The sequence below is a fragment of the Bifidobacterium pseudolongum subsp. globosum genome, from assembly GCF_000741295.1.
GTDB lineage: Bacteria > Actinomycetota > Actinomycetes > Actinomycetales > Bifidobacteriaceae > Bifidobacterium > Bifidobacterium globosum.
In genome coordinates, this window is the sequence record NZ_JGZG01000008.1 from 1 (window position 1) to 57,671 (window position 57,671).

Below are 57,671 nucleotides of genomic sequence, written 5' to 3' on the forward strand. Positions count from 1 at the left end.
GCACAAGCGTGCGCGGCATTGCCCGGCGCCTCGGGCGCAGCGCGTCGACGGTCAGCCGCGAGCTGCGCCGCAATGCCCATCCGGCAGACGGCGGGTACCGACCGCACCGCGCCGATCAGCTGGCGGCATCGCGCAGGCCCCGTCCCAAGCGGCGCAAGATCAGGCCCGGAACCGACCTGTACGCATATGTGGCCGCAGGGCTCAAGCGGCACTGGAGCCCCGAGCAGATCAGCAACCGCCTCGTACGCGAGTACCCCGATAATGACCATATGCGAGCATGCCACGAGACCATCTATCAGGCCGTCTACGTCCAGCCGCGCGGCGAACTGCGCAGGCAGGTCGGCAACGCCCTCAGGAAGGGGCGCGCAGTCAGGCATTCCCGCAGCGACGGCCAGTCGCGCAGGCCGCGCTTCCGCGAGCCGATGGTCATGATCAGCGAACGGCCCGCACAGATCGAGGACCGTGCCGTACCGGGACACTGGGAGGGCGACCTGATCTGCGGGACGTCCAACAAGAGCGCGATCGGCACGCTGGTCGAGCGCACCACCCGCTACACCGTCCTGCTCGCACTGCCCGACGGTCATGACGCCGAGCACGTGCAACGGGCCATCATCACCAAGATGGGCCAGCTTCCCGCGCCGCTGCTCAACTCCCTGACATGGGACCAGGGCGCAGAGCTCGCGCTGCATCGCGACATCACCGCGTCCCTTGACATGCAGGTCTATTTCTGCGACCCGCACAGCCCATGGCAGCGGGGCACGAACGAGAACACCAACGGATTGCTGCGCCAGTACTTTCCAAAAGGAACAGACCTGTCCGCCTACAGTCAGGACTACCTCGATGCAGTGGCCGACGAGCTCAACGACAGACCACGCAAAACACTGGACTGGGCCAAGCCAAGCGAACGGATCATCGAACTTCTCAATGCCATGGAATACGCTCAATAAAGCATACAATCACAAGGACGTGTTGCAACGACCATTAGAACCCACCTGTTGACGGYYCGCCCCCCCCTCACGCGATGGCCATTCGCCGACTCAGTTGTCCGAACGCCGTTCCTTCTTCTCGTCGCTCATGAGCAGCATGAAGCTCCTCGACTGCGCGGTGATCGCGAAACCCGCCTCGTAGTTGAGTTCAGGGCCCTTCGGATTGTGGGTGTCCACGATGAGCTTCCACTTGCGCCCGTACTGCTCCTCGGGAAGCGTGAACATGATTGGCTCGTAATGCGCGTTGAAGATGAGGATGAAGTCATTGTCGACCATCGTGTTGCCGTACCAGTCGGGTTCGGGGATGTCACTGCCGTTGAGGAACACCATGATCGAGAAGGCGTGCGTGTTGGACCACGCCTCCAAGTCCATGATGTTGCCGTTGTGGTCGAACCATTCCACTTGCGGCAACGCGTCAGGCGCCATGTTCGCGTCACGCCCCGTGAAGAAGCGGCGGCGGTGCAGCACCGGATGCTCCAGACGCAGGTGCACAAGCTTCGAGACGAACTCGCACATGTCCTTCTGGTAGTCCTTGAGCTTCCAATGCGTCCATGAAATCTCGTTGTCCTGGCAATAGCCGTTGTTATTGCCCAACTGCGTGCGGGCCACTTCGTCGCCGCCGCAGATCATCGGGATGCCTTGGCTGAGCAGCAACGTGGAGAACATGTTGCGCATCTGGCGGTGGCGCAACTCATTGACATCACGGATTGTGGTGGGGCCTTCCACACCGCAGTTCCACGAACGGTTGTGGCTTTCGCCGTCCCTGTTGTCCTCGCCGTTCGCCTCATTGTGCTTGTTGTTGTAGCTGACCAGGTCGTTGAGGGTGAAGCCGTCGTGCGCGGTCACGAAATTGACCGATGCCACGGGCTTGCGCCCATTGTGCTGGTACAGGTCGGAACTGCCCATGATGCGGCTGGCGAATTCAGGCAGTGTGGATGGCTGCGAACGCCAGAAATCGCGCACGCAATCCCTGAAATGCCCGTTCCATTCCGACCAGTTCGGGGGGAATCCACCGACCTGGTAGCCGCCGGAGCCCAGATCCCACGGTTCGGCGATGAGTTTGACGCGTGAGATGATTGGATCCTGCTGCACGATGTCGAAAAACGCCGACAGTTTGTCCACCTCCTGGAACTGGCGTGCCAGTGTGGCGGCCAGATCGAAGCGGAACCCGTCGACGTGCATCTCCTGCACCCAATAGCGCAGGGAATCGGTGATGAGCTGCAGGGTCTGCGGCGAGCGCATCAGCAGGGAGTTGCCGGTGCCGGTCGTGTCGAAGTAATGCATCTGGTCGTTGTCGACAAGGCGGTAATACGCCTGGTTGTCGATGCCCTTGAAACTCAGGGTGGGTCCCATGTGGTTGCCTTCGGCGGTGTGGTTGTACACCACGTCGAGGATGACCTCGATGCCGGCGGCGTGGAACTCCTTGACCATCGCACGGAATTCGTTGACCTGTTCGCCACGTTGCCCTTGGCTCGAATAGGCGTTGTGTGGTGCGAAAAATCCGATGGTGTTGTAGCCCCAGTAGTTGTTGAGGCCCTTTTCCTGTAGGAAGGGGTCGTTGACGAACTGGTGGATCGGCATCAGCTCAATCGCGGTGATGCCCAGCTTCTTGAGGTATTCGATGACGCTGGGATGCGCCAGGCCCGCATAGGTGCCGCGGATTTCCGGTGGCACGTTCTTGTTGAGGTTGGTCATGCCGCGCACATGCGCTTCGTAGATGACCGAATCCGAATACGGGATGAAGGGATGTTGGTCGTTGCCCCAGTCGAAGAACGGGTTGATTACGGCGGACTTCATGGTATGCGCCGCCGAATCGAGGTCGTTCATGTTGTTGGGGTTGTCTGAGTCGTTGAACCAGTAGGAATAGAGGCTTTCGTCGCCGTCGATGTTGCCCTCGATGGCCTTGGCGTAGGGGTCGAGCAGGAGTTTGTTCGGGTTGCACCATTGCCCGTTTGCCGGATTGTAGGGGCCGTAGACGCGGTAGCCATACCGCTGGCCGGGTTGGATGCCCGGCAGATAGATATGCCAAACGTATGAGTTCTGCTCGGTGAGTTCAACGCGGGTCTCGTTGTCTTGTTCGTCGAACAGGCAGAGCTCCACCTTCTCGGCCATACGGGAAAACAGCGCGAAATTGACACCCGCTCCGTCATAGCTTGCGCCAAGCGGGTACATGGAACCAGGTCTTGTTTGCATTGTTCCAGTATGGCACACCAGTCGTCAACTCGTATTATTTCGTTCAATGAGTAGTTCGGGCGACATTGTCGGGGGCATTGTTTCATGCATGGCGCCCGGTAGGCGTGGTTGTCGTCAGCTTATGCGCCGAATCTGCTCGTGGAGAATCGCGATCATCGAATTCGATGCGGTGATGGGCATGGCGCGCAATTGCTCCCAATCAACCCAAGCCGATTCCACATGTTCATCGGCGTCGAACTCGCAGTGTTCGCGTATCCACGCATCGAGGTGAAGCACGTAGATGTGCGCGAGTTCGTCAGTCATGCCTTCCGAGGAATACCAGTCACCCACATGGTCGAACCGTATGGCGGCATCGGATTGCGGCACCACACCGGTTTCTTCGCGCAGTTCACGCAATGCGGCGTGTTCCGGGTCTTCTTCACCGTCAATCAGGCCGGCGGGCAGCCCCACGGCATACATGTTCGACCCTGCCCGGTATTCGCGTTCCACGAGGTAGGTGTCGCGCACGGTGTCATGCACCAGCATGACGACGCACGGCGCATGATGAATCACTTGGCGACGGATTGTCGTCGTGCCGCCATCGTTGCGTGTCAATGCGACGCGCCGGTCCTCGACACTGAAGATCGCCCCCGTGTACACGGTCTCGCTCGTGACAACAGACGCAGGCACATCCATGTCGACGCCATCCAACGTATCGTCAAATGTGCGGTTGAGTTGCAGTTCATCGGCCATCGGTGTCTCCCGCCGTCATGTTCGCGCCGACTGACAGCGCCCATGGATCCGTGTTCGTCTTGTTCCACCGCACCTGTGGGCGTTGACCGGTGGCCACTTCCACCGCGTTCGGCACATCTTCGAGCGCATAGCGGAACCACAACGATTCAATGGCGCTGTGTGGCGTGTTGATCAATGCCGGCCGCAACTGTGCATCGCCAGTGCCGAGCATCACGCCTTGGTCACGCATCGCAGCCTCATACACGGACTGCTGCAGTTCGTCGGTGGCCGGATGGTGCCGCAGGTCGCTTGTCACATAGACATCCACCCCCAATGCATTGACCGTGCCGAACATCGAATCGCCCGAACCGGGCAGCACCGCGACGGAACGCACCATGGCGTCCAATGATCCTGCCACCTGCACACCCAACTTGGTGGCGGGCAGCGCCTGTGCCACGACATCCGCGAACTCGCGCAGCCTCATCGGCTCGGCGAGTCTGCCGACACGGCCCAATCCGACCGGGTGCGCGGCCAACGGATCGTCAATCGGCTCCATTGGCGTCTGATCGATCAGTCCGAACGCGTCGGCGGCCGCCTGCCCAACACCGCGGTAGGACGCATCCGCATTGGTGTGCCCCACCCACAGCGCACAGCCATACTGTGCCAATGTCTGCACGATCTGCCCGCGGAACGTGAGGCCTGAGACCTCATGTACGGCGCGGAAGAACAGCGGGTGGTGGCAGATGAGCAGATCCGCCCCACTGCGCACGGCATCGTCGACCGTCTCCATCGTCGGATCAGCGGCGAAGACAATCGACGAGACCTCATGCGTCAGGTCGCCCACGATCAGCCCCGGGTGGTCCCAGTCTTCCGCGTAACGCAGCGGATAGAGCGTTTCCAGAACGTCCACGACCTGTTTGAGTGTTGCCATGCTTCGGGTCCTTTCCCGTGTTCGGTGGGGTCAGTGCGCCGCGCGTTGCCAATCGGCGCCGATGCCGGTGGACACGTCGAGCGGCACCGCAAGGTCCACCGCATGTTCCATCGCGTCCTTGACGAGTTCGGTCGCCTCGTCGATTTCGCCCGGCGCCAGTTCCACAACCAGTTCGTCGTGGATCTGGAGCACGATGCGGCTCGCGAGCCCGTGTTCGCGCAATGCGCGGTCCGCGCGGATCATCGCGATTTTCATGATGTCCGCCGCCGACCCCTGGATCGGCGCGTTGAGTGCCCCGCGTTCGGCGGCGTCGCGCGCATTGCGGCTCGCTGACGTGAGCTGCGGGAAGTAGCGACGCCGGCCGAAGATCGTCTCGGTGTACCCGGTGCGCCGCGCGTCCGCAACCAGTGACTCCAGGTAATCATGCACTTTTCCGAAGGTCTGGAAATACTGGTTCTTCAGTGCGTTCGCCTCAGACACACCAATGCCGAGCTGTTGCGAAAGACCGTAGGTGCTCAATCCGTACGCCAAACCGTAGCTCATCGCCTTCACACGGCTGCGTTCGCTCGCGCTGACGTCGTCCACAGGTTTGGCGAACACGAGGCTCGCGACGTATTTGTGGAAGTCGGCGCCCGATTTGAACGCCTCGATCAGCGCTTCGTCGCCAGACAGGTCGGCCATGATGCGCAATTCGACCTGCGAATAGTCGGCGCTGAGCAGCGCCTTGTATCCGGGCCCCGGCACAAACCCGGAGCGGATCTCGCGGCCGGCGGCGTTGCGGTTCGGGATGTTCTGCAGGTTCGGGTCGACCGAGCTCAACCGTCCGGTCGCCGTTACCGTCTGCGTGAACGTGGTGTGGATGCGACCATCCTGCGGATTGATCGCGTCGATCAGCGTCTGCACGATCTGCTTGAGCTTGTTCGTTTCGCGGTGGCGCAACAACGCCCCCAGGAACTCGTTGGCCTTGGAACCTTCCTCGGATTGCGCGAACAGCGCGGTCAGGGCCGCGGCGTTCGTCGTGTACGATCCCTTTTTGGTTTTCTTGGTGGGCGTCAGCTTCATTTCGTCAAACAACACGGTGCCCAACTGCTTGGGGCTCTGCAGATTGACCTCACGCCCGGCGCTTGACCATGCGACCCCTTCCATGCGCGCGGATTCCTCACTGAACTGCTCATACAGTTCGCCGAATCGCGCGCGGTCCACGCTCGCACCGGTCTTCTCCATCTGGAACAGCACCCGGGATGTGGGCAGCTCGATGTCGCGCAGCAGCGGGTATTGGTGCCGCTGCTCCACATCCGGCGCCAGATACCGGGCGAGGGCCGTCACCAATGCCGCCCGTTCGATGCACTCCTGCTGGGGGTCGCCCTCTTCGGTCTCGATGTCGAATGCCAACGTGCCTTGGGCCGGCGGTTCCTCCGTATCGACCGACACGTTGAGGAAGTGCTCGGCACACGCCTCAAGTGTGCCGCCTTGGAATTCGGGATCGATCAGGTAGCCGGCGAGGTTGGTGTCGAACAATGCGGTGGGCAGCTGGATGCCTGCGGCGTCCAGCATATGCAGATGCTCCTTGAAGCCGTGCACGCACAGGCTGCCGGCACGCGTGTTCAACAGGTCTTGCACCGTGGCGCGGAACATATCACTGGCGGGGTCAATGACGATGGCATGGTCCGATGCCATGATCGCCAGCATCTGCATCGAGGCATGGCCCGGCTTCGCGCTTCCTTGGGCGTGGAGCGTCCATGATTGAGCCACCGCTTCGGCGCATTGCACATGCTCGCGCCTGTATTGCCCCACGATGTTCAACGTGGCGGCGGGGTCGCTGCCATGCCTATCGGGTTGCGGGCAATACTGTTCGATCCACGCTTTCAGCGCCGCGGCGTCGTCCACGGTGTCGACGACCGGTTCGACGATGCCCGGGATGTCCCGTGGCTCCACGGGCAGTTCGGTCTCTCTGACTCCCCCGTTGTTGAAGGTCTTCAGCAGTCGGGTACGCGTGCGGCTGCCGAATTCCAGCTGGTCGAACAACGCTTCCAACAGATCCGGATGCACGTGGCCGAAAGTGAGGTCCTGCATGCCCACGCCCAAGTCGAGGTCGCGCACAAGCGCGTTGACCTTGCGGTTGAGTTTGACCTGCTCGATGTTGTCACGCAGCGCCTGGCCTTTCTTGCCGCCAATCTCATCGGCATGCGCAATGATGCCCTCCAGGCCGCCAAACTGGTTGATCCATTTGGCGGCGAAGCCATCGCCGACGCCGGGCACGCCCGGGATGTTGTCCGCCGTCTCGCCGCGCAATGCCGCCAAATCAGGGTATTGCTGCGGTGTCACATGGTATTTGTCAAGCACCGCCTGTGGGTCCATGTGCTTGAGGTCTTTGAAATGGTACCCTGGATACAGCACCGTGATGTGGTCGTCGATGAGCTGGAAGGCGTCGCGATCGCCCGAGAGCACCAGTGTCTTGTACCCCGCTTGCTCACCCATGGTGGCCAAGGTGGCGATCACGTCATCGCCCTCGTACCCCGGCTGTTCCACGTACCGTACGCCCAATGCCTCCAATGCCTGCTGGATGAGCGGCAACTGGCTCAGTAGCTCCTGCGGCGCCGCTTCGCGCGTTCCCTTGTATTGACCGAGCAATTCGTTGCGGAATGTGCCGCCCTTCACATCGAAGGCGATGCCGATGCGGTCGGGGTGCTCGGCTTCGATGACCTGCGCGAGCATGGTCAGGAACCCATAGACCGCGTTGGTGGGCTGTCCCTCTTTCGTGGTGAAGTTCTCTACCGGCAATGCGAAAAACGCACGGAACGCCAATGAATGGCCGTCCACGGCCAGCAGGGTTCCGTGCGTGGTGGTTGGTGAGGTATCCATGATGTCCAATCAGGTTCGGGTGATCAGTCGTCGTTCGCGGCGTCGTCACCGTACTTTTCGATGATGGCCATCGCCAAACGCTTCTTGGGGATGCGCTGGTCCATCGAGGTCTTCTGGATCCAGCGGAATGCGCCTTGTTCGGAGAAGTTGGCCTTGTCCATGAGCAGGCCCTTGGCACGGTCGACGAGCTTGCGTTCCTCGAGCGTGTCTTGTGTCTTCTTGAGCTTCTCTTCGGCGTCCTTGAGCTTTTCCTGTGTGGCCTGCAGTTCGGTCTCGTTGCGTTCCGCACTGTCGAGCAGGTCGTTGATCTCCGCAAAACGCCCCATGGCCACTGCCAAGGCGGGCAGGAGCTTCGATTCCTCATACGGCTTGGTCACATATGCCATCGCTCCCGCACCGATGGCCTGCTTGACCAAATCCGTCTGCGAGAACGCGGTGAGCATGACAACCGGAGCGATGTTCTCGTCGCAGATCACACCGGCGGCGGTGATGCCGTCCATGTGCGGCATCTTGACGTCCATGCACACCACATCCGGACGCAGTTCGCGGGTCAACGCAATCGCCTCTTCACCGTTGGCCGCCTGCCCCACCACGTCGTACCCGTTGTCTTCGAGCATCGCCACCAGATCCATGCGGTTGACGGATTCGTCTTCGGCCACCACCACGGTGGGGTTGGTGTGCTCCGGTTGGGCGTCGTCCTTCGCCTGTGGCTCGCTTGCCGCCCCATCCTCCTGGTGGGCGATGTCGTCGAGTTCCTCTTCGGTGAGCACTTCCTGCTCATGCTCCTGCTCATTGTGTTCCAGTGTCATAGCAGCCTCTTTCGCGTTGTCAAACCGGCTGGACCACGCCAACCGACGGTTTCATCGTTCCATCACCATGATGGCCGGCGCCTTGCCTTGCGCCTGCGCACCGCCCCATCCCTCATGGACATGCCGGTGCATGCGCACGCACCGCGTCTGGCACAGCGCCGCCAACCTTGGTGCAAACCATTGCATCAAGTGGTCTCCATGCAGTATAGCGCACACCATGGTGCGCCACGCATGGCATCAATGCCATGGAAAACTGGGCTTCAGCTCAGATGCTCGTCGCCCACCATGTGATTCGGCGCGAAGTACACACGCTGGATGGCGATGATCGACTTCGCGTCGAGGATGGTGCCGTTCTTGACCATGTGGAACGCTTCTTCCGGGGTGAAATAGCGCACGGACGACATCAGGGCGTCATCGTCGTTGCCGGCATGCACTGCCTTGAGCCCCGAAGCGAAGAACAGCGCGGTGTACTGCGTGGAATAGCTCGGGGTGTTGATGAAGCGGCAGAACTGAGTGAGGCGCTCGGCCTCATACCCCACTTCCTCCGCAAACTTGCGCTTCGCCACATCCAGCGGACGCTCCCCTTGTTTGATGGCATGCCCAGCGGGAATCTCCAGTGTCCAACGGTGCACGGGGATGCGGTATTGCTCGATGAGCGGGATTAGCCCATCGTCGGTCAGACCAATGACCCCGACCGAATCGCCGTTGTTCTTGTGCACGATGAGGCGGTCGAAATGACCGATGTCACGCGAATCGAACGACGTGCGGTCGATGTCGAAGTAGTGGCCGGACAGAATGGTCTCACGTGATTCCTCAGTGACAGGAGCGGCGCGCCATGGATCGAACCTGCGGTATGTGGCTTTGCTCATGATGTTCCTTTCAACCTTGAACAGCTGTGTCCATTGTACGCACAGGGTCTTTGCACGTTCCGCAGCAGCGAACAAGCCCATGTGCCGGACAGCTTCATGAGGTCAGGGCCTGTATTCGAGCAAGTCCCCCGGCGTGCAGCTCAGCGCTTCGCAGATCGCGGCGAGGGTGGAAAAACGGATCGCATTGATGTGGTTGTTCTTGATTTTCGACAGGTTCGCCTGCGTGATGCCCACGCGCCCCGACAACTCGGTCAACGACACCCCGCGTTCAAGCATGATGCGGTCGAGATGCACCACAATATGCGAATCATCGAAGCGCTGTACCATAATCCGCCACTGTCCTTCCACGCTGGTCCCTGCTGCCTGTGCCGTGGCTTCCATACACACGGCGCATATGGCCACCATCGGCACATATGCAAGGAGGCCCGCTTTTCAGCGGGCCTCCGGTTGTGCCCCCGGTGGGACTCGAACCCACACTGTACAGATTTTGAGGCTGTCTCCTCTACCAATTGGGATACAGGGGCGTGCGCCTTGCGGCAACAATTGACGACTATACCACATGCATCGACGGACACACCGCACGCTGGCGTATTCATGGCAATGAACGGACCAGGAGACGACTGTGGGCCGGGTATCTGACCATGCAGATACCCGGCCCACAGCGGCTATCGGGGCATTCCAACCATGTGGAGTGCCTTCAGCGTTTGAAATCAGTCGCAGGCGCCAACCGTGTGCACGTAAATCGTGTCGGTGCGGCCCGGCTTGTGGTCGCCCTGTGCGGAGCTGAGCACCACGATCTTGTCGCCGTTGGAGACCTTGCCGGCCTTGCGCAGCACTTCGTCGGTGAACACCATGAGGTCGTTGCGGGACATGTCATGGTAGTCCTCGTCGAGCAGCAGGCCTTCGGTGCCCCAGCTCAGCGCGAGCCAGTGGTAGGTGTGCTCGTTGGTCGTCAGGCCGTAGATCGGGGTGGCCGGGCGTTCACGGGAGACGCGGTGCACGGTGGAACCGGTCTGCGTGTAGGCCACGATCGCCTTGGCGTTGAGCTTCTCGGCCAGGTCGACAGCGGCCGACGAGACAGCGCCGGTGCTCGACATGTCGAGGTCCTTGAGCTTCGGGATGCGGTCGAAACCGTGCTCGGTGGCGTAGCCGGAGATGCGGCTCATCGTCACCACGGTCTCGGTCGGGTACTCACCCACGGCGGTCTCGTTTGACGTCATCGTGGCGTCGGCGCCGTCGAGCACGGCGTTGGCGCAGTCGGAGGCTTCCGCACGGCTCGGCACCGGGGAATGCACCATGGAACCGAGCACTTCGGTGGCCACGATGACCGGCTTGGCGTACTGGCGCGACAGCTCGATGCAGCGCTTGGTGACAAGCGGCACCTCTTCGAACGGCATTTCCACGGCCATGTCGCCACGGGCGACCATGATGCCGTCGAACACCTTGACGATGTCTTCGAGGTTCTCCACGGCCTGCGGCTTCTCGATCTTGGCGACGATCGGGATGCGTCGACCCTCTTCGTCCATGATCTCGTGGGCGCGGTCGATGTCGGTCGCGAAACGCACGAACGACATGGCGATGATGTCGGCGCCGGTCTGGATGGCCCAGCGCAGGTCGTTCTCGTCCTTCTCAGTCAGGGCGGGCAGCGACACCGCGACGCCCGGCAGGTTGATGCCCTTGTGGCTGGAGACCGGTCCGGCGACAATGACCTTGGTGTGCACGTTGTTGCCTTCGACCTTCGTCACCTCGAGACGGACCTTGCCGTCGTCGATGAGGATCGGGTCACCCGGATGGCAATCGCCCGGCAGGCCCTTGAACGTGGTGGACGTGATGTGTTCATCGCCTTCGACGTCATCGGTCGTGATGATGAACTCCTGGCCTTCCTTGAGCTGCACCTTGTCTTCGCCTTCGGCGTTCTTCTTGAACCAGCCGCAGCGGATCTTGGGGCCCTGAAGATCGACGAGGACCGCCACGTTGCGGCCGGTGGTCTTGGAGGCTTCGCGCACGTTGTTGTACACGCGCAGATGGTCTTCCGGGGTGCCGTGCGAGCGGTTGAGACGGGCCACGTCCATCCCCGCTTCGACGAGCGCGGTGAGGTTTTCGAGAGATTCAGTAGCTGGACCGATGGTATCTACGATCTTTGCTTTACGCATGAATGCCTACCTATTCTGTGTTGTTTCTTCGGGGGTCGCCCGAATGCCTTTTTCAGCTTACTCCACGGTGATGCTTTGGAGCGGTTTCGCGGAGCGTCATATGTGAGCGCTCACATTCTCCGTTGTACCGGTATGTGGGTACATCGGGGCACAACCGCGGGTCATTTGGATTCGACGGATTTCATTTTGATGACGCTCGCAAGGGCCGCGCCGCCGATCGCGAACACGATGACCGCGAGCGAAAGCCATGTCGGCACTTCGGGCACCGCCGTGATCGGCTGCCCATGGTTGATGAATGGCAGCGTGTTGCCGTGCAGCGCCTCCAGGATGAGTTTGACGCCGATGAATCCGAGCACCACGGAAAGGCCAAGCGGCAGGTAGACGAGTTTGTCGAGCAAGGCTCCAAGCAGGAAGTACAGCTGCTGCAGACCCAGCAGCGCGAAGACGTTCGACGTGAACACGAGGAACGGGTCCTTCGTCAGGCCGAAAATCGCCGGGATGGAGTCAAAGGCGAACATGACGTCGGTCGTGCCGATTGTCAGGAACACGAACAGCATCGGCGTCCAATACTTGACGCCGTTCTTCGTGACGCGCAGCTTTTCCCCCTCGTAGTCGTTGGTGATGCGCGAGAACTTGCGCAAAACGCGAATGAGGGCGTTTTCATGGAACTCCTCGTCGTCGTCCTCGCCGCGTGCCACCTTGACTGCCGTATAGATCAGGAAGGCACCGAAGAGGAAGAACACCCAGGTGAACCGTTCCACGAGCGCGGCGCCGATGAGGATGAACACGCCTCGCAGCACGAGCGCGATCGTGATGCCGACCGACAATACGAATTTCTGCAGTTTCTTCGGTACGGCGAAATTCGACATGATGATGACGAACACAAAGAGGTTGTCGATGCTGAGCGAGTATTCGGTGAGCCAGCCCGAGTAGAACTCGATGGCGGGCTTGGACCCGGCGATCCACCAGATCAGACCGCCGAAGACAAGGGCCATCGCCACAAAGAACACGATATGCTGCACACATTCCTTGGTGGAAGGCACATGCGGGCGCCTGCCCAGCACGAACAGGTCGACGATGAAGAAGACGGCCAGCACAATGTATGTGCCGATCATGAACGCTACGGGTGTCTCAGCCATAAGCCACAAGCTTACGGAGCGTCGGCGACGGGACCGGAGTCCCGCCGCCATGCGCATCTACCGCTTCGCTTCGGTCATGGCGCGCAGCTCCTTCTTGAGGTCGCGGATCTCGTCGCGCAGGCGCGCCGCAAGCTCGAATTGGAGCTGTTCGGCGGCCGTGTGCATCTGGTCGGAAAGCTGGCGGATCAGATCGGCCAGATCCTGCGCCGGCAACCCCGCCTTGAGGATCTCCTCATGGCGGCGGTCGGCCTCCTCGGCACTGATCGAGGGAACGCCCAGATGCGAGTTGCCGGCCTTGTTGGCGTTGCGGTAGCCGCCTTCGAGCAGCGTCTGCGTATCCACGTCCTCCTTCGCGAGCATGTCGTTGACATCGCTGATCTTCTTGATGAGCGGCTTAGGGTCGATGCCATGCTCCTTGTTGTAGGCGATCTGGATCTCGCGGCGGCGGTCGGTCTCCCCGATCGCCTTGTCCATGGCCGCCGTGATCTCGTCGGCGTACATGATCACCGTGCCCGACACATTGCGGGCGGCACGTCCGATCGTCTGGATAAGCGAACGGTACGAGCGCAGGAAGCCCTCCTTGTCCGCGTCGAGGATGGCCACGAGCGAGACCTCGGGCAGATCGAGGCCTTCACGCAGCAGGTTGATGCCGACGATCACGTCGATCTTGCCTTCGCGCAGTTCGCGCAGCAGTTCGACACGCCGCAGCGTATCGACATCGGAATGCAGGTATTCGACCTTGATGCCGCGTTCGAGCAGATAATCGGTCAGGTCCTCGGCCATCTTCTTGGTCAGCGTCGTGACGAGCGTGCGCTCGTGCTTCGCCACGCGGTCCTTGATCTCCGCGAGCAGATCGTCGATCTGACCTTCGACCGGCCGCACCTCGACCTTCGGATCGACCAAGCCGGTCGGGCGGATGATCTGCTCGACCACGCCGTCACTCAAGCCGAGCTCATAATCACCGGGCGTCGCGGAAAGATAGACGGTCTGCCCCACGCGGTCCAGGAACTCGGGCCATTTGAGCGGCCGGTTGTCCATGGCCGACGGCAGGCGGAAGCCATGCTCGACGAGCGTGCGCTTGCGACTTGCGTCGCCTTCGTACATCGCGCCGATCTGCGGCACGGTCACATGCGACTCGTCGATGACGAGCAGGAAGTCGTCGGGGAAGAAGTCGAGCAGGGTGTGCGGCGGCGTGCCGGGCGCACGGCCGTCGAAATGGCGCGAATAATTCTCCACGCCCGAGCAGACGCCCACCTGCGCGAGCATCTCCAGATCGTACGTGGTGCGCATGCTCAGGCGCTGCGCCTCGAGCTCCTTGCCCTGTTTGCGCAGTTCGGCCACGCGCTCGTCGAGTTCCTTCTGGATCGAGTTGAGCGCGCGTTCCATGCGCTCCGGGCCCGCCACATAATGCGAGGCCGGGAAGATGTGCACTTCGCTCTCCTGCCCGATCACATCGCCGGTCAGGGGATGCAGGGTGGAAATGCGGTCAATTTCGTCACCAAAGAACTCGATGCGGATCGCGAGCTCCTCGTACACCGGGATGATCTCCACCGTATCGCCGCGCACGCGGAATGTGCCACGGGCGAAGGCGATGTCGTTGCGTTTGTACTGCATGTCGACGAACTGGCGCAGCAACGTGTCGCGATCGATCTGCTGGCCTTCCTTGAGGAACAGCATGCGGCCCGCGTATTCCTCCGGCGTGCCGAGTCCATAGATGCACGAGACCGTGGCGATCACCACGCAGTCGCGCCGCGTGAGCAGATTCGCCGTGGCGGCGTGGCGCAGGCGCTCCACGTCGTCGTTGATGTTGGAGTCCTTCTCGATGTAGGTGTCGGTCTGCGGAATGTACGCTTCGGGCTGGTAGTAGTCGTAGTACGAGACGAAGTAGCTGACGGCGTTGTCGGGCATCAGTTCGCGGAACTCCGCACACAGCTGCGCGGCGAGCGTCTTGTTCGGCTCGATGATCAGTGTGGGACGCTGCAGCCGTTCGATCATCCACGCGGTGGTGGCGGTTTTGCCGGTGCCGGTCGCACCCATCAGCACGACGTCGTTCTCGCCGTTCTCGATGCGCGTGGCGAGTTCTTCAATCGCTTGGGGCTGGTCGCCGGAAGGCTTGTACGGCGACTTGACCACGAACGGTTTGTTGGTGCGCTCGATATTGAATCCCATGGCGATCCTTACTCCTCGTCGAACCATTCCTCAACGAGGTTATCAACATAATCGAACATCTGTTCTAACGGCTGTGTCGCGTCGATGACGACGGTGGCGTACCGCAGCCGGGAGGCGTCACTCCCCTGCTCCCGCACGCGGATCCGTGCCTGTGCCTCAGACATGCCGCGCGTCTCGACGAGCCTGCGCACACGCACTTCCTCCGGCGCCACCACGCAGGCCACGGCGTCGAACGCGAACGGTATCGTCTCCATGACTTCGCCCAGCAGCGGAACGTCATGGACGATGACGTGGCTGCAGCCATCGCCGACAAGGACGTGCTCCCTGTTCCGGGCGAGCTCGTAGACCTGCGGGTGCATGATGCCATTGAGCGTGGCGACCGCGCTTTGCGGCGCACCATCCCCGAACACACGCTTGGCCAACGCGCGTCGGTCGACACCGCCCTGATCGTTCAGGATGCCGGGACCGAACGCCTCCACAAGCGGGTTGATCGCCGGCGAGCATGGTTCCTGCAGGATATGCGCAAGGAAGTCGTAATCAATCACATCGGCGCCGTCTTGGGCCATTCTGGCCGCGACAGTGCTTTTGCCCGCGGCGATGCCGCCCGTGAGCGCGATGCGCACGAACCGTTTCCCCTCGATGGTCTGCATGAGATGCCTCCTTATGTGCGCACACCATTCACAGGTCCCATATGGCAGGAGGCGCCATGCGCGCGTTGCGCATGGCGCCTCCTGCATCGAAGCCAGAGCTCAGCTGCTCACTTCTTCTCGCTCAGCAGCTGCTCACGCAGAGCGGCCAGCTGGTCGGAATCGGCGAGCGTGCCGGTGGACTCGGTCTCGGACGAGTAGTTCGAGGTTTCCTCGACCTTCTCTTCGTTGGCCGCGTTCTGGCCGTCCTCGGCGGCCGAAGCCTCGGCGTTCTCGAGTTCCTTCGCGACGAATTCCTTGTGCTGCTCCCACAGATCGTGAGCGGCGGCGTACTGGGATTCCCATTCCTCGCGCTGCTTCTCGTAACCGGGGATCCACTCGTTGGTGTTCGGGTCGAAGCCTTCCGGATACTTGTAGTTGCCTTCCTCGTCGTACTCCGCCGGCATGCCGTAGAGTGCCGGATCGAAGTCCTCGGAGCTCGGATCAACGGAGTCGTTGGCCTGCTTGAGCGACAGCGAGATGCGGCGACGGTCGAGATCGACGTCGATGACCTTGACGAAGACCTCTTCGCCCGGCTTGACCACGGTCTCGGGATTCTCGACGTGGCGGTTGGCGAGCTCGGAGATGTGCACGAGGCCTTCGATGCCGTCTTCGACGGAGATGAAGACACCGAACTGCACAATCTTGGTGACCTTGCCACGCACGATCTGGCCGGGGACGTGGGTGCGCGCAAAGCGCTGCCACGGATCTTCCTGGGTGGCCTTGAGCGACAGCGAGATGCGCTCGCGGTCGAGATCGACGTCGAGCACCTCGACAGTGACCTTGTCGCCGACCTTGACGACCTCAGACGGGTGGTCGATGTGCTTCCAGGACAGCTCAGAGACGTGGATCAGGCCGTCAACACCGCCCAGATCGACGAATGCGCCGAAGTTGACGATGGAGGACACCACACCTTCGCGGATCTGGCCCTTCTTGAGCTGCGAGAGGAAGGTCTCGCGCACTTCGGACTGGGTCTCCTCGAGGTACTGGCGGCGGGACAGGACCACATTGTTGCGGTTCTTGTCGAGCTCCAGGATCTTGGCCTTGATCTTCTGGCCAATGTACGGCGACAGATCGCGGACGCGACGCATCTCGACGAGCGAGGCCGGCAGGAAGCCACGCAGACCGATGTCGACGATGAGGCCACCCTTGACGGCTTCGATGACGGTGCCTTCGACAACGCCATCCTCTTCCTTGATTTTCTCGATGTCGCCCCAAGCGCGCTCGTACTGTGCACGCTTCTTGGACAGGATCAGACGTCCTTCCTTGTCTTCCTTGGTGACGACAAGGGCTTCGATGGTGTCGCCGACCTTGACGACCTCATCCGGATCAACGTCCTTCTTGATGGAAAGCTCACGGGAGGGAATGACACCCTCGGTCTTGTAGCCGATGTCCAGGAGGACTTCGTCGCGATCGACCTTGACGACGGTGCCTTCAACCAGATCACCATCGCTGAAGTTCTTGATGGTGGAATCGACTGCCTTGATGAAGTCGTCGACGGTGCCGATGTCGTTGATGGCGACCTTTTCGACTTCTGTATTGTTCTGTGCCATTAATGTGGTTCTTACAAATAGTTGGATGGATAGGTTCGTTCTTCAGTTATGCGTCAGGCCGGCCTTTCAGTCAGCCAATCACCTATACTAACCGCAACCATGCCCAAATCATTCCATGGATTTCGGGCGTGTCGCGGGTGCTTCAGGCAAGCCCAGCCCAGCGCTCCGCGGCCTCGACCACGTTGCGCAGCAGCATGGCCCGGGTCATCGGCCCCACCCCGCCTGGATTGGGGGTGTATGCGCCGGCCACATCGTAACAGCCGTGATCCACGTCACCCCTGATGCGCATGCGGCCCGTCTGGTGGTCATAAACCCGCGAGACACCCACATCGACGAGCACCGCACCGGGCTTGACGTCTTCGGGTGTGACAAACCCCGTCTTGCCCACCGCCGCGACCACCACATCCGCCGAACGGATGTGGGAGGCCACGTCCCGCGTGCCGGTATGGCACAACGTGACGGTGGCATCCACTTCGCGCCGCGTGAGCATCAGGCCGATGGTACGGCCGATCGTGATGCCACGCCCCAGCACGCACACCTCCTTGCCATGCAGGTCCACGCCGTAATGGTCGAGCAGCTCAATCACACCACGGGGCGTGCACGGCAGTGGCGTGGTCAAGGGTCCGCTCGTATGCAGCACGAGTTCGCCGAGATTGAACGGGTGCATGCCATCGGCGTCCTTGGCCGGGTCGATCGCATCGATGACGGCATTGGCGTCAATGCCCTGCGGCAGCGGCAACTGCACAATATATCCAGTGCATGCGGGATCGGCGTTGAGCGCGTCGACGACGTCGAGCAGCTCCTCCTGCGTGGTGTCCGCCGGCAAATCGTGCCTGATCGAGGCGATGCCGATTTCCTCGCAATCCTTGTGCTTGCCGGCAACGTATTTGACCGATCCCGCGTCTTCGCCCACAAGCACCGTGCCGAGCCCGGGAACCACGCCATGGGCGCGCAGCCGCTGTACACGCTCAGCCAAATCGGCCTTCACTTGCGCCGCCACCGCTTTGCCGTCGAGTATGATTGCCATGAGAAAAGCACCTTTCCTGTTCGATTCGCTTCGCCATATCGTAGGACGTGGGGAGCCCGTGCCGCCGCGCCGTCTCATGATGGTGCGGCATACGGGATGCATCGCATCAACGGAGGACAACACCATGACGCACACACGATTCCATTCACGCATCCGCATGGCCATGGGAGCGCTGTGCGCCATGGCCATGGTGCTGGCGGCAGCCGCCTGCAGCTTCAACCCGCAGCCTGAGCACCCCACCGCGAGTGCGTCGCAGACCCCCACAGGCCCTATCACGCTCGTCGCCTCCCTCAACCAATGGGGGTCGCTTGCCGCCGCGATCGGCGGTGATGACGTGAAGGTGACGTCGATCCTCTCCTCGACCACGGTCGACGCCCATGACTTCGAACCCACGGCGCAGGATGTGAAGGCGTTGCACAACGCCGATGTGGTGCTCGTCAACGGCGCCGGCTACGACACCTGGGCGAGCAAGAACATGGCGTCGTCCACAACGTGCATCTCCGTGAGCGACATCGTGGGCGCCATGGATGGCGACAACCCCCACCTGTGGTTCTCACGCGACGCCCGCTTCTCCATCGCGAGCGAACTGGCCGACACGTTCAGCCGCCTGCGTCCGGGCGAGAAGAAGACGTTCTCGAAGAACCTCAAAGCATGGCAGACGCGTGAAGACACGTTGGAACGCCACATCCACGAGTTCAGCAAGGCGCATCCGGACACGACGTACGCCGCCACCGAGGACGTGGCGTATTACCTCATGAGCGACATGGGGTTCGAGGACCGCACGCCGCAGGGGTACACGCAGGCGATGATGAACGACGCCGAACCCACCGCCGCGGACATGCGCGATTTCAAGGCATTGCTCGCCGACGATGGTGTGGACCTGTTCATCAACGGCGCACAGACCGCCACCGAACTGACCGACGGCCTTGTCAAGGACGCCCGGAACGCGAAGATTCCGGTGCAGACCGTCACCGAGCAGATGCCCAGCAACTACAAGACTCTTACCGACTGGATCGAAGTGCTCTTCACACAGATCACCGAAAAAGTCGATCCGTCGTTCGTCCCTTCGGCTGAGGATGATGAGTCCGCATCGAGCGAGAGCCCCAGCCCGCAGGCGAGCACGGACACCAGTTCACCTGCGGACGCCGACTGAGCGGCGCCGAGACGTACACACTGCACGCAAAGGAGCACTAATGGAACAGACGCGCACGCGCGTCACCGCGGACGATCCGTGCATCGTCTGCACCGACGCCGCGATCCGCCGCGGTGACACCACCATATGGAGCCATGGCACCTTCGCCATCCCCCGCGGCACCGTGACCGCGGTCGTCGGCACGAACGGCGCCGGCAAGACGACGCTGCTCAACGCCGAACTGGGGTTGATTCCACTGTCGCATGGCAACATGCGCGTGCTTGGCGGCGCGCCGGGCACGAACAACGCGCGCATCGGTTATGTGCCGCAAAGCTATACGTCAGACATCGACTCGAGCCTGACCGCCGAGCAATCCGTGCTTTTGGGGTTGACCGGCACCCGGTTCGGCATCCACCCTGTCACGCGGGCGCAGCGGGCGAAGACGCGTGAGGCCATGGAGTTCACCGGCATCTCCGACAAAGCGAAACTGCGCCTGTCCGAACTGTCGGGCGGCCTGCGCCAACGCGTCGCCATCGCCCAGGCCCTCGTGAGCGATCCCGAACTGTTGATGCTCGACGAACCGCTCGCCAACCTCGATCTGGCGAGCCAACGCACCACGGTGCGCATCCTCGCGCAGCTCAATTCCGAGCTCGGCATGACAATCCAGATCGTGGCCCATGACCTCAACATGCTGCTGCCCATCCTGGATGGTGCAGTGTACCTGCTCGATGGGCACCCGCATTACGCCTGCCTCGACCAGGTGCTCGACTCCGATCTGCTCACTCACCTGTACGGCACGACGGTGCAGGTCGTGACCACCCCGCAGGGCGACATGTTCGTGACTCCGGCGCTCACCAGGCCGGATGCTTCCGCCGACACGCACCGCACCGATGAAGTCGCGCAATTCCATCACCATGAATACGACCACGACCGCGCACAGTAGACGGTAGAAAGACCTTGTGCACATGAATTCACTCACCTACGACCCGCAGTGGGTCTCGACCATCACATCCCCCTTCATGCTCAACGCGTTCATCGCCGGTCTGTGCATCGCGCTCGCCGCCGGCGTGGTGGGGTATTTCACCATCGCACGCAATTCGACGTTCGCGGCGCATGCCCTAGCACACATCGGCCTGCCCGGCGCCACGGGGGCGGTACTGCTGGGCCTTCCCGTCTCGTTCGGCATGGGCGCGTTCGCGCTTGGCGGCGCCTTGGTGATAGCGGCCTTGGGCAAACGCGCCTCGCAACGCGAGATCGCCACAGGGACCGTGCTCGCCTTCGCCACCGGCCTTGGCCTGTTCTTCGCCCGTATGTCCAGCTCCGCCTCACAGCAGTTCCAATCGATCCTGTTCGGATCCATCCTCACGGTCACCCCAGGTCAGATCATCGGATTCGCGGTATTCGATGTGGTGCTGCTGGCCGTGCTTGCCGTCACGTACCGCCCCCTGCTGTTCAGTTCGCTTGACGAGCAGGTGGCCCAGGCGAAGGGCGTGCCGATCGGACTGATGAATGTGCTGTTCATGGCGGTGCTCGCCGGGGTGATCACGATCGCCGTGCCGGCTGTGGGCACGTTGCTTATCTTCGCGCTTGTGGTGACCCCCGCCGCCACCGCCACGATGGTCGCGACCACGCCGATGCGCGCGATTGTCGTCTCCACCGCCCTGTGCCTCGTGTCGATCTGGGGTGGACTGGTGCTGTCGGCGATGTTCCCCGCTCCCCCGAGCTTCATCATCGTCGCGCTCTCCACACTGTTCTGGGGCATTGCGAAAGGCATCGAGGCGGCGCGCCACCGCACGGCGTGAGTTGCCGCGGCGCGTCTCTACCGCACTTCGACGAGCGCGGTGGCCGTGGCGGCGATGCCTTCGCCACGGCCGGTGAAGCCCATGCCATCGGTCGTGGTGGCGGTCAGTGAGACCTGACATCCGCAGATCGCGGACAGCTGCGCTTCGGCTTGGGCACGCCGGGGTCCGAGTTTTGGCCGGTTGCCGATGACACACACGGCGATGCTGCACGGGGTGCACCGATGGTCGTGTAGATGCTCCATCGTACGGGTGAGCATCGCGGTACCGCTCATGCCGGCGCCTTGAGACGATTCGCCTACACCGAACAATGTGCCGATGTCACCCAGATGGGCCGCAGAGAGCAACGCGTCGATCATGGCGTGCACCACCACGTCGCCATCGGAATCACCTTCGATTCCGTTGCCGCTCCACGCAAGGGTTGCGAGCATAAGGGGCCGGGGATCACGCTCGTCGGCGAACCGATGCGCGTCGAACCCCTGCCCTATGCGCAACGATTCGTTCACTTCTTCTTCGACTTCTTGTTTTCGGACTCCAGACGGGCCAACGTGTCGGCGGCGGCCTCTTCAGGGGCCTGCGTGTGATGGTCCTCGTCACCCGGCTGCGGCTCGGAGTAGCCGAGGTTGACGTCGAGCAGACGCTGCGCCTCTTCCTCCTCGAGTTTCTCCGACAGGGCGATTTCGGACGTCAGGATGCTGCGGGCCTTGGTGAGCATACGCTTTTCGCCCGCGGAAAGACCATGTTCGTCCACGTCGCGCTGTGCGAGGTCACGCACGACCTCGGCGATCTTGTTCACGTCGCCGGTCGAGATCTTCTCGACGTTCAGCTTGTAGCGACGCGACCAGTTCATCTCTTTCTCGATGATCGGTGTGCGCAGGATTTCGAAGACTTTCGCCACCTCGTCACCGTCGACGATGTCGCGCACGCCGACCTTCTTGACGTTGTCTACGGGCACGAAGATCTCCAGATCGTCGCTCGACAAGACGGAAAGCTTGAGGTACTCACGGGTCACACCCTTGACCGTTCGTTCGGTCACGGCTTGGACCTTCGCCGCACCGTGACGTGGATACACGACCATGTCGCCGACCTTGTAACCCATGAATCCTCCGTGAGAATAACCACAAAACCCGAATAATTATAGCGCTTTCGGTGGACTTGTGAAGTTTTGTTGAAAAACAGGTGTAATTTACGCAAAACGCGCTCCGTGAGCGCCGCGACTGGCTTATTCTCGTTACATGACTAACAATACATTTGATATTCAGGCCATCGTCCCAGTCAATAACGATCAGCTGGACGCAGTGAGCCATGCTGCCTTCTACAACCCCCACGAAATCCTCGGCGGACATCTCGGCTCCGGCCAGTACGAGGGCACGTGCACTATCCGTGTATTGCGCCCGAAGGCCCAGTCGGTGACGATCGTCACCAAGGACGGTGAGACACAGTCCCAGCCGGAGCACAACGGTGTCTTCGTCGCCGTTGTGCCGGCCGTGAAGACCGACAACGGCTACAGTGTTCCCGACTACCGCATCCGCACCGTCGCAGAAGATGGTACAACGAGCACGCAGGACGACCCTTACCGCTATCTGCCCACAGTGGGCGACATGGACCTCTACCTGTTCGGCGAGGGCCGCCATGAACGTCTGTGGGAGGCGATGGGCGCACACGTGAAGCGCTACGACGACGCCATGGGTTCCGCGGATGGCACCGAGGGCGGCCAGGTCGTCGGCACCGCATTCACCGTCTGGGCGCCGAACGCCCATGCCGTGCGTGTGGTCGGCGATTTCAACAATTGGGACGGCACCGCCCACGCCATGCGAGAGCTCGGTTCCTCGGGCGTCTGGGAGCTCTTCGTGCCGGGCGTGCAGTCCGGCGAGATCTACAAGTACCACATCCTCAACGCTTACAACAATTGGGAGATGAAGGCCGATCCGATGGAACGCTCGCATGAGATTCCGCCGCGCACCGGCTCGATCGTGGTGGAATCGTCGCATACCTGGGATGATGACGAGTGGATGTCCAAGCGCGCGGCCACTGATCCGCACGAGGGTCCGATGAGCATCTACGAGGTGCATGCCAACAGCTGGCGTTCCGACGTGCATGACTACCGTCAGCTCGCCGACGAACTCGTGCCGTACGTGCTCAAGCTCGGGTACACCCATGTGGAGTTCATGCCGCTTGAGGAATACCCGTACCCCGGATCGTGGGGCTATCAGGTCACCGGCTATTATGCGGTGGATTCCCGTCTCGGCGGCCCTGACGACTTCAAGTACCTGGTGGACAAGTTCCATCAGGCGGGCATCGGCATCATCATGGATTGGGTGCCGGCGCACTTCCCCAAGGACGCCTTCGCGCTCGGCCGTTTCGATGGCACCCCGCTGTATGAGGACCCGGACCCGATGCGTGGCGAGCACCCGGACTGGGGCACCTACATCTTCAACTTCGGCCGCCGTGAGGTGCGCAACTTCCTCGTGGCGGACGCTTGCTTCTGGCTCGACGAATACCACATCGACGGCCTGCGCGTGGATGCGGTGTCGTCCATGCTGTACCTCGACTACAGCCGCGAACCGGGCCAATGGCACCCGAACAAGTTCGGTGGCCGCGAGAACCTCGAGGCGATCGACTTCATCAAGGAGGCCAATGCCACAGCGTACAAGAACAACCCCGGCATCGTCATGATCGCCGAGGAATCGACCGCGTACCCGGGCGTGACGGCCCCGACCGACCAAGGCGGTCTGGGCTATGGCCTCAAGTGGAACATGGGCTGGATGCACGACACGCTCGAATACCTGCATGAACAGCCGATCAACCGCAAGTGGCACCACGACGAGATCACGTTCTCGATGGTCTACGCCTATTCGGAGCATTATGTGCTGCCGATCAGCCATGATGAAGTCGTCTACGGCAAGGGATCGCTCTTCGGCAAGATGCCGGGCGATGATTGGCAGCGGTACGCCGGCGTGCGCGCATTGTTCGCGTACCAGTGGGCACACCCGGGCAAGAACCTGTCGTTCATGGGCAATGAACTGGCACAGTACGGCGAATGGGACTACAACAACCAGCTGGATTGGAACTGCCTGAACTGGCCGGACCACCGTGGCGTACAGGATCTGGTCTGCGACCTCAACAAGCTGTATGTGCAGTCGCCAGCCCTGTGGAGCCAGGACTTCACCACCGACGGCTTCCAGTGGCTCACGAGTGACGACAGCGACCACAATGTGCTGAGCTTCATGCGCATCGGCAAGAACGGCGAGCAGATGGTGGTCGTGGTGAACTTCTCGGGAACCGCCTGGCAGGAATACCAGGTGCCGCTGCCGCAGGGCGGCCGTTGGCGTGAGGTACTCACCACGGATGACAAGAAATATGACGGTTCCGATATCCACAACACCGACATCGAAGCCAACGCGGGCGCGTACCACTCACGTGATTGGTCCACTCGTATCACTGTTCCGGCGCTGGGAGCCGTATTCCTGGTTCCGGACAACCAATGAGAGTAAGGACCAGAAGTCATGGCTTCCAAAAATGACAAACCTTCGCATACCGTCCTGGTCGTCGAGGACGAGCCGACACTCGCCTCGTCGATCGCTCAGCGGCTTTCGTCTGAAGGATGGGATGTGCGTGTGGCACAGGATGGCATCAGCGCCATTCGCGCGGCGGCGCAGGTGCACCCCGACCTCGTCATCATGGATGTGATGCTCCCGGGCATCGACGGCGTCGAGGCCACCAAGCGCATCGTGTCGCACCGTCCGGTGCCTGTGCTCATGCTCACCGCGCGTGACGAGGAGACCGATGTCATCATCGGCCTGAGCGCCGGTGCGGACGATTACATGACCAAGCCGTTTTCGATGCGTGAACTGCTGGCGCGCTGCAAGGCGCTGTTGCGCCGTGTGGAACGCGCCAAGGTGATCGCCAAGAACAGCGAGGACGCGAAAATCCTCGATTTCGGCTCGATTGTAATCGACCCGGCCACACGCCGTGTGACGCTCAACGACGAAGCCGTGCATCTGACCCCGACCGAATTCGACCTGCTCACGACCTTGGCGCGCAAACCGAAGTCCGTGTTGACGCGCGAGCAGCTGCTCGAAGAGGTCTGGGACTGGGTCGACGCCTCCGGTACCCGCACCGTCGACTCGCATGTCAAGGCCCTGCGCCACAAGCTGGGGTCCAGCACGATCAGGACCGTGCATGGGGTCGGCTACGCGTTTGAACCGCCGGAGCAGTGATGCCGACCATCAAGTCCGAGATGGGGCGTGACGACGCACAGCGCGACACCAAACGCCCCATCTCATTACGCGCAGAACTGACCATCCTGATCGTCGTTTCGAGCGTTTTGGCGTTCGTGCTCGCATGGATCGCCACGATGCTTGGATTGAACGGATGGATCGCACTGCCAATCGCCATCGCCGCGACGCTGGTGTTCACGTACGTCACCTCCCGGCATCTGACCCGTCCCCTGGCCCAGATGATTGACGCTGCGCAGGCCATGGCCGAAGGCGACTATTCCGCCCGCGTGCACATCAAGAAGAACAGCCGTGACGAAGTGGGCGAACTCGCCGACGCGTTCAACATCATGGCGGATGAACTCGAACATGCCAACCAGATGCGGCGCGACATGATCGCCAACGTCAGCCACGAACTGCGCACGCCAGTATCGGCGCTGCAGGCGATGGTCGAGAACATGGCGGATGGCATCGTGGAACCGACCCCTGCGAACCTGGAGAGCATCCTCACGCAGACCCACCGGCTTTCGGACCTCATCTCGTTCCTGCTGGACCTGTCACGTCTGGAAGCGGGCGCCGCAAGCCTGGAGATCGTGCCGATCAACCTCGCCGAGTTCATCAGCGAGACCACCGGGCCGCTCGAATACGCGGACGCCGGCCATGGACACACGATCGAACAGCGGATTCCCGATGACCTCAACCTGGAGGGCGACGAGGCACGGCTGCACCAGCTCTTCACCAACATCATCGCCAACGCGCTGAAGCATTCGCCTGACAACACGGCGATCCTGATCGAGGCCCACGGTGACGGCACGAACGACACCGTCGTGGTCAATGTGGTCAACTTCGGGTCGCATATCCCCGAATCGGTCCGCAACGACATCTTCCGCCGCTTCGTCAAAGGCAAGTCCGGCCCGGGAACCGAATCGGGCGGCACCGGCCTCGGCCTGTCCATCGCGCGTTGGGCGGCACAACTCCATGGCGGCACCGTGCAGGTCATCGACGACCCCCGCGGCGTCAACTTCGAAATCGTGTTGCCCCGCTATCCGCAGATCGCCGAACAGGGCGACGACGAATTATGATCGTTCCGGTGCCCGCGGCGGCGTATGGGCGAGGGCCAGCGCAGCGAGCACCGGATTGCCTTGTGCGCGTAGGACATCGATGCATTCGCGCATCGTGGCTCCCGACGTGACGATGTCATCGATGACGATGACCGGCATGCCTGCAGGCAAACGCACACCATTGCGGCAACGGATATGGCCGGTGACACGTTCACGCCTCCCCCGCGCGGACGCCGTCTGCACCGATTTGGTGCGTATGTGCCTGACCTCAAGTGCACGCTGCACGCGCGCTTCCACTCCCCACGCGCACAACCGCTCGGCCAACGCCCCGGCAATCGGGTCAAGCTGACTACGCCCCCGCGTGCAGATGGATCGCCACGACGATGGCGCGGGCACAACGGCCACAGCGCCCACTTGGTCGAGCGTGCTGCGCAACGGCTCGGCCTGCAACAACGCCACCATGGCGTCACTGAACGGACCATCGCATTCGGCGTCGCCATGGTCTTTCCATGCGAGCACCGCACGCCGCAACGGACCGTGATAGCTCCCGCACGCCATGCCGATCCCACACACCGTAGCCGGCAGATCGAAGCACACCGGCTGCACCAGACCGCGCATGCATGTGCCGCAGAGCACTTCATCCGGCGCGCCGCACCCTGCGCAGCCACGGGAGAACAGCACATCCCGTACAGCACGCACGGCGCCTGTCAGCGCGCCGTGCACGCCCGCCATGCCGTTCATGCCATGCGCGGCCGGTGTGTGCCGTACCAGTCGATGATTGCAGTGCACAGGCGCAGCGTCTCCTCTGGGCCGGCGACCCGAATGGCCATCGTGCCCGCTTTCGCCGCAGGATAGTCGTTGCCGTCGGGGTCCAGTCTGTCACCGACGAACATCATCGACCCCACCGGCACATCGAGGATGCGCGCGAGCTCGTGTACGGCATAGGATTTGTCGATGCCACGGCCGGACACATCCACGCTTGTGGAGCCGCCGGAACGCACCAGAAGATGTGGTACGTCTCGCTGCACCGCCTGCGCGAGCCTGTTCTTCTTCTCATTGGTGGGATCCCAAGCCTCTTTGGCGTCCACGGGCGCTTGTTGGCCCAACGCGGAAAACGTGATCTGGCTGCCGCGGTCCTCGATGCGGTCGCCCCATGTGTGTTCCTCCCACAATCCCATGGCGCGGGCATGGTGTTCCAGCGATGCGATGGCCGCCCGACGGTCTTCTGAGTCGAGGTCACGCTGGTAGATGGGGGCCCACTCCCTCCCCGACCACCGGAAATAGCGGGTACCGGTCGTGGGCATGAGATGGAGGTGCGTGCGGTCGGCATCGTCGGTGAGCACGTCGGTGACCTGGCTTTCCAGCAGCGGCATGGCGCCACCGGAGATGATGGCCACCGGCATCAGGGTCGTCAGCGTGGACAGCGCCTGCGCCATGTCCGGATGCATCGGCTTCTTGGAACGGGCGAGGGTGCCGTCCAGATCGAAGGCGGCCACCCGCATTCTCTCACATAGCGCGTTGATGTCCACCTGCGCGCAATCCACGCTCACCGGTTCGCTCATGTTGCCTCCTTGTGTGACGGCAGGTCTTCCGTACAGTAGCTGTATATCGTAGCATTGCCGTGCCGATGGCTTACAGTTGAAGGCATGCTACAACCTCCATGGAACGCCAAAGTCTACCGCAACCGTCATGGACGCGGGCTGCGCCGGCCGATGTTCGGCACGCGCCTGCCGCGGTACCGCACCAGAAGCGGCATGTTCGACGACATGGTGGTGGCCCAGATCCGCCGGCTGTCCGAAGCGTGGCCGGATCTGGTGGCACCGCTGCAGTTCGCTGTCGAGGATGTGCCGCCGTCTGAACCGGCGCCGTGGGAATCGGAGCCGATGCTGTTCTCGCAGGGGTTCCCCGCCGAGCATGGCATACCGGCGCGCGTGGTGCTGTACCGCATGCCGTTGCAGGCCCACTCCCCCAACCGTATGGATCTGCAGTTCGCCATCCGCGATGAGCTTGTGGTGCGTATCGCTGAGCTCTACGGGCGTAGGCCTGACGAGATCGACCCCGATTTCGGTGCTTGACCGTCCGGTTCAGCGCACGATGGATGCGTCGTTTCGGGCGGTGACGGTCTGGCGTTGCACTTCCAACGATGCGGCGGGCAGGTATGCGATGCCGGCCAGACCGCTTTCGTCGATGGAGCGGTTCGCGAGGAACGCCCCCCATACCAACGATCCGGACTTCCCGGTCGTCTCCACCGCCACGACGCCTTTGCCGATGTCACCAGGGGTCAATGTGATGGCCGAATTGGCGTCAACCTCCACCTCATGATCCCCTACCCGTTTGCCGGAGGCGTCGTACCCCACGAAAGTCACCCTGACTTGCGACTCCTCCATGTTGACGACCACCATATTCGACGAGACATCTGCAGGAATCGCCAGTGCGGCTTGTTGTGTGGCCGGCTCGGCGTTCACCACCGCATAATCCCGCTGTCCCTCATCACCGGAAGCCGTCACGCGCATCGCCAGCATGCAATCGCCATCGCTCTGCGCATAGACGGCAACCGCGCCCTTCGGCGCCTTCCCCACATCGTGGGTGGCCACCATGCCGGCGGCGATGGCGAACGAATCCATTGCCACAAGACCATGGTCGGTGATCCACGACAATGTGACCTTCGTGTCGTGGCGCGCAAACGCATACACCGTGGCGCCGTCCCACTTCTCCCCGATGGGCATGGCCTGCTCCGTCGAGGCGCACCGCAACGGCATGATGAAATCATTGCCCTTCGGTGTCAGCCCATTCATCGCCACTGACCGGATCACCGCTCCGATCGGCGTGTTCTGGCTCGTGACCGTGACGTACAACGCCTGCTGCCCGGGGGCCGCGGCATTGAGCATGACGGTGCTGCGCCCATTGGCTGGAACGGTCACGGTGCTCGACGTGGCGAGCGCGATTTTCTCGCCCTCTGTGCCCCATGCGGCGATGTCCACGGACGTCGGCTTGTCGGACGTGTTGGCGATCATGAGCTGCTGCGTGTTCCCTGTGGTGGTGGTGGGCACCAGGAACCGCTGCTGCAACTGGGTGGGGACGCATGACGAGGCAGCCACGCCCGGAAGATCGCCTTCGGTGGCCCACGATGCGAGGGCCCCTGTGGCACCGGTGCCGCTTTGGGCGCTGAGCACACGGGTCTCCAGGACCGAGGGGTCTTTCGCGCTCTGTGCGGACGAGACGTAGGCCACCGTGCCGTCGTCCTGGGTGGGGCTTTCGAGCACCGCCGCGTCCACGACATCGGCATCGGTGAGGTTGCGCGACTGCGCATGGAAAATCGACCCGAACGCGGCGTAACGGCGTCTCGATTGCAAGTTGCCGACACTCGACTGGAACTCCGTGTCGCTGAAGGCCTCCGTGTCAGCCAATCCCATCTGCGCTGGGCAGTACTGCACGATCTGCTTGGGGCTGACCGTCTCGCGCACCTCAACATTGGAGACTTGCGCCGTGTCCGCGCGCACGCCTTCGACCGGCAACACGGTCAGTCCCACAATGAGCGCCGCCACAATGGCGCCTGTGGCGGTCGTGGCGATCGCTTTGCGCGCATGGTGCGCCTGGCCGATCGGCTTGCGGTTGGTGTGCGCGTTCATTCCTGTTCCTCCTTTGCGGCGGTGTGGCGCCGCGGAATGGCCACGAGGCAGTACAGCACCACGATGATGCCGAGGCACCAGAGCCATGCGGAACGCCATGGGCTGTGCTGGACCAGATGCTGCGCGCTGGCATCGATGTGCTGGCTGGGGGTGGCGTTGAGCGTCAAACGGAAATAGGTGCCGTCAGTGCTGCTCACAACCGATTGCGTGCCTTGCGACGCCGTGACGTTGGCGAGCAATTGCTCGCTCGCGCGGGCGCTGATATCACCGGATGCACCGGTGACCACATAGATGCCACCGAATCCCAGATCGCTCAACGTGGCGATGGCATCGTCATCGCTGTTCGCCAGCAGATGCGCGCTCAACCGGGCCAATTGCTCATCGTCCGTGTCATGCTGCAGACCGTACGCCGCGCTCACCCGATATGCCGGCGAGCTGTCGATCAGATCGCCGCGCCCTGTGCGCATGACCGAATATTCGATGGTGCCATTGCCGCTCGCGCGCAACGCGAGGATGCGGCGGTCGCCCTGCTGGTCCAGATAGTCGCGTGCGACCATCGGCAAGCCCGAACCGGTGATGCCCACGCCATCACGGGCAGCGATGGACCAGCCATACCAGCAGCATGAGGCCGTGGCCACGGCGAGCAGCACAGCGATGGCCGCGCGCCCGATACGGCCGGCAGGGAATGACGATGCAGTCTCTTCCGTGAGCCGATTGAACGGTTTGACCGCCGAACCCGCCATCAACGCCGCCGAACCGAGAAGTCCGCATGCGGCGAGCGCCACACCGGGTAGCACCGAGCCGCCGGCCACACCGTAGGGCATGACCGCCACGACAACGGCTGCGGAAACGATGGCGAGCGCGAATCCGCAGATCGCCACCGTCCACAGGATCCGGCATGCGCGGAACATGGACGGACGGAACAGGGCGACGATGGCGACGATGACGATCAGAATCATCGTGATGATGATGCACGCGTCGCGGATGCCGTCCGGTGTGGCCCATGCCGACCATGTCTGCGGTGCGTCGATGCCGAAGGTGCGCCAGATGAGCGCGTTGAGGTTGAGGATCTTCGGGGTGCCGTTCACCGTGGCGGCCGGCACCATGATGTCGCCGAACAGCTGGCGCCACATGCCGTCGGCCCCGTACCGCACGGCGTTGACGAGCGTCGGCGCCAACGCGAAGGCCGCCGGGAACGGGATCAGCAGCAGCATGAGGCGGTGGCGGCGCACGAAGACGAGGAACGCCACGAAGATCACGATGAGCGCCAGCAACAATTGCGGTTCGGCCGCGACGGCGGGGATGAACATGAGGGCGGACGCCGCTGCGGCTTGGATCGATGAGCGCGGGTTGACGGGGGCTTCGGTGCGGTACAGGCCGACCGCCTTGAACGACAACGCCAATGCGCCGGGCAAGAACACCATGACGGTGAGCATCGGCAGGTTCGCTTCGGCGTAGAGTCCGAAGGCGAGCGCACATCCGTACCACAGCAGGCCGCACAGCACACGGACGGTGTCGGAGCGGGTGACCACGCCGGCGAGCGCCCAGAACGACAGCACGCACAATGGCGCCGAGAGGAAGAAGATGAGTGCCATCGCCACACTCACATGACCACCGGTGCACACGCTGCATACCATGAGCACAAGGAGCCAGGGAGTTGGGGGCACTGGGATGCCGGTGCCGATGCCGAACACCCATGGCGTGGTGGCCGATTCCACCAGTTGACGGAATGTCGCATCGGTCGGCAACAGCTGGTTGGAGTACATCGAGGTGTCGGCGAACGCGTACCGCAGAATGCCCCAGTACATGATGACGGTGCAGATCAGGGCAAGCAGCGCCGCTGTGGCCGCAAGCGCCCAGCGCCGGATGAGGCGCGCACGCAGATGGGCGGTGGCAAGCGGGTCGAGCACCACATTGTTGCATTGGTCGTTGAATGCGTCGATGCGCGCATGCCATTGCCGGATCTGCTGCCGGTCGGCGGTCAACGGCGCCAAGGCACGCCGGGGCACGGTGCTCACCTTCTTGAGGCGGTGACGTGCGCTGAGTGCCCCGGGAATGCCACAGAGCGCGATCCAGGGCATGCACAGCGTGCACCACGCACGGTATGGGTTTTTACGAAACAGCAGGCGGATGGCGCTCGCGGCCGCGATGATGAGGCCGGCGATCCAGGCCAATGGCCACCACAGGGCGTTGATGTCGGTGTACCGGTACTTCTGTTCGCCGGAAAGCTGTGCCATCGAGGTGTTGGTGGCATCGTCCTGATCGATCGGTTCGCCGCCTTTGGACCGTACTCCGTCCCATCGGGCGCGACGGTGCGCGATACGGGCCTGCGGCACGACGACCACACGCTTGCCGTTGCGGCACAACCTACGGCAGAAGTCGTCGGATTCGTCGAATGTGCCGAACCACGGATTGACGCCGCCCACGGCGGTCACCGTGTTCACCGGCACGAGGGCGCCGGCGAGTGAGACGGCGAACACGTCACGGCGTGTGTCATATTGCTCCTGATCGGGTTCGCCGTCCACGACGAGCGTCGTCACGCGGTGTGAGGCGGCATAGGCGCCGACCGCATGCAGGTGTGTGCCTTCCCAGTCGAGTTGTTTGGCGCCGAGCAACGCGGCGGTGGGTGTGTTGCGCCACGCGTCGAGTAAAGCCTCGAGGCAGCGGTCGTCGGCCGGCCGTGAATCGTCATGCAACAGCCACAGCATCTTCGTCGAGGTGTCGATCTGCGCGGTGCGCAGCACCTTGGCCACCGCGTCCGCGAACGATTTGGCCTGGGTCACGCGCACAAGCTGCACGCTGATGCGTTGCGGTTCCGGAACCTCCTGATAGACCTCGGCCACTGTGGGGATGATCTCGAAACTGGTCTGCACGGACTGGACGGTGTTCCCAGAGCAATCGGCGATGACGATCGTCGACGGCAACACGCTTTGCCGCAGCACCGATGCCAACGTGCGGGGCAGGAAACGCAGGTCGTGCTCCACGGTGATCACCGCGGTGACGTTCGTCACCGCCCGCTGGTCGTGTGAGTATGGGCGCGACGCCAACGCCTCGCCGATCACTTGCTGGATCTCGCTGTTGCCTGAGAGGGTCATAGTTGACAGTGTACGCAACAGGGTATATTCACCAGCCCGCATACCGCTGCATGCAGGGGCTGTGGAGGCCGACTCACATGAGAATTGAGCCGCTTCTCACATACATGCCTTATAATCGCAGAAGATTGCGGCTCGACGAGGGGCGGTGGGTGTGTTGCTCGCAGTGTTTCCGAGAGGCGTGACCGATGTCGACACGGAAAGGCGAACCTGTGGCTTCCCATAGCACAAAAGACACGCAGCAGACGAATCTGGGCTCGGCGGTGCCGCGCCGCCCACGCCATAGCGCCATCGCCTACACCATCCGCCACCGCGCGCGCATGGTCATCGCATGCGTCATCGCCGGCGTGCTCGTCTTCTTGGGCACAGTGGCCGCGGCCACATGGTTCAATATCGACCACGCGGTGCAGGAGCGCCGCGTGAACTCACACTTCGAGCATCAGGAGTACCTCGACCCCAATGCCGGCCAGCCGATCCGTTTCGTGCTGATCGGTCAGGATTCCCGAGACGCCGGCAATGCGGACATCGCCGGGGACGGCGCCGAGAACGCCGGTGTGCACAATGCCGACACGACGATGGTCGTCGAGATCGCCGCCGACCGTCAGTTCATCAACCTCGTCTCGATTCCGCGCGATTCGCTTGTGGATGTGCCGAGCTGCACCACGTCCCAGGGCACGATCCCCGCCCAGTACGGCGTGATGTTCAACTCGATTTTCAGCACCGCATATGCTGTGGGCGGAGACCTGTCGTCCGCGGCGAGCTGCACGGTGAGCGCCATCAATTCCCTGACCGGCCTGGACATCTCCAACTTCATCGTCGTCGACTTCAAGGGCCTTGCCGACATGATCGACGCGATCGGCGGCGTGGACGTGTGCATCCCCGTGCATACCGTGGACGCCAATACGGACATGGACCTGTCGAAGGGCATGCACCACCTCGACGGCAAATCGGCCACCAACTACGCGCGCATGCGCTACGGCACCGGCACCGACGGTTCGGACATCATGCGCACCACGCGACAGCAATACCTGATCAAATCGTTGTTCAACGAGGCGATCTCAAAGAACCTGTTCACGCAGACAAGCCAGCTCTACCAACTGGTGCGTGCTGCCATCAATTCGCTGAGCATCAGTGAGGGCATGGCCGACACCGCGGCGCTTGTGGGCCTGGCGATGAGCCTGCGCAACATGCCGCTCGACCATCTATACATGCAGACCGTGCCCATCACCGAGGCGCCGACGGACCCGAACCGTGTGGTGTGGGCACCGGACGCGGACGAAGTATGGGCCAAGTTCCGCGAGGACAAGCCGCTGTTCTCCACGGAGGACACCACACCATCCGACACCAACGAAGACGGCGGCGACACGGGTGCCTCGGCCACGCCGAGCGAGACCCCAAGCGCATCGCCAAGTGAGACGACCGGGCCTTCGCAGGTGGGCACCGACTCGCCAGCCGCGACACCAGCTCCCACCGTCGACCCGCAGACCGGCCTGATCAAGCAGCCCGACGGCACACTCATCGATCCGGAGACAGGCGGTGTTGTGGATCCGGAGACCGGTGCGATCAAGGATCCCGATACCAACCAGTATGTGGGCATCGCCTACCAGTATCTCAACAACACCGTGTGCGCGGTGCCTGCCACCAAGCAGTAGCCAGCCGCTGCATCCCACCGATCGGGCATGCGCGAAGCATGCCGTTGTTTCAGGAGGTCACCATGACGAACGATGAGGGGCACGGTCTTCCCGACACGCCGCCGAGCTTCGCCCCGAAGCCGCGCCGCAAAGCCACCGTTCAGGATGCGCAAGGCCAACCGGCACCGCCGTCGTTCGCCCCCCATTCCCGCCGTTCACCATCGAGTGCGCCCGCCACGCAGCCCGTACCTGCCTCCATTCCGCCACGTGTGGCACGCGACCGGGCATCACGCGCCACTGCAGGCGCATCAAGCAATGCTGCAACGAACCAACGCCCCCAACAGCCGGCTCGCTCGGCTACCACGGCGGCAGCGGTGACGGCCAGACCATCAAACGCGCGTCCGCACACCACACACCATCGTGTGCGCAACGGCCTCATCGCCGCACTTGTCATCGTGCTTGTCGCCGCGCTGTGCGCGGGGTTTGGCATCTGGAACTGGGTCAGCGGCAGCCTGCGCAAAGAGGACTGGCTCACCGGCAAAGCCGCGGGGCCGGCTACGACATGGCTCATCCTCGGATCCGATGAGCGCGACGGCACCACCGGCAGCGATGACACCCCCGGAGATCGCACCGACACGATCCTCATCCTCACCAAGCCGAAGCACGGCCCCAGCTCGCTCATTTCGGTGCCCCGCGATTCGCTTGTGCAGGTGGATGACGCCCTGCTCAAGATCAACGCCGTAATGCAGATCTATGGCCGTCAGGAACTCGCCACCCAAATCGAGGACATCACCGGCCAGAAGATCGATCACGTGGCCAAGATCACCTTCGGCGGACTTACCGGCGTGGTCGATGCGCTCGGTGGCATCGAACTGTGCTACGACCAAGACGTGGACGATGAGCTTTCCGACCTGCATTGGAAGGCCGGCTGCCATGTCGTCGACGGACATACCGCGCTCGCGTTCTCGCGCATGCGCTATTCCGACCCCAAGGGCGACTTCGGGCGCGCCGAACGCCAACGTCAGGTGATCGGCGCCATCGCCAAGAAAGCGGCCTCCCCCGCCACACTGATGAATTTCGGCACTGTGCGCAAGGTCGGTGATGCGGCGCTGCAGGCGATCACCGTGGACGAGCGCACCAATCCCAAGACCCTGCTCGACATGCTGCTCGCGTTCCGTGGCGCTTCGGGCTCGAACGGCATCACCGGCAGCCTCTATTGGAGCGATCCCAATTATTATGTGGACGGCGTGGGCTCCTGCGTACTGCTCGACAATCCACGCAACCTCGAACTGTTCACCCAGCTCGCCGACGGCACCCATGACCCCGGTGTGGTCGGTAGCGCGGCCGAACTGGGCTAGCCCGGAATACTCCACGCGCGAACAGCATCGACCGTCCGACCACATGACCCCGCGCCGCTTGCGCCCCTGCCGGCACCCCATGCACAGTGGGTGCATGAGCAACACACAAACCACCCACCGCACACATACCACAGCATTGCGCATGTGCGCATACATCGCCCCGTTGGTCGCGCAATGCATCATGCTCGCCGCGCTGCTCGTGCGCCAGCAATGGCTGTTCGCCCTGATGATCGGTTCGGGATGTTGCGCCACCGCGGCCACAATGGTGCTGACGCTGCTGCAGTCACGCCCCACGTCCTTCGACAGCGGGGCGGACGGCGCACACACGCCGGCGCATGCTTGCGACACCATCAACGAGGACATGGTCCGTGCATGCACCGGCACCACGCTTGAGCGCCTGCTCAACATGGCCGACGACGCCGCGCCATTCCGCACGATGTGCCACATGTGGGCCCGGACAGCATGCAGCACCCATCCGCCGGGATGCGCGGCGCGCATCGGCACCGACCCCTTTGGCGAGCCACTGACCATCGACTTGGAACGCCACGGCCCCCATGCGATTGTGGCGGGGACCACCGGATCGGGCAAATCGGTGCTGCTTCAGGACTGGTGCGTGGCCCTCGCCGCCACCCATCCCCCGCAGGCCCTGCAGTTCGTGCTCCTCGACTTCAAAGGCGGGTCAGCGATGGAACGCCTGTGCGCACTCCCTCATGTGCGCGGGTGCGTCAACGACCTCGACCTCAAATACGCCACGCGCGCCCTGCGTGCACTCGAACGCGAACTCGACCGCCGGGAGCGGCTCGCCGCCGCACTCGGTGTGAGCGACCTCATGCACGCGGCGTGCCCGGTGGCCCGGCTCGTGATCGTGGTCGACGAATTCCACATGCTGCACGGGCAGTTGCCCGACTACACCGACCGCCTGGTCCGTATCGCGTCGTTGGGCCGTTCGCTGGGCATGCATCTGGTCGCCTGCACGCAGAATCCGCTGGGGCAGATCAGCGCATCGATGAAGGCGAATATGAGCCTGCGCATATGTCTACGTGTCCGCGACGCACTGCAATCCCAGGAAATGATAGGCTCCGACGCGGCGGCCCATCTGAGCGCCGTGGCCCCCGGCATGGCGATCCTGATGGAAGACGACGAGCGGCGCGTCTTCCGGTGCGCGCACATCGAAGACATTGACGCGCTCATCAGGAACATCGCACGGTGCGCTCGCGTGCACGCTTGCACGGCGCCGCCCCCGCTGTTCACGGACGGGCTGCCCGACCGTGTGAGTCCGCAGTCACTGCCCGACGCATGCGCGCCGGATCATCTCCCGCTCGGCCTCGTCGATGACGGAGTGGCCGTCGCACCGTTCGTCATCGACACGCGCACCGGTCCGCTCGCGGTGGTGGGCCAGCATGGGCGAGGCAAAAGCGCGCTGTTGCGCTGGATCGAGCAGGCGGCGCCGGTGTACGGCGTCACCGCGGTCTGTACCGACGACGCCGACGAACTGCTCGATCCGCTGTGCATGGATGCCCGGGCCGGCGCATTGCGTGCGCAGCTGCGTGATCCGCGCGCATTCACCGTCTTCGCGCTCTCCTCCACACGACGCCTGCGCATTCCCGAATATTGCACACGCCGGCTTATTCTGCCCTGCGGCGAACGTGCGGTCGATCTGGCCGACGGCATTCCCGCAGACCTGCTCAACACGATGGACGGTGAGGACATGCGCACACCCGGGCGGGCGGTCTATATCGACTCCGGTGTGGCACAGCTTGTGCAGCTCATGGCCGCCAGTTGATGCCAAAAACGCGCAGCGGCACCTGAATTCCTTGGAAAACCCTTGAAAAACGGACGGGAATTGCTTAGCATAAGCAAAGTAGCCGTTCATAAGCATAGTAAGGAACACAATCCATATGAGCAGTGCATTCGACTGGCGCGCCAAGGCGGCGTGCCGCGACAAGGATCCAGAGCTGTTCTTTCCGGTAGGAAACACCGGCACCGCATATCAGCAGATCGAAGAGGCCAAGGCCGTGTGCCGCACCTGCAAGGTCATTGACGCCTGCCTCAAATGCGCGCTGGACACCAATCAGGATTACGGTGTGTGGGGCGGCCTGAGCGAAGATGAGCGCCGCGCACTGAAGCGCCGCGCCATGCGCGCCCGCCGTTCCCAGTCGATGCAGATGCAGATCTGACACACTCCACGCCTAGAGCATAATGCGGTGCCCCCAACCACATCCCGTGGCTGGGGGCACCGCATTATATCCGGCGTACTATGCGCTGTCATGCGGCGCGCAGCTTGATGTCGAGCAGCACGCGCGTGCCGCCCTCACGTGCCGGCTCCCATGTGACCGTGCCGCCGAAATCATTCGTGACGAAGGTGTTGATGATCTGCGTGCCCAGCCCAGACCCGGATGTACGCGCCATGCCGTCCTGCTCCTCGTGGTCGATGCCGTTGCCGTCGTCTTCCACACAGATGCTCAGATGGTTGCCTTCACGGCCCACCGAGACCACGATATGCCCTTCGGTGCGCCCCTCGTAACCGTGTTCGACGGCGTTGGTGATCAGCTCGGTGAGCACGAGCGAGAGCGGCGTGGCGTCTTGGGCGGGCATCATGCCGAATTTGCCAACGAAATCGATGGTGATGTGCTGTTCGCTCATCGACGCCAAATCGACGCTCATGCGCAGCAGATTCGCGATGACCTTGTCGAAATCCACCACTTCGTCGGCCGATTGGCTCAGCCCCTCGTGCACCATCGCGATCGTCTGCACACGGCGCTGTGCCTCCTCGAGCTCCTTCTTCACTTCGTCCGATTTCGTTTTGCGCGCCTGCAGCCGCAGCAACGCCGAGACCGCCTGCAGGTTGTTCTTCACGCGGTGGTGAATCTCGGAGATTGTGGCGTCCTTCGTCTGCAGCTCCACTTCACGGCGGCGCAGCTCGGTCACGTCCCGGCACAGCACAATCGCACCGGTGCGCCCCTGGGCGTCCATGAGCGGCAGCGAGCGCATCGAGACCGCCGAACGGTTGGTGTCCATCTCGGTGTCCATCGCGGCTTTGCCGAGCAGGACGATCGGCAGCGATTCGGACACGGGGTCGTTTTCATGGATGAGCCCGGTGCCGATCTCGCCGAGATTGCCGCCTTCCATCGTGTCGAGCATGCCCAGGCGCCTGAAGCAGCTGATGCCGTTGGGCGAGGCGTACTGCACGTCGCCGTCGACGGTGAGGATGATGAAGCCGTCCGCCACGCGCGCGTTGTGCCGCTGGTTGAGCACCGCGTCCTTGTAGGGGAACTGCCCGCGTGGAATCATCGTGAACAGCCGTTTGCCCGCGCTGATGCTCTCCGACTCATACCGGCCGTTCGATTCTCGCGTGGCCATATTCGTCTCGCGCACCACAAGGCCCAATGTCTTGCCGTCATGGCGAATCGGCGCATAGACATTGCACACCGTGGAGCCGCCGATGTTGCGCAGGATCGAGGAGCGGTAGACGCCTTCGCTGTGCATCGCCTCAGTGAGCTCCTCGGTGAACTCGGGGTCCATCGTGCATCCCACAAGGTCGTCGACACGCAGGCTCATCACCGTGGAGGGCCGGCATTGTTCGGCGATGACGAAACTGCCGTCGCCTTTTTGCAGCACGAGCAGCAGGTCCGCGAAGCTCAGGTCGGCGATGACCTGCCAATCGGCGACGAGATGATGCAGCCATTCACGGTCGGAATCGTCGAAATCCGGGCGTGTGGCGAGAATCTGTGAAAAATCAGCCATGCGCACCATCATAGCGGCCGGCACCGCCCCGATGAACGTCTGTCAACTAGTTACGCTAACGTATCTTACGTTTGCGTAACTTCTAGTGATACGAGATGACATGGCCACTCAAGACAGGCAACACATCGAGGAGAAACGGGCGGCGGTCGTGGCCGCCCGGCAGAAGGCACTCGAGGCGAAGGCACACAATGTGTGCGCGAACGCGCAGGCGAAGGCGGACAAGGTGCGCCGCAAGGCCGAATGCAAGGCCAAGCACATCATCGCCAAAGGAGAGGCGAAAGCCGCCAAACTCGAAGGCATTGTGCCGCAGGAAGTCGAGCGCAAAGTGCGTCTCGATGTGCACGGCAGGGAAAAGCCGCTGCTCCGCGGGTGGCTGCATGCCGGTGCCACCCCCTTGGCTTTGGCGGCCGGCATTGTGCTGATCTGCATCGCCCACGGCACCGGGCTCAAATGGGCGTGCGCCGTATTCATGACGGCGTCGCTCATCCTGTTCGGCAATTCCGCCGCCTACCATCTGGGCGACTGGTCGCCCCGGGTGACCGACGTGTTGCGCCGTATCGACCATATGAACATCTTCCTGCTCATCGCCGGCACCTATACCCCGGCCGCCTTCGCCCTCGACGCCTTCTGGCGCAACACGATCATCATCGGCATGTGGAGCTGCACCCTCGTGGCGTTGATCATCCATGTGGTGTGGATCAACGCGCCACGCTGGCTCTATGTGCTCGTTTACATCATCTTCGGCGTCTCCGGCGTCGCGTTCATGGGGCTGTTCTGGCGTTCGCCCGCAGCAGGTTCCGCCGTGGTCGTGCTGCTGCTGTCCGGCGGCGCCTGCTACATCGCGGGCGCCATCGTCTACGCACTGCGCAGACCCGACCCGTGGCCGAAGGTCTTCGGGTTCCACGAGATCTTCCATCTGGGCACCATTGCCGGCTACGCATGCCATATGGTGGCCATCTACATCGTGATCGTCAGACTGGCCCAGTTGGCGCAGTGACGTCCGGTGCATATGGTTTGCTCCGGTCCATCGTCACCACGATGGACCGGAGCCAAACCATATGCACTAGGTGCGATGAGATCACTGCAGCGGCGTCGCCCTGGTGATCGTCACCGAGATCTTACGGCCATTGGGGGCTTTGTATGACACGGTGTCGCCCTCTTTCGCACCGAGGATGGCCGCGCCGATCGGCGACTCGGGGCTGATCACGTCGTAATCGGTGGCTACGGCGATATCGCGCGATCCGAGCACATACACCATCTCACGGCCACCCATGTCGATGGTGACGATGGAGCCGTTGCCCACGGTGCCGGCGTCCGGCGCCTCCATGATCTTCGCATTGCGCAGTTTGACGATGAGCTCGTTGATGCGGCCCTCGTTCTTGCCCTGCTCCTCGCGGGCGGCCTGATAGCCGCCGTTCTCCGAGAGGTCACCTTCCGCACGGGCCGCGGCGATGCGCTGGGTGATCTCGTCGCGGTACTCGCCCTCGCGATACGTGAGCTCTTCCTTCAACTTGTCGTAGGCGTCCTGGGTCAGGAGCACGACCTTTTCTTCTTCGGCCATCATGGCCTCCTTTCGTGCGCAGCCCACCCGCGCATCCTCTATGCGGGTGCGGCGCGTGCATGTGTCATCCCATAAACAATCGAGCACCGGCCGTCGCCCGCCGGTGCTCTCCGTCTTTCAATGCAATGCCAATCAGCGCGTGGCGATGATGTCGATGACGAACTCCAATGTGTCATCGGGGCCAATGCCGGCCTGCGGCACACCACGCGAGCCATAGCCATACTCAGGCGGAATCGACACGAGCAGACGGGAGCCCACATTGTGACCCGGAACCGTCTGGTCCCATCCCTTGATCACCTGGCCGACGCCAATGCCGAAGCTCGCCGGCTGGTGACGTTCGAAGCTGGAGTCAAACGCCGTATCGTTGCCCCAGACCTGACCGTGGTAGTTCACCGTGACGGTGTCGCCGCGGCGGACCATCGGGCCGTTGCCCTCTTCGAGTTCCACGACCTTGAGGCCCTTGGGGGCTTCACCTTCCGGGAACACGATGACGGGAAGGTCACCATATGCGCCCTGTACCTCAGGCATCTGCGTAGCCATGTTTCCTCCTTGCTGTTGACACAACGCATTTCAGCGTAGCACATCCGCGCCCGCCGCGCGGCACGATGCGCGTTCAGCACTCCACCACGTTGAGCGCGAGACCGCCTTGCGAGGTCTCCTTGTATTTCGCCATCATGTCGTGCCCGGTCTGCCGCATGGTGGTGATGACCTGGTCGAGCGTGACGATGTGCGAACCATCGCCGAGCATCGCCATGCGCACCGCCCCGATCGCAGTATTGGCCGCGACCGCGTTGCGTTCGATGCAGGGAATCTGCACCAAACCGCCGATCGGATCGCATGTGAGTCCCAGATGGTGCTCCATGCCGATCTCCGCCGCGTTCTCGACCTGCGCCGGCGAGCCGCCGACGACCGCACACAGGCCGGCCGCGGCCATCGAGCATGCCGATCCGACTTCGCCTTGGCAACCGACCTCTGCGCCGGATATCGACGCATTGCGTTTGATGAGATATCCCACGGCCGCCGCCGTGAGCAGGAAGGTGCGTACGCCCGCCTCATCGACGTCGGGCAGGAAATGCCAGTAGTACATGAGCGTGGCCGGCAAGACGCCCGACGCGCCGTTCGTCGGGGCGGTGACGATGCGCCCTCCCCCGGCGTTCTGCTCATTGACGGCGAGCGCGAACAGGTCGATCCATGCCGCTTCCGACGACTCCAGATGCCGTAGGTTGCCCGAGGCATGTTGGCTGAGCACGTCGCCCTTCGACCGCAATCTCGCATAGACGCCCGGCGCGCGCCGGGGCACATCAAGGCCGCCGGGCAGCACGCGTTGTGTGCTTACGCACCCTTCGTGGACACTGGCGCGCATCGCCGCCCACACACGGTCGAGGTGCGCACGAATCGCGTCGGCGCCGTGGATCGCGCATTCGTTGGCCCACACCACGTCGGCGATGCTCATGCCTTGCTCCGCGCATATGCCGAGGAGCTGCTTCGCGGTGGTGAACGGAAACGGCCAGCCGTCGGTCTGCATCGTGGGGTCGGTTTCGCCGGCAGCCACGCGCTGGGTGTCTTCCTGCGCCTCGACCGACCGGTCGTGCATCGAGACCACGGGGTCGGTGACGAGTCCGGGTTCAATGAACCCGCCCCCCACCGAATACCAGACTTGTTCGTAGACGGAGCGGCCTTGCGCGTCAAATGCCTCACAGCGCATGCCGTTGGGGTGCGGGGCGAGGCGGTGCCAGACGTCGATGACCATATCATGGTTGTAATCGAAGGTGATCGTCTTCACTCCGGCGAGCCGTATGGTGCCGCGCTCGTCGCAGATGCGGTGCACATCCGCAAGGTAATCCGTATCCACGGTCTGCGGGTCGTTGCCTTCCAGACCAGCCACGGAAGCGCGGTCCGTGCCGTGCCCCAGCCCGGTGAGTGCAAGCGACCCATACAGTGTGACGCGCACGCGGTCCACCTCATCGATCACGTCATGCTGCACAAGCGCTTTCGCGAACCGCTGTGTGGCGAGCATCGGGCCGACGGTATGCGACGAACTCGGTCCCACACCGATGGAATACAAATCGAGGACGCTGAACATATACATGAATATATGTGCGCGTCCTCGTAGGTGCTAGGTGCGTTACGCTCTCAGGCGACTGCATGCATCATCGCAGCGAGCACATAGCCCCCGCCCACCGCGAGCAGCACACTGACCACACCCAACACAATCACCACGGTGCGGTGCTTTGCAAGGCGCTCCCCCAACGTGAATGCGGCGAAAAACGAAGCCAAGCCAAGCACTGCGCCGTTGATCGCGGCGATAGTGGTGTGGTCGGCGCTCACCGTGCCCATGCCGAGCCTGCCGCTGATCATGTTCATGATGCCCAGCACGACCCAGACCGTCCACACCCCGAAGCCGATGGCACCGGTCACGGCATAGACGACCGGCTGCAGCTTGCGCTTCATGCGGTAGGCGAAGGATTCGGCGCACCACAACAGCGCGAAACCCACGACGTACGAGAACATCACGGCGAGCAGCATGGCCACAAGCGCCCACGGCAGGATCGGGAACACGCGGGGCGCGAAGCTCACGTACAGCGGCGAGCACAGCAGCTCGCAGAAGCACAATGTACATGCCACGATGATCGCTTGGGTGAGCATGATCGGCACGCCGGACTCGCGGTGTGCTTCGATGGGCGAGCGGCGGCCGCCTTGCTTGGTGTGGTTGGTGGTCATCGGTATCCGTTCAGTCATTTCGCTCATGCCGGCCAGTGTATGGCCGAATTGTCATCTTGTGTTACGACGACATCACGGTATGTTGACATCGGTGCCCCCAGCGGGATTCGAACCCGCACGCCGTAGCGGTCGATTTTAAGTCGAATGCGTCTACCAGTTTCGCCATGGGGGCGGTACGGCCGTGCAACGCATGCACAGCACGTGGGTATTATGCCACACTACCGTTCGTGAAGCAATCGGTTCCCCAAGTCGAGCACCAGCCCGTCGAGCAGACCATGCTCACTCGCCACGAACGAATCGATGCGCTGCCCGTGATCCGCCTGCGCGGCCTGTGACACGCGTTCGAGCACACGGTTCCACACCAGCGCACCTCCGCCCACCACATCGATGCGCCCCGGGTGAATCGTCTTGTACGTGCTGCGTTCCGCCCGGGTCATGTGCAGGAAGCGGTCGTCCACGGCGAACGCCGTGCCGAAGTCCATGCGCACGCCATCCACCGCGCGGTGGTCGTATTCGGTCAGGCCCATCGCCAACGCCGTCATCGTCGTGACCGTGCCGGACACGCCGATGATTGTGTGCGCGCGACCGGCCGGCACATGGGTGAACGCCTCGTCGATATGCGCGTCGATGTCGTCGACGGCCGCATCGATCTGCGCCTGGGTGGGCGGATCGTTGGCGAGGTGGCGTTCCGTCATGCGCACCGATCCGATGTTCATTGAAAACGCCGCGTCCACGCGCGTGGCGGGAGCCGTCGCGCCGTCGCCGCCGAGCACGAGCTCAGTGGACCCGCCGCCCAGATCCACCACGAGGAACGGCGGTTCCAAATCGGTGCGCGCCGTCATACTCGTGGCCGCGAGAAAACTCAGGTCGGCTTCTTCCACGCCACTGATCACCTCGGGGCGCACACCGAGGATCGACTCGATTGTGTCTTCGAACTCCTGACGGTTCTGCGCGTCGCGCGTGGCGGACGTGGCAACGAACCGCAGCGCCTGCACCGGATGCTCGTCGAGGATCCGCGCGAATTCGCGCGCCGCGGCATAGGTGCGTTCAAGCGCCTCTTCGGCGAAGCGGTGCGTGCGGTCCACGCCCTCGCCCAAGCGCACGACGCGCAGGGTGCGCGGCACGATGTCGTGCACACCGTGCGCGTTGACGCGAGCGATTTTCAGACGGATCGAGTTCGTACCGCAATCGATGCCGCCCACGACAACACTGGACTCGGATTGCGGCTCGGCGTTGGCAACATGGTCACTCATGATCTCTCCATACGGTAAAGGGTGTGCGAATCGGCTGGTCAGTCGCGCTGTCCGGTGGTGATCGGCGCGCATGTGCATACGGCCGGGTCGAATTCGCCGCGCAGACGGTCGAGCGCCATGTCCCCGATGGGATTGACACCCGGCCCCATGACGAGGCTCTGCGCGACGAGCGCGTGCAGGCATTTGACGCGTGTGGGCATGCCGCCGGCGCTGATGCCGTCGATATGCTCTTCACTGTCACCGGTATGGAGGGCCAGCGCGTGGCGGAACGCCAGATACTTGCGGTGGGCGCGCTCGTAGCGTTCACGCAGCTGCGGATCCAGAGCCAGCATCTCGTTGTATTCGCGCATCACCCCATCCGCCTCAAGATGGGAGACGGCCTTGACGATTTCCGGGCCGGTCAGGTAACACGTCGTAGGAAATGGGATCTTGCCATCCACAAGCGGCCTGGTGACCACGGCGAGCGGGCATCCATTCGCGCAGCGCGCGCCCACCGCCATCATGCCGCGCGGATAGCGTCCCAACTGTTCCTGCACGACCGCCACATCGTGGTCGGTCGCCGGGTGCTCCAGAATGCGGTCCAGCATGGTCTGGGCATCGTTCATTTCGGCAGCGTCGAATTGCGTCATCCGTTCCTCATTCTTTCTTGCAAACCACATCACACGTACTGCATCGGGCCGGCCGTCATTGCGCGGACGAGCCGTCGTCTTGCGCAGGGACCTCAGTCTCTTTGCTATCCGGGTCCGCCGATTGGCCGTCTGGCGATGCACTGCCGTCGTCCGTCTTCGCATTGTGGCGGTCGGCGTCTGATTGGCCGAACGCGTACGCGAGTTCGCTGTACCAAGGCAGTTTCGAATCACCCGAGGTACCGGCATCGTTGGATTCCGGTGTATGTTGCGCCCCACCGGTCACTGCTTCCGGGTGCTCCACGCGAATCGCCTGCTCGCCCGGGAACACATACCCGAGCCGTTCACGCGCCTGTGCGGTGACATACGCGTCGTCGTTCCACCGCTCGATGTTGTTCTCGAGATCCTGCTTCTGCGCCACCAACGCGGATTCCTGCTTTTTCAGCGCATTGAGTTCCGAAAGGTTGAGCGCATAGGTATGGAACGTGGAGATGAGTTGGATCAGGCCGAGCGCGATGATGAACAGCGCCACAAAAAACGCGATGGGCCCGGCTCCCGAAGCGCGTTCGGGCTTGCGCTGCTGCGGCTTCGGTGCTGTGGTCTTGGTGCGTGCGCTCATGGATACGACGCTACCCGCCGCGTTCGACGAGCGAACGGCGACGGGTAGCGGTGAACCGAAGCACTGGATGGCTCAATGCGGTGCGTCATGCCTATGCGTGGCGCAACGACCGCGATCACATGTACTTCTTGCAGGCCTTGAACGCGCTGTAGCCGGCGTACTGCGCGGTCGAGCCGAGCTCTTCCTCGATCTCGAGCAGGCGGTTGTACTTGGCGATGCGCTCGCCACGGGCCGGGGCACCGGTCTTGATCTGGCCGGTGTTCTTGGCCACGGCAAGATCGGAGATCGTGGTGTCCGGTGTCTCACCGGAGCGGTGCGACACCATCGAGGTGAAGCCGTTCTTCGTGGCCAGCTCAATCGCGTCGAGGGTCTCGGAGACAGTGCCGATCTGGTTGAGCTTGACGAGCAGCGAGTTGCCGGCACCCATGTCGATGCCCTTCTTCAGGCGCACCGGGTTGGTGACGAAGAGGTCGTCGCCGACGAACTGCAGGCGGTCGCCGAGGGCCTTGGTGATCTTGGCCCAGTCTTCCCAACCCTCTTCCTGGAACGGATCTTCGATGGAAACGATCGGGAACTCGTCCACGAGCTTCTCGTAGAAGTCGAGCATGTAGGCCGCGTCGCGGTCCTCGCCGTCGAAGTGGTACATGCCGTTGTTTTTGTTGTAGAACTCGGAGGAAGCCACGTCGAGGGCGATGCCGATCTGCTTGCCCGGCTCGTAGCCGGCGGCCGAGATGGCGTCCATGATGTACTTGAGGGAATCCTCGTTGGTCTTCATCTTCGGGGCAAAGCCGCCCTCATCGCCGAGGCCGGTGGCCAGGCCCTGCTTCTTGAGCACGTTCTTGAGGGTGTGGTACACCTCGACGCCGGCCTGGAGAGCCTCGCTGTAGGTCTCGAAGCCGTACGGGGAGATCATGTACTCCTGGATGTCGGTGGCGAAGTCGGCGTGCGCACCGCCGTTCATGATGTTCATGTTCGGGACCGGCAGGACGTGGCCGTTGGTGCCGCCGATGTAGCGGTACAGCGGCAGCTCGGCGCTCTCGGCCGCGGCGTACATGGCCGCGAGCGAGACGCCCAGGATGGCGTTGGCGCCCAGACGTCCCTTGTTCGGGGTGCCGTCAAGGTCGATCATGAGGTCGTCGAGTGCGCGCTGGTCGGTGGCGTCCATGCCGATGACCTTCGGGGCGATCTCCTCATTGACGGCCTTCACCGCGTTGAGGACACCCTTGCCCATGTAAACGGACTTGTCGCCGTCGCGGCGCTCCCAAGCCTCAGCCTCGCCGGTGGAGGCGCCGGAGGGGACCAGGCCGATGCCGCGGGCGCCGTCCTCGGTGTCGAGGACGACCTCAACGGTCGGGTTGCCACGGGAATCAAGAATCTGGCGTGCGTACACGCTTTCAATTGCTGCCACAACTACTCCTTATGTGCATAGGTTGTGTTGACAGTCTCCAACAGTAGTGGGCTTATTGGACGAGTGCGCGCCGGACCCACCATTCTTTGTGAGCGCTCACAATCTATCGGGCGGCCCTTCGTCCCCGTGTGGGCCCCGTGCGTCCACACGGGGCCCACACGGCTCAGCGAGCGCCTGCCTTCGGCGTCCACGCCAAGTCGTCGAGCAGCTGCTCGGTCCACTTGAGCACAGCGTCGGAGTCCATCGGCGCCGAGCCCAAGGACCCTTCGAATGGGGTGGGGATCGTGTAGGTCTCGGTGAGCGGGCGGTATTGTGCACCTTTGTAAATGCGTTCGATGCGCATGCGCACCGACTCCGGCGGGTTGATCTTGCCGACGCGCAGCTTGCGTCCCTGCCCCACAATCTCCGTGATACCCAAATCACGGGCGCGGGCCCGCAGACGCGCAATGTCGAACAGCGACGTGAACACCTGCGGAGGCTCGCCATAGCGGTCGGTGAGCTCTTCGCGCAACTCGTCGAGGTCCTCGTCGGTGCGCGCCTCGGCGAGTTTGCGGTACGCTTCGAGCCTGAGCTTGTCGGAATCGATGTAGTCGACGGGGATTGACGCCTCGACCGGCAGGTCGATCGTGACCGCGACCGGTTCCACGCGCTCGGGTTCCTTGTATTCCTCGATCGCGTTCGTCACCATGCGCACATACAGGTCGAATCCGACGCCTTCGATGTGCCCGCTTTGCTCATCGCCCAGCAGGTTGCCGGTGCCGCGCAACTCGAGGTCCTTCATCGCCACGTCGAATCCGGAGCCGAGCGCGGTGTGCTGGGCGATCGTGACGAGGCGCTCATGCGACTGCTCGGTCATCGGCTTGCTCGGGTCGTACAGGAAGTACGCGTAGGCGCGGTCGTGGCCGCGGCCGACGCGCCCACGCAGCTGATGAAGCTGGCTGAGGCCGAATTTGCCCGCGTTGTCGACGATCAGCGTGTTGGCGTTCGAGATATCGAGGCCGGTCTCCACGATCGTGGTGCACAGCAGCACGTCGATGTCGCGGTGCCAGAAGTCACGGATGATCTGGTCGAGCTGCTTGCGCCCCATCTTGCCATGGGCGATCCCGATGCGCGCCTCCGGCACGAGTTCGCGCAATTGCGCCGCCTTCTGGTCGATGTCCTGCACACGGTTGTGGATGTAGAACACCTGGCCGCCGCGCAGCAATTCGCGGCGCACCGCCGCCGTCACCTGCGCATCTTCATATGCGCCGACGTATGTGAGCACCGGCAGGCGGTCCTCAGGCGGTGTGGCGAGCGTCGACATCTCACGGATGCCCGTCACCGCCATTTCGAGCGTGCGCGGAATCGGCGTGGCCGACAGGCTGAGCACGTCGACGTTGGTGCGGATGGCCTTGAGTGTCTCTTTGGCCTCTACACCGAACCGCTGCTCCTCGTCGATGATGACAAGGCCCAAGTCCTTGAACTTGACCTTGGGGTTGAGCAGTTTGTGCGTGCCGATGACCACATCGACCGTGCCGTCCTCGAGCCCCTTGAGCGTCTCGTTGATCTCTTTGGCGCTCTGGAAACGGCTCATCGCCGCCACTTTGACCGGGAACCCCTCGAAGCGTTCGCTGAAGGTCTCGAAATGCTGCTGCACGAGCAGGGTCGTCGGCACGAGCACGGCGACCTGTTTGGCGTCCTGCACCGCTTTGAACGCCGCGCGCAACGCGATTTCGGTTTTGCCGAACCCCACGTCGCCGCAGATGAGCCGGTCCATCGGAATCGGCTTTTCCATGTCGGCCTTCACGTCGTCGATTGTGGTGAGCTGGTCGGCGGTCTCCTGATACGGGAACGCGTCTTCGAGCTCTTTCTGCCACGGCGTGTCTTTGCTGAAGGCGAACCCTTTCGCCTGCTGGCGTGCCACATACAGCTTGATGAGGTTCTGGGCAATCTCATGGACGTGTTTCTTCGCCTTGGCCTTCGTCTGCGCCCAGTCCGACCCGCCGAGCTTGTTGAGCTTGGGGATCTCGGCGCCGATGTATTTGCTCACCTGGTCGAGCTGGTCGGTCGGGATGAACAGTTTGTCCGGCGGCGCGTTGCGTTTGCTCGGCGCGTATTCGATGACGAGGTATTCACGCGTCGACTGGTTGCGGCCCGTGCCGGTGGTACGCTGGCGCATCTCGACGAACCGGCCGACGCCATGTTGTTCGTGCACCACGAAGTCCCCCGGCTTGAGTTCCATGAGGTCGATCGACTTATGGCGTTTGCGCGGGGTGCGCGACGCCCCCGCCGCGCTCGCACGTCCCGTCACATCGCGCTCGGTGAGCAGCGCGACCTTGGCGGCGGTGTCGATGAACCCGTCCTGCGCCTGCGAGCGCACGCAGGCGAACCGGGTGACGCCGATGCCGTGCAGCATGCGCTTGAGGCGCTGCAGTGTGCCGTGCGCTGCGGCGGTGAGGGTCAGCTTATACCCGCTGTCGAGCAGTTCGTGTAAGCCCTGTTCCGCTTTCGTCTCGCTGCCTCGGAAGTCGACCGGCGTCTGCGCGGCGATCTGCACATGGCCGGGCTGTGCGGTGTCCACGGTGAATCCGCTGACCTGCCACACTTCGCGCTCGCTGTACATGAGCTGGGCGACGGCCTCCTGGTAGTTGAGGAAGTTCGCTTGGTCGAAGGTGATCGGCGCGCCCGAACCGTGGCCGGACGCGGCGACGCTCCAGCTGGTCGCGAGGAACTCGTTCGCGGTCTTCTCGAGGTCGTCGACCGCGCGGCGCAGTTTCTCGGGGTCGCTGAGCATGACGACACTGCCGCGGGGCAGCATCGACGAGACCGGCTGCATCTCGTCGATGAGCGCGGGGATGAGCGATTCCATGCCTTCGACGGGTATGCCCTGCGCAATGGATTCGAGCATGTCGTCGGCATTGGGAATGGAGCCGACAAGCGAGCGTGCACGGTCTCGGATCTCGTCCGTCAGCTGCACTTCGCGGCACGGTGTGGCCCAGATCGAGTCGATCTCGTCGCCGTAGGTGCGCTGGTCGGAGGCGTGGAACTGGCGTATCGAGTCGATCTCGTCGCCGAAGAACTCGATGCGCACAGGGTGCGGCGCCGTCGGCGGGAAGACGTCGATGAGGCCGCCGCGCACCGCGAACTCGCCGCGGTCCATGACCAGGTCGACGCGCGTATAGGCGTTGCGCACGAGCTGCTGTGCTGCGGTGTCGAGCGGCATCTCCCCGCCGCATGTGAAGACAAGCGGTGCGACGTCGCCGATGCCTGCGACGACCGGCTGGATGAGTGAGCGCACAGGCATGATGAGGATGCGGATGGGTCCGAACATGGCACTGCCCTGCTGCGGGTGGCACAGGCGGCGGAACACTTCCATGCGGTTGGCCACGGTGTCCGCGCGCGGCGAAAGACGCTCGTGGGGCAGCGTCTCCCACGACTGCAGTTGGGCGACTGACGCGGGGTCGCCGCGGTACCATGAGCGGATGTCTTCGACGAGCTCCTCCGCCTCACGCCCGGAGGGGACGATCACAACGACGGGCGCGCGTTCGGCGGTGGCGGCGGCGAGCGCCGGGCGTATGCCTTGCGGCGCGCCGATGAGCAGGCTTGGGTCAGTGGCGTCGTCGGGCGTTTCGATCTCGCCGTGCGCGAGCGCCGCGAATTGCGGGTCGCGGGCGAGCGCCTCGCGCACGTCGCCGAGGGAGCCCGCAATGAGCTCGTCTTCCGAGGTGCGGGTGTCTCGATCAGCGGGCATTGAACGTGGCCTGCGCTTTCGTCAATCCATCGAACACGATCGATTCGGCGGCGTCGGCGCCGTCGGCGAGGAATTCGGGCAGCTGCTTGCGCTGGGCGGCGTTGAATTCGCCGAGCACCCAGTTGATCGTGTTGTCGTGCGCATCGCCCGAGCGGCTCGCATGCCCGACTCCCATGCGCACACGCGCATAGTCGGGGGTGTGCAGGCAGCGGTCGATGGATTTGATGCCATTGTGGCCGCCCGCCGAACCGCCCGACTTGAGTTTGATGCGGCCGAACTCGAGGTCCATGTCGTCGTGGATGACGACGATGTGGTCGGTGTTGATGCGGTAATAGTCGCGAATCGAGGCGACGGCGTTGCCTGAATCGTTCATGTAGGTCAGCGGCTTGCACAGGAACATCTTGACGTTGTTCCCATTGAGCGCCATGACGCCTTTGCCCAGGTCGGCCAGCCCCTTGTGGTTGGCGAAGTGCACGCTCCAGCGTTGAGCGAGCTCGTTGACGGTCATGAAGCCGATGTTGTGGCGCGTGCCGCGGTATTTCGCCCCGGGGTTGCCCAGTCCGACGATGAGCCAGTAATCGGAAGCCATGTCATCCTCTTTTCGTGTGCTGTGGGGCGCGCGCCCCTTGCTTTCCATACGGGTGGTATGCGGGTGCTTCCCCGCTCCTGTGGCGCTACAGGGCGTACGACCAGAACCCCACATCGTGCAATGTGTCTTTGGAATCATACGCCGCCTGCGGCAACAGGCCATAGCGGGTGAAGCCGAAGCGCTCCATGAGGCCGCTCGAGGCAGCGTTGTCGGCGAAGATCACCGTGCACGCCATGCGCATCGCGCGGGCGCGGCATTCGTCGATGAGCACGCCCAACGCGTATTTGCCGGCGCCACGGCCCTGCCACTGGGGTGTGATGTAGTACGCGAGCGAACAGATGCCATCGTAGCCAGGGCGCGGGTTGAAGGCGCTGATGGCCGCGAATCCGATCGGTTCGGCGGTGTCGCCGGCGCCCGCATCGATGACGAAGACGGCGTACGGCGTCTGGAAGGAGTCGAGCCACGCCTTGCGCTGTTTGGTGGTGACAGGTTCCGTGTCAGCGGTGGAGCCGCCCCGGATGATGGCAGCATTGTAGATATCGGTGAGCGCAGGCAAATCGGCGTCGGTGGCCACATGGTACGAATAATCTGTCATACGCGCCAGTGTAGCGCGCCACTGCCCTGATGCTCGCCGTAGGCGTAGGGTATGCGACAGGCGGGGCGCGGGCCCTGCACGGACCGGCGACCCGCCTGTCGCATCAGTGGGGATCAGTGCTCACACGCTCTGCTTCCCTACCGTTCACTCGAGTTCGAGCGCCTTGTTGATGGCCTCCTCGAGTTGCTTCTGCGCTTCGCCATAGGCACTCCAATCGCCGCTCTTCATCGCCTTGTCGGAGTCCTTCATCGCCTGGGCTGCATCGTCGAGCGCGGATTTGAGCGCGGCGGAATCCTTCGACGCGGAACCGCCCGGCTCCGGCTTCTCATCACTGCCGGCACTGGGCTCCTTGCCCTGCTGGTCGCCCTGCGTGTTCGCGGCGTCGCCTGCGGAGGCGCCGGAATTGCCGCCGAACACCTGGTCCAGTGCCTCGTCGAGCGTATTGGCGAAACCGACCTGGTCGCCGAACGCCACAAGCACCTTCTTGAGCAGCGGATAGCTGGTAGCGCCGGAGGACTTGACATACACCGGTTCCACATACACCAGTCCACCGCCAAGCGGCAGTGTGAGCAGGTTGCCACGTTCCACCTGTGTGGAGCCCGATTGCAGCAGGTTGAGCTCCTTCGACACATCGGCATTCGCGTTGAAGTTGTTCTGCGCCTGCCCCGGGCCCGGCACATTGGAGTCCTTGGGCAGCTCCTGCAGGCGGATCGTGCCGTAATCCGGCCCCTTCACACCCTTGGTGCGCCCCGCGTTGGAATCCACCGAAAGGAATCCGGTGAGGATCTCACGCGTGCTCGCACCGGCCGGGATGTACGACGAGGTCAGTGAGAATACCGGCTGCTGCGAGCCACCCGTCTGCAAGGTCAGGTAGTACGGCGGCTGCAGCACGTCGCGCGCCTGCTGTTCCTGGGATTCGGTGGGGTCGACCGGCGTCTGCCAGAAATCCTCACCCGAGAAGAACTGGTTCGCCTGGGTCACATGGTACTTGGCGAGCAGTTGGCGCTGCACCTTGAAGATGCCCTCCGGGTAGCGCATATGCGCCATGAGCTCGCCCGAGATCTCCGACATCGAGTGGTACTGGCCGGGGAAGATCTTCTGCCACGCCTTGAGCACCGGGTCCTGATCGTCCCACGTGTACAGGTCCACCGAACCGTCGTACGCGTCGACCGTCGCCTTGACCGAATTGCGGATGTAGTTCGCCTGCTTGTTGCCGAGCTCCTGCACCGAATCCGAGCTCAACGTCGTCGAATCCTGCGTGGCGGAAGCGAGGTCGGTCATCTGTGCGTACGGGTACTGGTCGGACGTCGTGTAGCCGTCGATGACCCACTTCACGCGGCCATCCACAACGGCCGGGTAGACACGGCCGTCGAGGGTGAGGTACGGCGCCACCTTGGCCACGCGCTCGCGCGGGGAACGGTCGTAGAGAATCTGCGACTGTGGGGTCACGCGGTCGGAGAACAGGATCTGGTCCGAACCGAAGCGGATCGCGTACAGCAGACGGGCGAACATGTTGCCGATGTTCGGGCCGCCATTTCCTTTGAACGTGGTGACTGCGCCCTCGGCGCCGCTTGTCGGGTAGTCGAACTCCCAGGAGCGCTCGCCTTCCGGCGCGCCGACAATCGAGTATTCCGGCGCGTTGGGCGAGAAGTAGATGCGCGGCTCGTAATGCTGTGTCTCGGTCAGGTACCCCTGCGTGGGGATGCCGTATTCGAAGAACTCAGGCTGGCCGTCGCTCGTCACGCGGTTGCCGTAGGCGGCCACCACGCCGTAGCCATGCGTGTACACCGTGTGGTCGTTGACCCAGTTGCGGTTGTCGTTGCCCGAAAGGTCCATCTCGCGGGCAGCGATCACCGTGTCCTGGTTCACCCCATCGATGTCGTATTTGTCCACGGCCAGCGTGTCGGCGAACGTGTAGTACTGCTTCATCTGCTGCAGCTGGCGGAACGTCGGCGCCACGATCTGCGGGTCGAGCAGGCGGATCTGCGCGGTCGTCTCGGCGTCCTTCTGCAGCGCGCCCTCGGTGCCCTTCGTCGTGGCCTTGTATTCCTCGGTCTGCACGGCGTCGAGCCCATAGGCGGCGCGCGTGGCGTCGATATTGCGCTGGATGTACGTCGATTCCATCTCCTGCGCGTTCGGATTGACACGGAAGCGCTGCAGCAACATGGGCCACAGCGTGGACAGCAGCAGCGACAGCACAACGGCCGAGGCGACGGCAATGGCCGGCACGCGCCATGCCTTCCACGCGGTGACGAACCCGGCGGAACGGCCGCCATCCTCGTCGAACAGGCGCGTGCGCATGAGCCAGATGCCGAGCACCACGCCCACAACCACCGTGATCACCGCCATGATGATGACCACCGGGATGTGCGCATGCACCGTCGTGTAGGTGGCGCCGGTGATGCGGTCGCCCTGCGCGGTCATCGTCGAGAAGATCGATAGCACCTGATTGGCCGCCCAGGAGACCATCCACAGCATGAACCAGATGGCGATCTGACGGCGTGCGCGCGCCGTCATCGCGAACAGGCCGCGCCCATGGACCGGCATGCGGAACCGGATGCCGCCCATCGCGATGTGCGTGCCGATCGAGAACACGAGCGCGACGACGAGCAGCAGCGACAGGCCCGACAACAGCAGCGACAGGCCGGGCAGCACAAACACGTAGAACCCGTTGTCGATGCCGAACTGCGGGTCGGACACACCGAACGATTCGCCGTTGAACATCAGCAGGATCTCGGTCCAATTGGCGTTGAACCGCGAACCGAACATGAGGCCGGCGACGAGCGAGACCACGATGGCCACACGCCGCGCCGTCTTCGAACTCACCGATTTGCCCACTTCAATCGTGTCGCCATGGATGCGAATCGTGGAGCCGTCGGAGTACGCGGGCCGGGCACGGATCGCGAGCGTGGCGGAGATGAAGGTGACCAGCACCATGAGCGCCGCATACGCGAGCCACAGGCCCACGCGCGTGCCCAGCAGCGTCCACACGATGCTCTGGAACCCAAGTTGGGAATACCACATGACGTCGGTGGCGAAGTTGGCGACGGCGAAGAACAACGCCACTACCACGGCGATCACCGCCACGACCGCGATCAGCACGCGGGAGCCACGGCCATGCGACGGCCGTTTCGCCTGGCGGGTGATGCGCGGCGCGCCCGTGGGCGGCTTGGTGCCCGAACCGACCGCGTCGTGGGCTTCGTCGCCGTTGGTTTCGATGTCGATGATGACCGGCTCGTCATCATCCTTCTGGTTGGAGGGTTTGCGCGACCCCGGCGTAGCGCCGAACAAAGGTCCGAAATCGAAAAAAGACATTCGTTCAGCTTACTGGAATACCGCGAACGGCATCAAGGGCCATGCGCATTCTTCCATCAATACTCCATAATTCGCCACATCTAGGGAGCGCGCGCCGCCTTGTCGCGCCTCATTACACTGGTAGCAACGGACGCAAGACCAATCAAGGAGGGGCCATGGCGCAGCAACAGGCGAACAGGCACGGCAGTGAACAGCGGCATCGCACGCACGCATGGATCGCCATCGTGGCCACCGTGGTCGCCCTCATGCTGGCGGCCGGCGCCATATGGTGGGCGTGGGCACACCGTGCCCACACCCCGCGCCCTCAGGCCACCACACCAGCGCTGACAGCCACCCCCAGTGTCACGCCAAGCGGTTCCCCCAGCGGCGCCACGCCGACCGCATCCCCCAGCCCGACCACAACAGACCGCGCCCAGAAGATCGTGGATGGCATGGGCCTCGACGAGCGCGCGGCGCAACTGGTCATGACGCCACTGGCCGCAGGCACCGACCCGTCGGTGATTCGCGCACTGATCGCCGACGAGCATGTCGGTTCCGTCATCCTGATGGGCAATTGGACGAGCGGCGTGGCCGGGGTGCGCGAAGCCACCGAGATGCTGCAGTCCTATGCTGACGGCCCCACGCGCGTGCTCGTGGCCACCGATCAGGAGGGCGGCCAGGTGCAGCACCTGCAGGGGCCGGGGTTCGAGACCATGCCGAGCGAGGTCACGCAGGGGATGATGACCCTCGCCAATCTGCAGGCGGCGAGCCGGGGTTGGGGCGAACAGCTGCATATGGCCGGTGTACATGTGGACTTGGCGCCGTGCGTGGACACCGTGACAATCGACCGCGCGTCCAACGCTCCGGTCGGCGCGCTCGACCGCGATTACGGGCTCGACGCCGCGGGCAATGCACAGCACGCCGCCGCGTTTGTCGAAGGATTGCGTGCCGCCGGCGTGGGCGCGGCGGCGAAACACTTCCCTGGGCTTGGCGCCGTGACCGGCAACACCGACTTCACAACCGATGGCATCGTCGACACGACGACCACGCGCAACGGCCCGGAAGTGCAGGCGTTCGCCCAGGCGATCCGCGCCGCCGACCCAGGCATGGTCATGATTTCGCTCGCCACGTACACGGCGATCGACCCCGATGAGCCGGCGGCGTTCTCGCCCACCGTCATCGACGGCATGCTGCGCGGTGACATCGGCTATGGCGGCGTCGTCATCTCCGACTCCCTTTCGGCGAGCGCCGTCAGCGCGATTGCCCCCGCTGAGCTCGGCGTGCGGCTTGTGCAGGCCGGAGGGGACTTGGCCTGTGTGAACGACCCCGCGTTCACGCAGCCGATCCTCGACGGCTTGCGCGCGCGAGCGCGCGGCGACGCTGCGTTCGCCGAACGGGTGACGCAGTCGGCGCGCCGCGTCGTCTCACTCAAGCTCGCCCTCGGATTGGCGCAGTAGCGCGCACTAACAGCAGCAACTGGTGTTGGGGTGCAGCCGCTCGTGCTCCTCGCGCGCCCGCAAGTAG

47 protein-coding genes and 2 tRNA genes (1 of these 49 running past the window's edge) are annotated in these 57,671 nt (G+C 63.1%); 14 read left to right on the forward strand and 35 right to left on the reverse strand.

Annotated elements, in window-relative coordinates:
• A partial coding sequence (locus BPSG_RS05670) for an IS30 family transposase (RefSeq protein ID WP_034879109.1) occupies nt 1–947 on the forward strand: 947 nt, incomplete at its 5' end.
• Nucleotides 948–1,037: 90 nt separating this feature from the next.
• Here the strand turns inward: BPSG_RS05670 and glgX are convergent.
• From glgX to BPSG_RS05740, 14 genes are all read right to left on the reverse strand, one after another.
• Nucleotides 1,038–3,158, reverse strand: coding sequence for a glycogen debranching protein GlgX (glgX, locus tag BPSG_RS05675; protein WP_022858580.1), 2,121 nt, complete (start codon nt 3,156–3,158; stop codon nt 1,038–1,040).
• A 135-nt stretch (nt 3,159–3,293) separates the two neighbouring features.
• Nucleotides 3,294–3,911 carry an NUDIX hydrolase gene (locus BPSG_RS05680; protein WP_033502181.1) on the reverse strand — a complete coding sequence of 206 codons (618 nt, stop codon included), beginning with the start codon at nt 3,909–3,911 and terminating at the stop codon, nt 3,294–3,296.
• Nucleotides 3,901–4,821: a Nif3-like dinuclear metal center hexameric protein gene (locus tag BPSG_RS05685; protein ID WP_026643176.1), complete on the reverse strand. Its 921-nt coding sequence runs from the start codon at nt 4,819–4,821 to the stop codon at nt 3,901–3,903. The genes BPSG_RS05680 and BPSG_RS05685 overlap by 11 nt, the downstream gene beginning before the upstream one ends.
• Before the next feature lie 30 nt (nt 4,822–4,851).
• Nucleotides 4,852–7,683 carry a DNA polymerase I gene (gene polA, locus BPSG_RS05690; RefSeq protein WP_026643177.1) on the reverse strand — a complete coding sequence of 944 codons (2,832 nt, stop codon included), beginning with the start codon at nt 7,681–7,683 and terminating at the stop codon, nt 4,852–4,854.
• Between the two features lie 23 nt (nt 7,684–7,706).
• On the reverse strand, nt 7,707–8,492 hold the full coding sequence (locus tag BPSG_RS05695) for an ANTAR domain-containing response regulator (RefSeq protein WP_051591933.1): 786 nt from the start codon (nt 8,490–8,492) through the stop codon (nt 7,707–7,709).
• A 260-nt stretch (nt 8,493–8,752) separates the two neighbouring features.
• A complete protein-coding gene (locus BPSG_RS05700) occupies nt 8,753–9,361 on the reverse strand; it encodes an NUDIX domain-containing protein (protein WP_026643179.1) in 609 nt (202 codons plus the stop codon).
• A 102-nt stretch (nt 9,362–9,463) separates the two neighbouring features.
• Nucleotides 9,464–9,688: a helix-turn-helix domain-containing protein gene (locus tag BPSG_RS05705; protein WP_022858586.1), complete on the reverse strand. Its 225-nt coding sequence runs from the start codon at nt 9,686–9,688 to the stop codon at nt 9,464–9,466.
• A 123-nt stretch (nt 9,689–9,811) separates the two neighbouring features.
• Nucleotides 9,812–9,885 (reverse strand) — tRNA-Leu (locus BPSG_RS05710).
• A gap of 186 nt (nt 9,886–10,071) precedes the next feature.
• Nucleotides 10,072–11,514, reverse strand: a complete 1,443-nt coding sequence (pyk, locus tag BPSG_RS05715; protein WP_026643180.1) for a pyruvate kinase — start codon at nt 11,512–11,514, stop codon at nt 10,072–10,074.
• A 161-nt stretch (nt 11,515–11,675) separates the two neighbouring features.
• On the reverse strand, nt 11,676–12,653 hold the full coding sequence (locus BPSG_RS05720; protein ID WP_026643181.1) for a TerC family protein: 978 nt from the start codon (nt 12,651–12,653) through the stop codon (nt 11,676–11,678).
• Between the two features lie 57 nt (nt 12,654–12,710).
• A complete protein-coding gene (uvrB, locus tag BPSG_RS05725) occupies nt 12,711–14,822 on the reverse strand; it encodes an excinuclease ABC subunit UvrB (protein WP_026643182.1) in 2,112 nt (703 codons plus the stop codon).
• Between the two features lie 8 nt (nt 14,823–14,830).
• Nucleotides 14,831–15,472: a dephospho-CoA kinase gene (gene coaE / locus BPSG_RS05730; RefSeq protein ID WP_026643183.1), complete on the reverse strand. Its 642-nt coding sequence runs from the start codon at nt 15,470–15,472 to the stop codon at nt 14,831–14,833.
• Between the two features lie 107 nt (nt 15,473–15,579).
• Nucleotides 15,580–17,061, reverse strand: coding sequence for a 30S ribosomal protein S1 (rpsA, locus tag BPSG_RS05735; protein ID WP_022858591.1), 1,482 nt, complete (start codon nt 17,059–17,061; stop codon nt 15,580–15,582).
• Between the two features lie 142 nt (nt 17,062–17,203).
• Nucleotides 17,204–18,088 (reverse strand): bifunctional methylenetetrahydrofolate dehydrogenase/methenyltetrahydrofolate cyclohydrolase, encoded by an 885-nt coding sequence (locus BPSG_RS05740; RefSeq protein WP_026643184.1) that lies wholly within the window; start codon nt 18,086–18,088, stop codon nt 17,204–17,206.
• 124 nt (nt 18,089–18,212) lie between these two features.
• Here BPSG_RS05740 and BPSG_RS05745 point away from each other — a divergent pair, with 124 nt between their 5' ends.
• Genes BPSG_RS05745 through BPSG_RS05755 form a run of 3 tightly spaced genes read left to right on the forward strand, consistent with a single transcriptional unit; the run spans nt 18,213 to nt 21,022 of the window.
• On the forward strand, nt 18,213–19,241 hold the full coding sequence (locus BPSG_RS05745) for a metal ABC transporter solute-binding protein, Zn/Mn family (RefSeq protein ID WP_236822917.1): 1,029 nt from the start codon (nt 18,213–18,215) through the stop codon (nt 19,239–19,241).
• 40 nt (nt 19,242–19,281) lie between these two features.
• A complete protein-coding gene (locus tag BPSG_RS05750) occupies nt 19,282–20,163 on the forward strand; it encodes an ABC transporter ATP-binding protein (protein WP_033502180.1) in 882 nt (293 codons plus the stop codon).
• Between the two features lie 22 nt (nt 20,164–20,185).
• Nucleotides 20,186–21,022 carry a metal ABC transporter permease gene (locus tag BPSG_RS05755; protein WP_026643188.1) on the forward strand — a complete coding sequence of 279 codons (837 nt, stop codon included), beginning with the start codon at nt 20,186–20,188 and terminating at the stop codon, nt 21,020–21,022.
• Between the two features lie 17 nt (nt 21,023–21,039).
• On the opposite strand, the gene ispF is transcribed toward BPSG_RS05755, so the two are convergent.
• On the reverse strand, nt 21,040–21,513 hold the full coding sequence (ispF, locus tag BPSG_RS05760) for a 2-C-methyl-D-erythritol 2,4-cyclodiphosphate synthase (RefSeq protein ID WP_026643189.1): 474 nt from the start codon (nt 21,511–21,513) through the stop codon (nt 21,040–21,042).
• An 8-nt stretch (nt 21,514–21,521) separates the two neighbouring features.
• Nucleotides 21,522–22,118 (reverse strand): CarD family transcriptional regulator, encoded by a 597-nt coding sequence (locus BPSG_RS05765; protein ID WP_022858597.1) that lies wholly within the window; start codon nt 22,116–22,118, stop codon nt 21,522–21,524.
• A gap of 136 nt (nt 22,119–22,254) precedes the next feature.
• On the opposite strand from BPSG_RS05765, the gene glgB reads away from it, so the two are divergent.
• Genes glgB through BPSG_RS05780 form a run of 3 tightly spaced genes read left to right on the forward strand, consistent with a single transcriptional unit; the run spans nt 22,255 to nt 26,318 of the window.
• Nucleotides 22,255–24,507, forward strand: a complete 2,253-nt coding sequence (gene glgB / locus BPSG_RS05770) for a 1,4-alpha-glucan branching protein GlgB (RefSeq protein WP_026643190.1) — start codon at nt 22,255–22,257, stop codon at nt 24,505–24,507.
• Nucleotides 24,508–24,525: 18 nt separating this feature from the next.
• Nucleotides 24,526–25,239, forward strand: a complete 714-nt coding sequence (locus tag BPSG_RS05775; protein WP_026643191.1) for a response regulator transcription factor — start codon at nt 24,526–24,528, stop codon at nt 25,237–25,239.
• A complete protein-coding gene (locus BPSG_RS05780; protein WP_026643192.1) occupies nt 25,239–26,318 on the forward strand; it encodes a sensor histidine kinase in 1,080 nt (359 codons plus the stop codon). The genes BPSG_RS05775 and BPSG_RS05780 overlap by 1 nt, the downstream gene beginning before the upstream one ends.
• Here the strand turns inward: BPSG_RS05780 and BPSG_RS05785 are convergent.
• Together BPSG_RS05785 and BPSG_RS05790 are read right to left on the reverse strand one after the other, a co-directional pair.
• Nucleotides 26,313–27,038, reverse strand: a complete 726-nt coding sequence (locus BPSG_RS05785) for a ComF family protein (RefSeq protein WP_051591934.1) — start codon at nt 27,036–27,038, stop codon at nt 26,313–26,315. The two genes, BPSG_RS05780 and BPSG_RS05785, sit on opposite strands and share 6 nt — an antisense overlap.
• Nucleotides 27,035–27,859, reverse strand: a complete 825-nt coding sequence (locus BPSG_RS05790) for an HAD-IIB family hydrolase (RefSeq protein ID WP_026643194.1) — start codon at nt 27,857–27,859, stop codon at nt 27,035–27,037. Before BPSG_RS05790 ends, BPSG_RS05785 begins: the two co-directional genes overlap by 4 nt.
• Nucleotides 27,860–27,943: 84 nt before the next feature.
• Between BPSG_RS05790 and BPSG_RS05795 the strand changes: the two genes are divergently transcribed.
• Complete coding sequence (locus tag BPSG_RS05795; RefSeq protein ID WP_080699175.1) at nt 27,944–28,372, forward strand: metallopeptidase family protein; 429 nt, start codon at nt 27,944–27,946, stop codon at nt 28,370–28,372.
• 9 nt (nt 28,373–28,381) lie between these two features.
• Here BPSG_RS05795 and BPSG_RS05800 read toward each other — a convergent pair whose 3' ends face one another.
• Both BPSG_RS05800 and BPSG_RS05805 read right to left on the reverse strand, forming a co-directional pair.
• Nucleotides 28,382–29,926: a DUF5719 family protein gene (locus BPSG_RS05800; RefSeq protein WP_026643196.1), complete on the reverse strand. Its 1,545-nt coding sequence runs from the start codon at nt 29,924–29,926 to the stop codon at nt 28,382–28,384.
• Nucleotides 29,923–33,021 carry a glycosyltransferase family 2 protein gene (locus BPSG_RS05805; RefSeq protein ID WP_026643197.1) on the reverse strand — a complete coding sequence of 1,033 codons (3,099 nt, stop codon included), beginning with the start codon at nt 33,019–33,021 and terminating at the stop codon, nt 29,923–29,925. Before BPSG_RS05805 ends, BPSG_RS05800 begins: the two co-directional genes overlap by 4 nt.
• A 209-nt stretch (nt 33,022–33,230) precedes the next feature.
• Between BPSG_RS05805 and BPSG_RS05810 the strand changes: the two genes are divergently transcribed.
• From BPSG_RS05810 to BPSG_RS05825, 4 genes are all read left to right on the forward strand, one after another.
• The gene (locus BPSG_RS05810; protein WP_026643198.1) at nt 33,231–34,670 is read left to right on the forward strand and encodes an LCP family protein; all 1,440 of its coding nucleotides are present in this window, start codon (nt 33,231–33,233) and stop codon (nt 34,668–34,670) included.
• Nucleotides 34,671–35,071: 401 nt separating this feature from the next.
• Nucleotides 35,072–36,007, forward strand: coding sequence for an LCP family protein (locus tag BPSG_RS05815; protein ID WP_026643199.1), 936 nt, complete (start codon nt 35,072–35,074; stop codon nt 36,005–36,007).
• Between the two features lie 94 nt (nt 36,008–36,101).
• The gene (locus BPSG_RS08460) at nt 36,102–37,790 is read left to right on the forward strand and encodes an FtsK/SpoIIIE domain-containing protein (protein WP_157928615.1); all 1,689 of its coding nucleotides are present in this window, start codon (nt 36,102–36,104) and stop codon (nt 37,788–37,790) included.
• A 115-nt stretch (nt 37,791–37,905) separates the two neighbouring features.
• A complete protein-coding gene (locus BPSG_RS05825; protein WP_022858608.1) occupies nt 37,906–38,184 on the forward strand; it encodes a WhiB family transcriptional regulator in 279 nt (92 codons plus the stop codon).
• Between the two features lie 88 nt (nt 38,185–38,272).
• Here BPSG_RS05825 and BPSG_RS05830 read toward each other — a convergent pair whose 3' ends face one another.
• Nucleotides 38,273–39,751 carry a sensor histidine kinase gene (locus tag BPSG_RS05830; RefSeq protein ID WP_026643202.1) on the reverse strand — a complete coding sequence of 493 codons (1,479 nt, stop codon included), beginning with the start codon at nt 39,749–39,751 and terminating at the stop codon, nt 38,273–38,275.
• 100 nt (nt 39,752–39,851) lie between these two features.
• Between BPSG_RS05830 and trhA the strand changes: the two genes are divergently transcribed.
• Complete coding sequence (trhA, locus tag BPSG_RS05835; RefSeq protein WP_026643203.1) at nt 39,852–40,748, forward strand: PAQR family membrane homeostasis protein TrhA; 897 nt, start codon at nt 39,852–39,854, stop codon at nt 40,746–40,748.
• A gap of 81 nt (nt 40,749–40,829) precedes the next feature.
• Here the strand turns inward: trhA and BPSG_RS05840 are convergent, their stop codons facing one another.
• The 13 genes from BPSG_RS05840 to BPSG_RS05900 form a co-directional block, all read right to left on the reverse strand.
• Nucleotides 40,830–41,312 carry a GreA/GreB family elongation factor gene (locus tag BPSG_RS05840; RefSeq protein ID WP_026643204.1) on the reverse strand — a complete coding sequence of 161 codons (483 nt, stop codon included), beginning with the start codon at nt 41,310–41,312 and terminating at the stop codon, nt 40,830–40,832.
• Between the two features lie 132 nt (nt 41,313–41,444).
• Entirely contained in the window at nt 41,445–41,852 is a 408-nt protein-coding gene (locus tag BPSG_RS05845) for an FKBP-type peptidyl-prolyl cis-trans isomerase (RefSeq protein WP_022858612.1), read from the reverse strand.
• Between the two features lie 73 nt (nt 41,853–41,925).
• Nucleotides 41,926–43,395, reverse strand: coding sequence for an L-serine ammonia-lyase (locus BPSG_RS05850; RefSeq protein WP_026643205.1), 1,470 nt, complete (start codon nt 43,393–43,395; stop codon nt 41,926–41,928).
• A gap of 50 nt (nt 43,396–43,445) precedes the next feature.
• Nucleotides 43,446–44,060: a cadmium transporter gene (locus BPSG_RS05855; RefSeq protein ID WP_236822916.1), complete on the reverse strand. Its 615-nt coding sequence runs from the start codon at nt 44,058–44,060 to the stop codon at nt 43,446–43,448.
• Nucleotides 44,061–44,125: 65 nt separating this feature from the next.
• Nucleotides 44,126–44,205: transfer RNA gene (locus BPSG_RS05860), tRNA-Leu, on the reverse strand.
• A 46-nt stretch (nt 44,206–44,251) separates the two neighbouring features.
• Nucleotides 44,252–45,286 carry a Ppx/GppA phosphatase family protein gene (locus BPSG_RS05865; protein WP_051591935.1) on the reverse strand — a complete coding sequence of 345 codons (1,035 nt, stop codon included), beginning with the start codon at nt 45,284–45,286 and terminating at the stop codon, nt 44,252–44,254.
• 38 nt (nt 45,287–45,324) lie between these two features.
• The gene (locus BPSG_RS05870; RefSeq protein WP_026643208.1) at nt 45,325–45,915 is read right to left on the reverse strand and encodes a DUF501 domain-containing protein; all 591 of its coding nucleotides are present in this window, start codon (nt 45,913–45,915) and stop codon (nt 45,325–45,327) included.
• 55 nt (nt 45,916–45,970) lie between these two features.
• Entirely contained in the window at nt 45,971–46,531 is a 561-nt protein-coding gene (locus BPSG_RS05875; RefSeq protein ID WP_026643209.1) for an FtsB family cell division protein, read from the reverse strand.
• 115 nt (nt 46,532–46,646) lie between these two features.
• Nucleotides 46,647–47,939: a phosphopyruvate hydratase gene (gene eno, locus BPSG_RS05880; RefSeq protein ID WP_026643210.1), complete on the reverse strand. Its 1,293-nt coding sequence runs from the start codon at nt 47,937–47,939 to the stop codon at nt 46,647–46,649.
• 163 nt (nt 47,940–48,102) lie between these two features.
• Nucleotides 48,103–51,669, reverse strand: coding sequence for a transcription-repair coupling factor (mfd, locus tag BPSG_RS05885; RefSeq protein WP_026643211.1), 3,567 nt, complete (start codon nt 51,667–51,669; stop codon nt 48,103–48,105).
• Nucleotides 51,659–52,258, reverse strand: coding sequence for an aminoacyl-tRNA hydrolase (pth, locus tag BPSG_RS05890; RefSeq protein ID WP_026643212.1), 600 nt, complete (start codon nt 52,256–52,258; stop codon nt 51,659–51,661). Before pth ends, mfd begins: the two co-directional genes overlap by 11 nt.
• An 85-nt stretch (nt 52,259–52,343) precedes the next feature.
• A complete protein-coding gene (locus tag BPSG_RS05895) occupies nt 52,344–52,853 on the reverse strand; it encodes a GNAT family N-acetyltransferase (RefSeq protein ID WP_026643213.1) in 510 nt (169 codons plus the stop codon).
• 144 nt (nt 52,854–52,997) lie between these two features.
• Complete coding sequence (locus BPSG_RS05900; protein WP_026643214.1) at nt 52,998–56,168, reverse strand: UPF0182 family membrane protein; 3,171 nt, start codon at nt 56,166–56,168, stop codon at nt 52,998–53,000.
• Nucleotides 56,169–56,323: 155 nt separating this feature from the next.
• Between BPSG_RS05900 and BPSG_RS05905 the strand changes: the two genes are divergently transcribed.
• Nucleotides 56,324–57,604: a glycoside hydrolase family 3 N-terminal domain-containing protein gene (locus BPSG_RS05905; RefSeq protein ID WP_033502178.1), complete on the forward strand. Its 1,281-nt coding sequence runs from the start codon at nt 56,324–56,326 to the stop codon at nt 57,602–57,604.
• A 6-nt stretch (nt 57,605–57,610) separates the two neighbouring features.
• On the opposite strand, the gene BPSG_RS05910 is transcribed toward BPSG_RS05905, so the two are convergent.
• Nucleotides 57,611–57,671: the 3' portion of a YbdD/YjiX family protein gene (locus BPSG_RS05910; protein WP_033502177.1), read on the reverse strand. It continues 155 nt past the right edge of the window; the window shows 61 of its 216 coding nt (coding positions 156–216); its start codon lies off the right edge, out of view; it ends in the stop codon at nt 57,611–57,613.

Excerpts from the sequence above, each read along its gene's own strand:
- glgX (WP_022858580.1), bottom strand. The coding sequence starts at position 3,158 with ATGTACCCGCTTGGCGCAAGCTATGACGGAGCGGGTGTCAATTTCGCG.
- BPSG_RS05680 (WP_033502181.1), bottom strand. The coding sequence starts at position 3,911 with ATGGCCGATGAACTGCAACTCAACCGCACATTTGACGATACGTTGGAT.
- BPSG_RS05685 (WP_026643176.1), bottom strand. The coding sequence starts at position 4,821 with ATGGCAACACTCAAACAGGTCGTGGACGTTCTGGAAACGCTCTATCCG.
- polA (WP_026643177.1), bottom strand. The coding sequence starts at position 7,683 with ATGGATACCTCACCAACCACCACGCACGGAACCCTGCTGGCCGTGGAC.
- BPSG_RS05695 (WP_051591933.1), bottom strand. The coding sequence starts at position 8,492 with ATGACACTGGAACACAATGAGCAGGAGCATGAGCAGGAAGTGCTCACC.
- BPSG_RS05700 (WP_026643179.1), bottom strand. The coding sequence starts at position 9,361 with ATGAGCAAAGCCACATACCGCAGGTTCGATCCATGGCGCGCCGCTCCT.
- BPSG_RS05705 (WP_022858586.1), bottom strand. The coding sequence starts at position 9,688 with ATGGTACAGCGCTTCGATGATTCGCATATTGTGGTGCATCTCGACCGC.
- pyk (WP_026643180.1), bottom strand. The coding sequence starts at position 11,514 with ATGCGTAAAGCAAAGATCGTAGATACCATCGGTCCAGCTACTGAATCT.
- BPSG_RS05720 (WP_026643181.1), bottom strand. The coding sequence starts at position 12,653 with ATGGCTGAGACACCCGTAGCGTTCATGATCGGCACATACATTGTGCTG.
- uvrB (WP_026643182.1), bottom strand. The coding sequence starts at position 14,822 with ATGGGATTCAATATCGAGCGCACCAACAAACCGTTCGTGGTCAAGTCG.
- coaE (WP_026643183.1), bottom strand. The coding sequence starts at position 15,472 with ATGCAGACCATCGAGGGGAAACGGTTCGTGCGCATCGCGCTCACGGGC.
- rpsA (WP_022858591.1), bottom strand. The coding sequence starts at position 17,061 with ATGGCACAGAACAATACAGAAGTCGAAAAGGTCGCCATCAACGACATC.
- BPSG_RS05740 (WP_026643184.1), bottom strand. The coding sequence starts at position 18,088 with ATGGCAATCATACTCGACGGCAAAGCGGTGGCGGCGCAAGTGAAGGCC.
- BPSG_RS05745 (WP_236822917.1), top strand. The coding sequence starts at position 18,213 with ATGACGCACACACGATTCCATTCACGCATCCGCATGGCCATGGGAGCG.
- BPSG_RS05750 (WP_033502180.1), top strand. The coding sequence starts at position 19,282 with ATGGAACAGACGCGCACGCGCGTCACCGCGGACGATCCGTGCATCGTC.
- BPSG_RS05755 (WP_026643188.1), top strand. The coding sequence starts at position 20,186 with ATGAATTCACTCACCTACGACCCGCAGTGGGTCTCGACCATCACATCC.
- BPSG_RS05765 (WP_022858597.1), bottom strand. The coding sequence starts at position 22,118 with ATGGGTTACAAGGTCGGCGACATGGTCGTGTATCCACGTCACGGTGCG.
- glgB (WP_026643190.1), top strand. The coding sequence starts at position 22,255 with ATGACTAACAATACATTTGATATTCAGGCCATCGTCCCAGTCAATAAC.
- BPSG_RS05775 (WP_026643191.1), top strand. The coding sequence starts at position 24,526 with ATGGCTTCCAAAAATGACAAACCTTCGCATACCGTCCTGGTCGTCGAG.
- BPSG_RS05780 (WP_026643192.1), top strand. The coding sequence starts at position 25,239 with ATGCCGACCATCAAGTCCGAGATGGGGCGTGACGACGCACAGCGCGAC.
- BPSG_RS05785 (WP_051591934.1), bottom strand. The coding sequence starts at position 27,038 with ATGAACGGCATGGCGGGCGTGCACGGCGCGCTGACAGGCGCCGTGCGT.
- BPSG_RS05790 (WP_026643194.1), bottom strand. The coding sequence starts at position 27,859 with ATGAGCGAACCGGTGAGCGTGGATTGCGCGCAGGTGGACATCAACGCG.
- BPSG_RS05795 (WP_080699175.1), top strand. The coding sequence starts at position 27,944 with ATGCTACAACCTCCATGGAACGCCAAAGTCTACCGCAACCGTCATGGA.
- BPSG_RS05800 (WP_026643196.1), bottom strand. The coding sequence starts at position 29,926 with ATGAACGCGCACACCAACCGCAAGCCGATCGGCCAGGCGCACCATGCG.
- BPSG_RS05805 (WP_026643197.1), bottom strand. The coding sequence starts at position 33,021 with ATGACCCTCTCAGGCAACAGCGAGATCCAGCAAGTGATCGGCGAGGCG.
- BPSG_RS08460 (WP_157928615.1), top strand. The coding sequence starts at position 36,102 with ATGAGCAACACACAAACCACCCACCGCACACATACCACAGCATTGCGC.
- BPSG_RS05825 (WP_022858608.1), top strand. The coding sequence starts at position 37,906 with ATGAGCAGTGCATTCGACTGGCGCGCCAAGGCGGCGTGCCGCGACAAG.
- BPSG_RS05830 (WP_026643202.1), bottom strand. The coding sequence starts at position 39,751 with ATGGCTGATTTTTCACAGATTCTCGCCACACGCCCGGATTTCGACGAT.
- trhA (WP_026643203.1), top strand. The coding sequence starts at position 39,852 with ATGGCCACTCAAGACAGGCAACACATCGAGGAGAAACGGGCGGCGGTC.
- BPSG_RS05840 (WP_026643204.1), bottom strand. The coding sequence starts at position 41,312 with ATGGCCGAAGAAGAAAAGGTCGTGCTCCTGACCCAGGACGCCTACGAC.
- BPSG_RS05845 (WP_022858612.1), bottom strand. The coding sequence starts at position 41,852 with ATGGCTACGCAGATGCCTGAGGTACAGGGCGCATATGGTGACCTTCCC.
- BPSG_RS05850 (WP_026643205.1), bottom strand. The coding sequence starts at position 43,395 with ATGTTCAGCGTCCTCGATTTGTATTCCATCGGTGTGGGACCGAGTTCG.
- BPSG_RS05855 (WP_236822916.1), bottom strand. The coding sequence starts at position 44,060 with ATGAGCGAAATGACTGAACGGATACCGATGACCACCAACCACACCAAG.
- BPSG_RS05865 (WP_051591935.1), bottom strand. The coding sequence starts at position 45,286 with ATGAGTGACCATGTTGCCAACGCCGAGCCGCAATCCGAGTCCAGTGTT.
- BPSG_RS05870 (WP_026643208.1), bottom strand. The coding sequence starts at position 45,915 with ATGACGCAATTCGACGCTGCCGAAATGAACGATGCCCAGACCATGCTG.
- BPSG_RS05875 (WP_026643209.1), bottom strand. The coding sequence starts at position 46,531 with ATGAGCGCACGCACCAAGACCACAGCACCGAAGCCGCAGCAGCGCAAG.
- mfd (WP_026643211.1), bottom strand. The coding sequence starts at position 51,669 with ATGCCCGCTGATCGAGACACCCGCACCTCGGAAGACGAGCTCATTGCG.
- pth (WP_026643212.1), bottom strand. The coding sequence starts at position 52,258 with ATGGCTTCCGATTACTGGCTCATCGTCGGACTGGGCAACCCCGGGGCG.
- BPSG_RS05895 (WP_026643213.1), bottom strand. The coding sequence starts at position 52,853 with ATGACAGATTATTCGTACCATGTGGCCACCGACGCCGATTTGCCTGCG.
- BPSG_RS05900 (WP_026643214.1), bottom strand. The coding sequence starts at position 56,168 with ATGTCTTTTTTCGATTTCGGACCTTTGTTCGGCGCTACGCCGGGGTCG.
- BPSG_RS05905 (WP_033502178.1), top strand. The coding sequence starts at position 56,324 with ATGGCGCAGCAACAGGCGAACAGGCACGGCAGTGAACAGCGGCATCGC.